This is a genomic window from Collimonas antrihumi (assembly GCF_018304965.1).
GTDB classification, from domain to species: domain Bacteria; phylum Pseudomonadota; class Gammaproteobacteria; order Burkholderiales; family Burkholderiaceae_D; genus Collimonas; species Collimonas antrihumi.
In genome coordinates this window covers 1-57,671 of record NZ_JAGQED010000004.1, presented here as the reverse complement: position 1 = coordinate 57,671, position 57,671 = coordinate 1, and the positions used below count along the sequence as shown (strand labels likewise).

52 protein-coding genes, 1 rRNA gene and 1 riboswitch (1 of these 54 running past the window's edge) are annotated in these 57,671 nt (G+C 56.8%); of the genes, 20 read left to right on the top strand and 33 right to left on the bottom strand.

The features are described from left to right. From secD to queA, 4 genes are all read right to left on the bottom strand, one after another. Positions 1-413, bottom strand: the beginning of a protein-coding gene (gene secD / locus KHU29_RS05510) for a protein translocase subunit SecD (protein ID WP_211451680.1). It extends 1,453 nt beyond the left edge of the window; 413 of the gene's 1,866 nt are visible here — the first part of the coding sequence; its start codon is at positions 411-413; its stop codon lies off the left edge, out of view. Between the two features lie 188 nt (positions 414-601). Next, on the bottom strand, positions 602-955 hold the full coding sequence (gene yajC / locus KHU29_RS05505; RefSeq protein ID WP_092414554.1) for a preprotein translocase subunit YajC: 354 nt from the start codon (positions 953-955) through the stop codon (positions 602-604). Between the two features lie 268 nt (positions 956-1,223). Next, entirely contained in the window at positions 1,224-2,351 is a 1,128-nt protein-coding gene (gene tgt / locus KHU29_RS05500) for a tRNA guanosine(34) transglycosylase Tgt (protein WP_211451679.1), read from the bottom strand. Positions 2,352-2,379: 28 nt separating this feature from the next. Further along, positions 2,380-3,399, bottom strand: a complete 1,020-nt coding sequence (queA, locus tag KHU29_RS05495; RefSeq protein ID WP_211451678.1) for a tRNA preQ1(34) S-adenosylmethionine ribosyltransferase-isomerase QueA — start codon at positions 3,397-3,399, stop codon at positions 2,380-2,382. 202 nt (positions 3,400-3,601) lie between these two features. Between queA and recG the strand changes: the two genes are divergently transcribed. From recG to KHU29_RS05475, 4 genes are all read left to right on the top strand, one after another. Then, entirely contained in the window at positions 3,602-5,725 is a 2,124-nt protein-coding gene (recG, locus tag KHU29_RS05490) for an ATP-dependent DNA helicase RecG (protein ID WP_211451677.1), read from the top strand. Between the two features lie 124 nt (positions 5,726-5,849). Further along, positions 5,850-6,797: a LysR substrate-binding domain-containing protein gene (locus tag KHU29_RS05485; RefSeq protein ID WP_211451676.1), complete on the top strand. Its 948-nt coding sequence runs from the start codon at positions 5,850-5,852 to the stop codon at positions 6,795-6,797. Positions 6,798-6,938: 141 nt separating this feature from the next. Further along, complete coding sequence (gene ubiA, locus KHU29_RS05480; protein WP_211451675.1) at positions 6,939-7,793, top strand: 4-hydroxybenzoate octaprenyltransferase; 855 nt, start codon at positions 6,939-6,941, stop codon at positions 7,791-7,793. Between the two features lie 92 nt (positions 7,794-7,885). After that, complete coding sequence (locus KHU29_RS05475; RefSeq protein WP_211451674.1) at positions 7,886-8,209, top strand: ElaB/YgaM/YqjD family protein; 324 nt, start codon at positions 7,886-7,888, stop codon at positions 8,207-8,209. A gap of 199 nt (positions 8,210-8,408) precedes the next feature. On the opposite strand, the gene proC is transcribed toward KHU29_RS05475, so the two are convergent. Both proC and KHU29_RS05465 read right to left on the bottom strand, forming a co-directional pair. Continuing rightward, positions 8,409-9,233, bottom strand: coding sequence for a pyrroline-5-carboxylate reductase (gene proC / locus KHU29_RS05470; RefSeq protein WP_211451673.1), 825 nt, complete (start codon positions 9,231-9,233; stop codon positions 8,409-8,411). A 7-nt stretch (positions 9,234-9,240) separates the two neighbouring features. Next, on the bottom strand, positions 9,241-9,978 hold the full coding sequence (locus tag KHU29_RS05465; protein WP_211451672.1) for a YggS family pyridoxal phosphate-dependent enzyme: 738 nt from the start codon (positions 9,976-9,978) through the stop codon (positions 9,241-9,243). Positions 9,979-10,275: 297 nt separating this feature from the next. Here KHU29_RS05465 and KHU29_RS05460 point away from each other — a divergent pair, with 297 nt between their 5' ends. Genes KHU29_RS05460 through KHU29_RS05450 form a run of 3 tightly spaced genes read left to right on the top strand, consistent with a single transcriptional unit; the run spans position 10,276 to position 12,986 of the window. After that, positions 10,276-11,319 (top strand): type IV pilus twitching motility protein PilT, encoded by a 1,044-nt coding sequence (locus KHU29_RS05460; RefSeq protein ID WP_211451671.1) that lies wholly within the window; start codon positions 10,276-10,278, stop codon positions 11,317-11,319. Between the two features lie 39 nt (positions 11,320-11,358). Then, positions 11,359-12,495, top strand: a complete 1,137-nt coding sequence (locus KHU29_RS05455) for a PilT/PilU family type 4a pilus ATPase (RefSeq protein WP_211451670.1) — start codon at positions 11,359-11,361, stop codon at positions 12,493-12,495. Beyond that, positions 12,492-12,986: a glutathione peroxidase gene (locus KHU29_RS05450; RefSeq protein ID WP_211451669.1), complete on the top strand. Its 495-nt coding sequence runs from the start codon at positions 12,492-12,494 to the stop codon at positions 12,984-12,986. Before KHU29_RS05455 ends, KHU29_RS05450 begins: the two co-directional genes overlap by 4 nt. Positions 12,987-13,025: 39 nt before the next feature. Here KHU29_RS05450 and KHU29_RS05445 read toward each other — a convergent pair whose 3' ends face one another. The 9 genes from KHU29_RS05445 to KHU29_RS05405 form a co-directional block, all read right to left on the bottom strand. Continuing rightward, positions 13,026-13,739, bottom strand: coding sequence for an MIP/aquaporin family protein (locus tag KHU29_RS05445; protein WP_211451668.1), 714 nt, complete (start codon positions 13,737-13,739; stop codon positions 13,026-13,028). Between the two features lie 94 nt (positions 13,740-13,833). After that, positions 13,834-15,330 (bottom strand): glycerol kinase GlpK, encoded by a 1,497-nt coding sequence (glpK, locus tag KHU29_RS05440; protein WP_211451667.1) that lies wholly within the window; start codon positions 15,328-15,330, stop codon positions 13,834-13,836. A gap of 176 nt (positions 15,331-15,506) precedes the next feature. Continuing rightward, on the bottom strand, positions 15,507-17,036 hold the full coding sequence (gene glpD, locus KHU29_RS05435; protein ID WP_343216031.1) for a glycerol-3-phosphate dehydrogenase: 1,530 nt from the start codon (positions 17,034-17,036) through the stop codon (positions 15,507-15,509). Between the two features lie 368 nt (positions 17,037-17,404). Further along, positions 17,405-18,193, bottom strand: a complete 789-nt coding sequence (locus tag KHU29_RS05430; RefSeq protein WP_211451666.1) for a DeoR/GlpR family DNA-binding transcription regulator — start codon at positions 18,191-18,193, stop codon at positions 17,405-17,407. A gap of 100 nt (positions 18,194-18,293) precedes the next feature. Beyond that, entirely contained in the window at positions 18,294-19,529 is a 1,236-nt protein-coding gene (glcF, locus tag KHU29_RS05425) for a glycolate oxidase subunit GlcF (RefSeq protein WP_211451665.1), read from the bottom strand. A 22-nt stretch (positions 19,530-19,551) separates the two neighbouring features. Beyond that, on the bottom strand, positions 19,552-20,631 hold the full coding sequence (glcE, locus tag KHU29_RS05420) for a glycolate oxidase subunit GlcE (RefSeq protein ID WP_211451664.1): 1,080 nt from the start codon (positions 20,629-20,631) through the stop codon (positions 19,552-19,554). Positions 20,632-20,650: 19 nt separating this feature from the next. Then, the gene (locus KHU29_RS05415) at positions 20,651-22,150 is read right to left on the bottom strand and encodes an FAD-linked oxidase C-terminal domain-containing protein (protein ID WP_211451663.1); all 1,500 of its coding nucleotides are present in this window, start codon (positions 22,148-22,150) and stop codon (positions 20,651-20,653) included. Between the two features lie 166 nt (positions 22,151-22,316). Next, complete coding sequence (locus tag KHU29_RS05410; RefSeq protein ID WP_211451913.1) at positions 22,317-23,204, bottom strand: LysR substrate-binding domain-containing protein; 888 nt, start codon at positions 23,202-23,204, stop codon at positions 22,317-22,319. A 51-nt stretch (positions 23,205-23,255) separates the two neighbouring features. Next, on the bottom strand, positions 23,256-24,665 hold the full coding sequence (locus KHU29_RS05405) for an FAD-binding oxidoreductase (protein ID WP_211451662.1): 1,410 nt from the start codon (positions 24,663-24,665) through the stop codon (positions 23,256-23,258). Positions 24,666-24,774: 109 nt separating this feature from the next. On the opposite strand from KHU29_RS05405, the gene KHU29_RS05400 reads away from it, so the two are divergent. Then, positions 24,775-25,332 carry a cob(I)yrinic acid a,c-diamide adenosyltransferase gene (locus tag KHU29_RS05400; protein WP_211451661.1) on the top strand — a complete coding sequence of 186 codons (558 nt, stop codon included), beginning with the start codon at positions 24,775-24,777 and terminating at the stop codon, positions 25,330-25,332. Between the two features lie 199 nt (positions 25,333-25,531). On the opposite strand, the gene folE2 is transcribed toward KHU29_RS05400, so the two are convergent. The 4 genes from folE2 to KHU29_RS05380 form a co-directional block, all read right to left on the bottom strand. After that, the gene (gene folE2 / locus KHU29_RS05395) at positions 25,532-26,335 is read right to left on the bottom strand and encodes a GTP cyclohydrolase FolE2 (protein WP_211451660.1); all 804 of its coding nucleotides are present in this window, start codon (positions 26,333-26,335) and stop codon (positions 25,532-25,534) included. A gap of 114 nt (positions 26,336-26,449) precedes the next feature. Continuing rightward, positions 26,450-28,321, bottom strand: coding sequence for a 1-deoxy-D-xylulose-5-phosphate synthase (gene dxs, locus KHU29_RS05390; RefSeq protein ID WP_211451659.1), 1,872 nt, complete (start codon positions 28,319-28,321; stop codon positions 26,450-26,452). Between the two features lie 12 nt (positions 28,322-28,333). Further along, positions 28,334-29,269: a polyprenyl synthetase family protein gene (locus KHU29_RS05385; RefSeq protein ID WP_343216030.1), complete on the bottom strand. Its 936-nt coding sequence runs from the start codon at positions 29,267-29,269 to the stop codon at positions 28,334-28,336. After that, complete coding sequence (locus KHU29_RS05380) at positions 29,266-29,532, bottom strand: exodeoxyribonuclease VII small subunit (RefSeq protein WP_211451909.1); 267 nt, start codon at positions 29,530-29,532, stop codon at positions 29,266-29,268. Before KHU29_RS05380 ends, KHU29_RS05385 begins: the two co-directional genes overlap by 4 nt. A 243-nt stretch (positions 29,533-29,775) precedes the next feature. Here KHU29_RS05380 and KHU29_RS05375 point away from each other — a divergent pair, with 243 nt between their 5' ends. From KHU29_RS05375 to KHU29_RS05365, 3 genes are all read left to right on the top strand, one after another. Continuing rightward, entirely contained in the window at positions 29,776-30,879 is a 1,104-nt protein-coding gene (locus KHU29_RS05375) for an aromatic ring-hydroxylating oxygenase subunit alpha (RefSeq protein WP_211451658.1), read from the top strand. 211 nt (positions 30,880-31,090) lie between these two features. Next, complete coding sequence (locus KHU29_RS05370; protein ID WP_211451657.1) at positions 31,091-32,038, top strand: DMT family transporter; 948 nt, start codon at positions 31,091-31,093, stop codon at positions 32,036-32,038. Between the two features lie 45 nt (positions 32,039-32,083). Next, positions 32,084-32,950, top strand: coding sequence for a sulfurtransferase (locus KHU29_RS05365; protein ID WP_211451656.1), 867 nt, complete (start codon positions 32,084-32,086; stop codon positions 32,948-32,950). Positions 32,951-33,083: 133 nt separating this feature from the next. On the opposite strand, the gene KHU29_RS05360 is transcribed toward KHU29_RS05365, so the two are convergent. Next, entirely contained in the window at positions 33,084-33,827 is a 744-nt protein-coding gene (locus tag KHU29_RS05360; RefSeq protein ID WP_343216033.1) for a ZIP family metal transporter, read from the bottom strand. Here KHU29_RS05360 and KHU29_RS05355 point away from each other — a divergent pair. Then, positions 33,754-33,951 (top strand): hypothetical protein, encoded by a 198-nt coding sequence (locus KHU29_RS05355; RefSeq protein WP_211451945.1) that lies wholly within the window; start codon positions 33,754-33,756, stop codon positions 33,949-33,951. The genes KHU29_RS05360 and KHU29_RS05355 overlap by 74 nt on opposite strands. Before the next feature lie 27 nt (positions 33,952-33,978). Here the strand turns inward: KHU29_RS05355 and KHU29_RS05350 are convergent, their stop codons facing one another. Next, positions 33,979-34,863 carry a dienelactone hydrolase family protein gene (locus tag KHU29_RS05350; protein ID WP_211451655.1) on the bottom strand — a complete coding sequence of 295 codons (885 nt, stop codon included), beginning with the start codon at positions 34,861-34,863 and terminating at the stop codon, positions 33,979-33,981. Positions 34,864-34,940: 77 nt separating this feature from the next. Next, positions 34,941-37,721, bottom strand: coding sequence for a DNA polymerase I (gene polA / locus KHU29_RS05345; RefSeq protein WP_211451654.1), 2,781 nt, complete (start codon positions 37,719-37,721; stop codon positions 34,941-34,943). On the opposite strand from polA, the gene KHU29_RS05340 reads away from it, so the two are divergent. From KHU29_RS05340 to KHU29_RS05325, 4 genes are all read left to right on the top strand, one after another. Beyond that, positions 37,722-38,459, top strand: a complete 738-nt coding sequence (locus KHU29_RS05340; protein ID WP_211451653.1) for an LOG family protein — start codon at positions 37,722-37,724, stop codon at positions 38,457-38,459. 126 nt (positions 38,460-38,585) lie between these two features. Beyond that, complete coding sequence (locus KHU29_RS05335) at positions 38,586-39,023, top strand: hypothetical protein (RefSeq protein ID WP_211451652.1); 438 nt, start codon at positions 38,586-38,588, stop codon at positions 39,021-39,023. A 129-nt stretch (positions 39,024-39,152) separates the two neighbouring features. Next, positions 39,153-40,109 carry a homoserine kinase gene (locus tag KHU29_RS05330; RefSeq protein WP_211451651.1) on the top strand — a complete coding sequence of 319 codons (957 nt, stop codon included), beginning with the start codon at positions 39,153-39,155 and terminating at the stop codon, positions 40,107-40,109. Between the two features lie 47 nt (positions 40,110-40,156). Beyond that, positions 40,157-40,963, top strand: a complete 807-nt coding sequence (locus KHU29_RS05325; RefSeq protein ID WP_211451650.1) for a BPSS1780 family membrane protein — start codon at positions 40,157-40,159, stop codon at positions 40,961-40,963. Between the two features lie 119 nt (positions 40,964-41,082). On the opposite strand, the gene KHU29_RS05320 is transcribed toward KHU29_RS05325, so the two are convergent. After that, positions 41,083-43,362, bottom strand: a complete 2,280-nt coding sequence (locus KHU29_RS05320) for a UvrD-helicase domain-containing protein (RefSeq protein ID WP_211451649.1) — start codon at positions 43,360-43,362, stop codon at positions 41,083-41,085. A 219-nt stretch (positions 43,363-43,581) separates the two neighbouring features. Here KHU29_RS05320 and KHU29_RS05315 point away from each other — a divergent pair, with 219 nt between their 5' ends. Further along, positions 43,582-44,844 carry an MFS transporter gene (locus KHU29_RS05315; RefSeq protein WP_246541543.1) on the top strand — a complete coding sequence of 421 codons (1,263 nt, stop codon included), beginning with the start codon at positions 43,582-43,584 and terminating at the stop codon, positions 44,842-44,844. 99 nt (positions 44,845-44,943) lie between these two features. Next, a complete protein-coding gene (locus KHU29_RS05310; RefSeq protein WP_211451648.1) occupies positions 44,944-45,432 on the top strand; it encodes a Dps family protein in 489 nt (162 codons plus the stop codon). A gap of 62 nt (positions 45,433-45,494) precedes the next feature. Here KHU29_RS05310 and thiE read toward each other — a convergent pair whose 3' ends face one another. From thiE to thiC, 5 genes are all read right to left on the bottom strand, one after another. Next, a complete protein-coding gene (gene thiE, locus KHU29_RS05305) occupies positions 45,495-46,109 on the bottom strand; it encodes a thiamine phosphate synthase (RefSeq protein WP_211451647.1) in 615 nt (204 codons plus the stop codon). A 4-nt stretch (positions 46,110-46,113) separates the two neighbouring features. Beyond that, positions 46,114-46,926, bottom strand: coding sequence for a bifunctional hydroxymethylpyrimidine kinase/phosphomethylpyrimidine kinase (thiD, locus tag KHU29_RS05300; RefSeq protein ID WP_211451902.1), 813 nt, complete (start codon positions 46,924-46,926; stop codon positions 46,114-46,116). Between the two features lie 20 nt (positions 46,927-46,946). Beyond that, a complete protein-coding gene (locus tag KHU29_RS05295; protein ID WP_211451646.1) occupies positions 46,947-47,744 on the bottom strand; it encodes a thiazole synthase in 798 nt (265 codons plus the stop codon). A 99-nt stretch (positions 47,745-47,843) separates the two neighbouring features. Continuing rightward, positions 47,844-48,044 carry a sulfur carrier protein ThiS gene (gene thiS / locus KHU29_RS05290; protein WP_211451900.1) on the bottom strand — a complete coding sequence of 67 codons (201 nt, stop codon included), beginning with the start codon at positions 48,042-48,044 and terminating at the stop codon, positions 47,844-47,846. Positions 48,045-48,289: 245 nt separating this feature from the next. Next, positions 48,290-50,203 carry a phosphomethylpyrimidine synthase ThiC gene (gene thiC / locus KHU29_RS05285; protein WP_211451645.1) on the bottom strand — a complete coding sequence of 638 codons (1,914 nt, stop codon included), beginning with the start codon at positions 50,201-50,203 and terminating at the stop codon, positions 48,290-48,292. A gap of 100 nt (positions 50,204-50,303) precedes the next feature. Continuing rightward, positions 50,304-50,411: riboswitch (TPP riboswitch) on the bottom strand. Between the two features lie 258 nt (positions 50,412-50,669). Here thiC and KHU29_RS05280 point away from each other — a divergent pair. Then, positions 50,670-53,504: a valine--tRNA ligase gene (locus KHU29_RS05280; RefSeq protein ID WP_211451644.1), complete on the top strand. Its 2,835-nt coding sequence runs from the start codon at positions 50,670-50,672 to the stop codon at positions 53,502-53,504. 68 nt (positions 53,505-53,572) lie between these two features. Then, the gene (locus KHU29_RS05275; RefSeq protein ID WP_211451643.1) at positions 53,573-54,034 is read left to right on the top strand and encodes a DUF2147 domain-containing protein; all 462 of its coding nucleotides are present in this window, start codon (positions 53,573-53,575) and stop codon (positions 54,032-54,034) included. A gap of 104 nt (positions 54,035-54,138) precedes the next feature. Here the strand turns inward: KHU29_RS05275 and KHU29_RS05270 are convergent, their stop codons facing one another. The 5 genes from KHU29_RS05270 to rrf form a co-directional block, all read right to left on the bottom strand. Next, a complete protein-coding gene (locus KHU29_RS05270) occupies positions 54,139-54,981 on the bottom strand; it encodes a 2-keto-4-pentenoate hydratase (protein WP_211451642.1) in 843 nt (280 codons plus the stop codon). 140 nt (positions 54,982-55,121) lie between these two features. Continuing rightward, a complete protein-coding gene (locus KHU29_RS05265) occupies positions 55,122-55,574 on the bottom strand; it encodes a YaiI/YqxD family protein (protein WP_211451641.1) in 453 nt (150 codons plus the stop codon). A gap of 55 nt (positions 55,575-55,629) precedes the next feature. Then, the gene (gene ruvB / locus KHU29_RS05260) at positions 55,630-56,688 is read right to left on the bottom strand and encodes a Holliday junction branch migration DNA helicase RuvB (RefSeq protein ID WP_211451640.1); all 1,059 of its coding nucleotides are present in this window, start codon (positions 56,686-56,688) and stop codon (positions 55,630-55,632) included. A 126-nt stretch (positions 56,689-56,814) separates the two neighbouring features. Continuing rightward, the gene (gene ruvA / locus KHU29_RS05255; RefSeq protein WP_211451639.1) at positions 56,815-57,393 is read right to left on the bottom strand and encodes a Holliday junction branch migration protein RuvA; all 579 of its coding nucleotides are present in this window, start codon (positions 57,391-57,393) and stop codon (positions 56,815-56,817) included. Between the two features lie 177 nt (positions 57,394-57,570). Next, positions 57,571-57,671, bottom strand: a 5S ribosomal RNA gene (gene rrf / locus KHU29_RS05250); the annotation flags it as partial.

Genomic DNA, 57,671 nt, shown 5'->3' with positions numbered 1-57,671 from the left:
CCGCGCAAATCGAGGCCCAGATACATCGGGAATGCGTGGATGGCTTGCAGCCAGTGCGGCGTATTCGGCACCAGGTTGAAGGCGACCACGTAGACCGGATCGGTCGGATCGGTATTCAGGTTTTGTTCCAGCAAAGCCTTGGCCTTGAACTGGGTATCGGTATCGTGGAAACGGGCGCGCACCGTGCCTTGGGCGCCGGCGTTCTCAAAAGTGACGCTGTCGGACAGCAAATTGCCTTGCTGCAGAACTTGCGAAACCCGGTCAGCCAGCGAGCTGTCGATCTTCAAGGTCGATTTGCCGCTGCTCACCTGTACCGCAGGCGATTCGCCAAAGAGATTCGGTATGGTGTACAGCACGCCGAACAGCAGCGCGATGACGATCAGAATATATTTCCAGAGAGGATAGCGATTCATAATGATTCAGCGTTCAGTGCGAGTCTCAAGATCAGATGAGTCTCTTGCTTGTGTGTGAGGCTGCCGATGCCCTGAGCGGATTCCGCTGCGGGCTCTTTTCTGTGTCTGACACGATATATGGCAAGGTATCTGACAAATACCGAGAGCACCCGATCCGGATGCTCTCATTCCATCAAACAAGGCAAATTTTACAGTGCCGTCTTGATTGTGCCCTTTGGCAGCAAGGTGGTGACCGAACCCTTTTGCACCACAACTTCAGTACCGCTGGCGATTTCCAGGGTGATGTAGCCATCGGCAACTTTAGTGATCTTGCCCAGCATGCCGCCGGCTGTGACGACTTCATCGCCCTTGCCGAGTGCTTCCATCATGGCTTTTTGTTCTTTCTGACGCTTCATTTGCGGACGGATCATCAAGAAGTACAACACTACGAACATCAGGATGATCGGCAAGAAGCTGGTCAGGTTGCCGCTCAGGCCCAGCGGGCCTGTGGCAGCGGTAGCTGCAGGTGCAGCTTGCGCATATGCATTGGAAATAATGAACACGAGTTGCTCCAAGTAGTAGTTTGAAAATAGCCCAGCATTCTAGCATTGGGTAGCGGCGTACAACCGCCTGTGTGTCGCCCGTTGCCATTTATTGCCGGGAAAATCAGCTCAGCCTGCTGCGGCACCATGTACCTAGACAGCTGGAACCAGCTGTCATAGACTGTTTTACCTAAAAATAGTTGCAAAAATACATATTTTTAAGATGTCTTACTAATAACGTACTGGCGACCTGCACTGGTAACCCGTGCTAGCACCCTCACTCACAACTTTATACGCCGCGCGCCCGGTCCACATGAAATTGCTTCACAAACACGCCGAATTGGCCGACATCCAGGGCATTCCTGATATTTTTCATCAAATCCAGGTAATAGTGAAGATTGTGGATCGTATTCAAGCGCGCGCCAAGTATTTCGCCGGTGCGATGCAGATGATGCAAGTAGGCACGTGAGAAATTGCGGCAGGCATAGCAGCCGCAAGTCTCGTCCAGCGGCTTTTCATCTTCCTTGTAGCGGGCGTTCTTGATCTTCAGATCGCCGAAACGGGTGAACAGCCAGCCGTTACGCGCGTTGCGGGTAGGCATCACGCAATCGAACATGTCAACGCCGTTCTCGACCCCTGCCACCAGATCCTCCGGCGTACCGACACCCATCAGATAGTGCGGCTTATCCGCCGGCAATTGCGGCCCGATATGCGCCAGCACGCGCATCATTTCTTCTTTGGGCTCACCCACCGACAGGCCGCCGATGGCGATGCCGTTAAAACCGACATCCTGCAAACCGGCCAGCGACTCATCACGTAAATGCTCATACATGCCGCCCTGGACGATGCCAAACAGCGCATTCGGATTTTCCAGCTGGTCGAACTCGCTCTTGGAGCGCTTGGCCCAGCGTAGCGACATCCGCATCGATTGCGCCGCTTCCTCACTAGTGGCCGGCCGGCCGTCGATTTCATACGGCGTGCATTCGTCGAACTGCATCACGATATCGGAATTCAAAGCCTTCTGGATCTGCATCGATACTTCAGGCGAGAGGAACAGTTTGTCGCCATTGATCGGCGAGGAGAACTTGACGCCCTCTTCGGTAATCTTGCGCATGGCGCCTAGCGAAAACACCTGGAAACCGCCGGAATCGGTCAGGATCGGCTTATCCCAGCCCATGAACTTATGCAGGCCGCCGAATTTTTCGATGACGTCCATGCCCGGCCGCAGCCACAGATGGAAAGTATTGCCGAGAATGATCTGGGCCTCGATCTCGACTAGCTCCAGCGGCGACATCGCCTTCACCGAGCCGTAGGTGCCGACTGGCATGAAAATCGGCGTTTCGACAACGCCGTGGTTGAGTTTAAGACGGCCGCGACGGGCCTTTCCTTCGGTTTTTAGCAGCGTGAATTCAAGCATGGGTAGTGGCAATCTTCAATAATCAGGATCAAACGTTATTAGTAAGCAACATCGCATCGCCATAGCTGAAGAAGCGATAGCGCTGCGCAATGGCATGGGCGTAGGCGGCGCGGATGCAGTCGTAACCGGCAAAGGCGGACACCAGCATCAGCAAGGTCGATTTCGGCAAATGGAAATTGGTAATCAGACGCTCAACCGTCTTAAAGGTATAGCCAGGCGTGATGAACAACTCGGTATCCGCGCTGCCGGCCTGCAAAGTGCCGGATTGCGAGGCCGATTCCAGCGCGCGCAAGCTGGTAGTGCCTACCGCGACTACCTTGCCGCCGGCAGCCTTGGTCGCGCGCACGGCATCAACCGTGGCTTCAGTGATCGTATACCACTCGCTATGCATCTTGTGCTCTGCCAGATTCTCGCTGCGCACCGGCTGGAAAGTGCCGGCGCCGACATGCAGCGTGACATAGGCAAACCCGATGCCCTTTTGCTGCAGGCGTTCCAGCAAAGCCTGGTCGAAATGCAAGCCGGCTGTGGGCGCCGCCACGGCGCCGGCATGCTTGGCATAGACGGTTTGGTAACGGGTTTCGTCGAAGGCATCGGCGTCATGCTCGATATACGGCGGCAGAGGCAGACGGCCGTGGGCTTCGATCAGTTCGAACACATCGGCTGGGAACACCAATGTATAAAACTCGCCGACGCGCTCACCCACCACCACCTCAAACGCCTCGGCCAGGCAGATCCTGGTGCCGGCCGGCGGTGATTTCGAAGCCCGTACCTGCGCATGCACGGTACGGTTATCGACTACGCGCTCGACCAATACTTCAACCTTGCCGCCGGTTTCCTTCACGCCGAAGAAGCGCGCCTTGAGCACCCGGGTATCGTTAAACACCAACAGATCGCCAGGGTTCAGAAGATCGACAATGTCGGCAAACTGACGGTCAATGAATTGTTCGCCGTCTATATGCAGCAGGCGCGAAGCACTGCGCTCGGATAGCGGCGTTTGCGCGATCAGTTCTGGCGGCAGGTCGAAATCGTAATCGGAAAGAGAATGCATGCTCGAATAAATAATGAAATAACAGTCGGGGCTATCTGGTTGCCAATACGGCTATAGGCTTTACAATGGCAAACGCTGAAATCGGCGCTAAGCGGAGATACAACGACTTGATGCCTGAGTTGCTGCCAAAGTTAGTGCCTTTTGATAAGCCAACCCGCTATTTTACGCCCTGCAGCCCTCTGCCACCCATTCACAGTCCGATATGCCCGCTCCGAAGCGAAAACCTGCCACACCTGCCCCTTCCGCACCGGTTGCAAATACCCGTGCCAGCAAGCTGGAAAAGCTGGGGCTGCGCTCGGACATGGACCTGGTTTTGCACCTGCCGCTGCGCTATGAGGATGAGACCGAAGTGGTCGCCATCCAGCAAGCCGGCATGATGGGTACTAGCGTAGCGCAAGTTGAAGGTGTCGTCACCGCCTGCGATATCCAATACCGGCCGCGGCGGCAACTGATCGTCACCATTGCCGACGATAGCGGCCAGCTGGTAATGCGTTTCCTGAATTTCTACGGCAGCCAGACCAAACAGCTGGCGGTCGGCACCCGGGTCCGCGCACGTGGCGAAATCCGTCACGGATTTTTCGGCGCAGAGGTGGTCCATCCCAATTATAAAGTGGTGCTGGAAGGCGCGCCGCTGCCGGACGTCCTGACCCCGGTCTACCCCGCCGGAGAAGGTTTGTCGCAGGTTTTCCTGCGCAAAGCCATCGCCGATGCCATGCAACACATCGAATGGCGCGACACCTTGTCGCCGGCACAACTGGCAGCACAGCAATTGATGCCCTTCGAAACGGCGGTGCGCCTACTGCACAATCCGCCGCCGGAAGTCGACGAGCATGCGCTGGAAGATCGCTCCCATCCGGCCTGGGTACGCATGAAATTCGACGAGCTGCTGGCACAGCAGCTGTCATTGAAACGAGCCCAGGTCGCACGCCGCGCCAAGAACGCCCGTGCGCTGCCGGTGATCGGGCAATTGTCTGCCGCATTCCTAGGCACGCTGCCATTCAGCCTGACCAAGGCGCAACAGCGGGTGGTGGCAGAAATCAGTGCCGACCTGCGCGCCTCATTTCCCATGCAGCGCCTGCTGCAGGGCGATGTCGGCAGCGGTAAAACCGTGGTTGCCGCCCTGGCCGCTGCGCAAGCCATCGACAGCGGTTATCAAGCCGTGCTGATGGCCCCCACTGAAATCCTGGCAGACCAGCATTTCCGCAAGATTGCGGCCTGGATGGAACCGCTCGGCGTGCGCGTGGCCTGGCTCACCGGCAGTTTGAAAAAGAAAGAAAAGCTGGCATCCCTGGCCATGATCGAATCAGGTGAAGCACAGCTGGTGATCGGCACCCATGCCTTGATCCAGGACAGCGTGCAATTTGCCAAACTTGGCTTGGTGATCGTCGATGAGCAGCATCGTTTCGGCGTTGGCCAGCGGCTGGCGCTACGTAATAAAACCACCTCCGAGAACGGCGGTAATGAGGCCGCTGAAAAAAGCACGGTTGCGGTCGTGCCGCATCAATTGATGATGAGCGCCACTCCCATCCCACGGACTCTGGCGATGACTTATTACGCCGACCTGGAAATCTCGGTGATCGACGAACTGCCGCCTGGCCGTACCCCTATCGTCACCCGAGCGGTCGACCAGATGCGGCGCGACGAAGTGATCGAACGGGTGCATGCGGCGGTACAGGACGGCCGCCAAGCCTACTGGGTCTGTCCGCTGATCGAAGAATCGGAAGCATTGCAATTGCAAACCGCGACCGAAACCTATGCGATGCTGGTGGAGGCCTTGCCCGACTTGCGGGTCGGCCTGGTCCACGGCCGCCTCAAGCAAGCCGAGAAACAGGAAGTGATGGATGCCTTCAGCGCCGGCGTCTGCCATGTGCTGGTGGCCACCACCGTGATTGAAGTCGGGGTCGATGTTCCTAACGCTTCGCTGATGGTGATCGAGCACGCGGAACGCTTCGGACTATCGCAACTGCATCAGCTGCGCGGGCGAGTTGGACGCGGTTCTGCAGCCAGCGTATGCTTGCTGTTATACCAAAGCCCGCTCGGTTACATCGCCAAGCAACGCCTGATGACCATGCGCGAAACCACGGATGGCTTTGAAATTGCCCGGCGCGACCTGGAAATCCGCGGCCCCGGTGAATTCCTGGGAGCGCGCCAGTCCGGCCAGGCCATGTTGCGCTTCGCCGACCTGACCACCGACCAGTGGCTGGTCGACCGTGCCCGCGATCTGGCGCAGACATTGCTGCAAGATCCGACACCGGCCAACCAGGCCACCGTCAGCGCCCATCTGGCACGCTGGCTGGGCGGGCGGGAAGATTTTTTGAAAGTTTAAGCGGCGCGGCAGGGTGGGCAAGCGGTTTTACCCAGGTTTTGCCGGAATCGACGTTGTAGGTGAATCGGAGTTCACGCGTGGGCAGAGCTGCCCACCCTACGGAAAAATATGCGAAGATAACAACATGACACTGACCGAACTCAAATATATCGTCGCGGTAGCCCGCGTCAAGCATTTTGGCCATGCTGCAGAAGCGTGTTTCGTGGCGCAACCCACTCTCTCAGTAGCGATCAAGAAACTGGAAGACGAACTGGGCGTTGTGATTTTCGAAAGGGGCGGCACGGAAATTTCAGTGACGCCGCTGGGTTCGCAGATTGTGGCCCAGGCCGAACGAGTGCTGGAGCAAACCGCCACCATCCGCGAAATCGCCAACCAGAACAAAGATCCCCTGGCCGGCCCTCTGCGGCTGGGCATCATCTATACCGTCGGCCCTTACCTGTTGCCGCCGCTGGTGAAAACCATGATCGAGCAAGTGCCGCAGATGCCGCTGGTGCTGCAGGAAAATTTCACCGTGCGCCTGCTGGAACTGCTGCGTCAAGGTGAGCTGGACGCCGCCATTATCGCCCTGCCGTTTCCAGAACATGGCCTCATGGTGCAACCGCTGTACGACGAACCGTTCGTGGTAGCGTTACCCAAGCATCATGCCTGGGCCGACCGCGCCAGCATCAGCGCCCAGGATCTCAAATCGGAAACCATGCTATTGCTCGGCAATGGCCATTGTTTCCGCGACCAGGTGCTGGAAGTATGTCCTGAGATGTCGCGCTTTTCGACTGCCGGCGATGGCATCGCCCGCACTTTTGAAGGCTCGTCGCTGGAAACCATCCGCCACATGGTGGCTTCCGGCATCGGCATTACGGTGCTACCGCAGGCCTCGGTGCCCGATCTCGGCGCCAAGGACGGCATGCTGCGTTACGTACCGTTTACCGCGCCGGGGCCGTCGCGCCGGGTGGTGATTGTCTGGCGTAAAAGCTTTACCCGCCATGCCGCCATCGAAGCGGTGCAAAAGGCAGTGCTGGATTGCGGCCTGAAAGGCGTGACCTTGCTGCATGATGCGCTTGCTGTCGAGGGCTAATCAAGTAAGAGATAAGCATCCGATGCCTGCGGCGGGACAATGTTTCCGCCCGTCGGCATTCTCCGATCCAATACCCGTCGTTTCCCCACCCATGTCTTACCCGTTGCCGGCTGACGGCAACGCTAAATCGCACAAACTGCAATGAATCGTCTCAAACTCTATTTCCTGCTGATCCGCGCCAACAAACCGATCGGCATCCTGCTACTGCTTTGGCCAACCTTGGCCGCCTTGTGGCTGGCCGCCGACGGCAAACCGGCCTGGACCCTGGTAGCTATTTTCTGTGTTGGCACCGCGTTGATGCGCTCAGCCGGATGCGCGATCAACGATTTCGCCGACAGGGACTTTGACAAACACGTCAAGCGCACCGCCGACCGTCCGCTAACCAGCGGCAAAATCGCCGCCTGGGAGGCGGTGATGGTTGCCGTCGTACTGACGCTGCTGTCGCTGTTATTGATCCTGCCGCTGAATACGCTGACCAAGGAATTGTCCTTGATCGCGGTGATCGTGGCCGGCAGCTATCCCTACTTCAAGCGTTTCTTCGCCATTCCGCAGGCCTATCTCGGCATCGCCTTCGGCTTCGGCATACCTATGGGTTTCGCCGCCATACAAGGGACGGTGCCGGCGGCCGCCTGGCTGCTATTGCTGGCCAACGTATTCTGGGCCATCGCCTACGACACCGAATACGCCATGGTCGACCGCGACGACGACCTCAAGATCGGCATCCGGACTTCGGCGATTACCTTCGGCCGTTACGATGTGCTGGCGATCATGCTTTGTTATGCGCTCAGTTTGGGATTAATATTTGCTGTAGGCTGGCAATTCGGCTTACGTGGCTGGTTTAGCGCTGGCATGCTGCTGGCGGCCGGTTGCGCCGTTTATCACTACCGTTTGATCCGCACGCGCGAGCGCGCCGGCTGCTTTGCCGCTTTTCGCCACAATAACTGGCTGGGGGCGGCGGTATTTGGCGGGATAGCTCTGGATTACGCGTTAAGATAACAGCATAACAATAAGACGCAACTTATGATGCGCAACTTATGGTGGTATATTAGGCAACATCTTTCCCTGCAATCCACATTGAAGAGGCAAACATGGCTACTACCAACGACAACGTAAAAGAGATGCGCGACAACCTGGCTGGCGAACTCAAATCCGTGATCAAGGAAGCAGAAAACCTGCTCGACGATACCCATGATCATGCTGAAAAAAAATACAATTCGGCGCGTGAAAAACTGAAAACGGCACTGGAAACTGCTAAAACAGAGCTGCCGAAAGCCACCAAGAAAGCGGTGGCGCACACCAAACACGCGGCGCATGTGACCGATGAATATGTCGGCGACAATCCGTGGAAAGCCGTCAGCGTGGCAGCCGCCATCGGTTTGCTGGCTGGCTTGGTGATTGGCCGCAGCAAATAAAATCTGAAAACTGAAAAACTGACGAGAGCCGGAATACGGCTTGTCGGCGGCAAAAAAACAGCGGCAGTCGCGATGCGATTGCCGCTGTTTTTTATAGGGTGGGCAAGTTTTTCTGCCCACGCGTGACCTCAAATTCACCGCCATATCTATCTCGGCACCGCGTGGGCAAAAAAACTTGCCCACCCTACACAACCAATAATTAATCGCGTCCGAACTCGTCGCCCAATTCCTGTCCGCGCGCTGCGGCCGCCTTGATAGCCATGATGATCGCCCCCTTCACGTCAGCAGTCTCCATGCTGGTCAACGCAGCATAAGTGGTACCACCCTTGGAAGTGACACGTTCACGCAATAAGGATACCGGCTCAGAAGATTGCGCCGCAAGTTGCGCCGCGCCGACGAACGTGGCCTTGGCCAGTTCGATGCCCTGTTGCGCAGTCAAACCCAGTTCCTGTGCCGCCTGCTGCATCGCTTCGATAAAATAAAACACATACGCCGGGCCGCTGCCGGATACCGCCGTTACCGCATCGATCTTCGCTTCGTCATCCAGCCACACCGTGCTGCCCACCGCGCGCAAGATAAGATCGGCGGTTTCGCGTTGTTCTTCCGATACCCCGGCGGTGGCGACCATCCCGGTGATTCCCTGGCCGATCAGCGCCGGCGTATTCGGCATGCACCGTACGATGGCATCGTGACCGCCCAACCAGCGCGCCAGATCGACGGCGCGAATCCCGGCTGCAATCGACAACACCAGCTGGGTCGTGACATGCGGCCGCAATTTGGCCACCACTTCCTTCATTTGCTGAGGCTTGACCGCCAGCACGATCACTTCGCTGGCGCTCACCGCCGCATCGATTTCGGTTGCCGTGCTGACGCCAAACCGCTGCGCAAGATTTTGCAAGGCTTCCGGGTTCAGGTCGATCACATGGATGTTTGCGCCCTCGGTGACCTTGCCGGCCAAGCCGCCGATCAAGGCCGCCGCCATATTGCCACCGCCGATGAAACTGATTTTTAGTTTGCTGTTCATGATTGCCTTATCTGTTCACATTCGGTTCACGTTGCCCAAAAATTGCGCTGCCCACGCGCACGATAGTAGCGCCTTCTTCAATCGCCACCGCCATGTCTGCCGACATTCCCATCGACAGGGTATCCAGTTGCGGTGTTGCCAGTTCCTGTTGCAGCTGCGTCAGCAATTCCCTGGTCTGGCGAAATGCCGCATGTTGTTTCTGTTGATCGTCGGTTGGCTCCGGTATCGCCATCAAGCCGCGTAATATCAGCCCGGGCAATCCCGCCACGGCGCGCGCAACATCCAGTACTTCCGACGGCGCCATGCCGCTTTTGCTCGCTTCGCCGCTGATATTCACTTGCAGGCAGATATTCAACGGCGCCAACTGTGGCGGCCGTTGCTGCGACAGACGCTGGGCGATTTTTTCGCGGTCGACCGTATGCACCCAGTCGAAATGCTCGGCGATGGCGCGCGTCTTGTTGCTTTGAATCGGCCCGATAAAATGCCATTCCAGCAAGACATCAGCACCGGCATCCGGTCCGGACTTGAGCGCCAGGTCGACTGCCGCCATTTTCGCCAGCGCCTCCTGCAGGTAGTTTTCACCGAAAGCACGCTGGCCGGCGGCAATCGCTTCCAGCACCATCTCGGCGCCGAAGGTTTTGGACACCGCCAGCAATGCGACACTGTCAGGCCGGCGCGACACCGCAGCAGCCGCAGCCTGAATACTGCGATGGACGGCTTGCAACTTGTGGGACATTAAGGACATAATCGGAGAGTTTGAAAATTGCCGTAAAGAACTACTAACTAGTGTAGTGCTTCGTAAGTAATGGGGCTTCAGAAATGGTGGATTTTTGTGTCAGGCTAGGCGCAAACCGGAGTGATAGCTAGACTATCGCGAGGATTTGCAACGACGCCTGGCGCGAAAAGACGCCGTTTATGAAGTTTCATTATTTGCGAAGCACTGCGCTACGATGGCCAGGCTGGTCTGGCAAACAACTGACAAACAGTGCCTGGGCAGAAAAAAATGCCTTTCAACAAACAAAATACAGCACAGGGATTATAAATGGACATTTCCGAACTTCTGGCTTTTTCGGTGAAGAATAAGGCATCCGATTTGCATCTATCCGCAGGCTTGCCGCCGATGATCCGGGTTCATGGCGATGTGCGCCGTATCAACCTGCCGCCATTGGAGCACAAAGATGTGCATTCCATGATCTATGACATCATGAACGATGGCCAGCGCAAGGCATACGAAGAACATCTGGAATGCGATTTTTCGTTTGAAATCCCCGGCCTGGCACGGTTCCGCGTCAATGCCTTCAACCAGGATCGCGGCGCTGCCGCCGTGTTGCGGACCATTCCATCGACCGTCCTGACATTGGAACAACTCAACGCGCCGCGCATCTTTGCCGAGTTGGCGCTGAAGCCGCGCGGCCTGGTACTGGTTACCGGCCCGACCGGTTCCGGCAAATCGACCACGCTGGCGGCCATGGTCAACCACGTCAACGAAAATGAATACGCGCATATCCTGACCATCGAGGATCCTATCGAATTCGTCCATCAATCGAATAAGTGCCTGATCAACCAGCGCGAAGTCGGACCGCATACCCATTCGTTCAGTAATGCGCTGCGTTCGGCATTGCGGGAAGATCCGGACGTCATCCTGGTCGGCGAATTACGCGACCTGGAAACCATCCGGCTGGCGCTGACAGCGGCCGAAACCGGTCACTTGGTATTCGGTACGCTGCACACCTCTTCCGCCGCCAAGACCATCGACCGTATCGTCGACGTGTTCCCGGGCGAAGAAAAAGAAATGGTGCGCGCCATGTTGTCGGAATCGCTGCAAGCAGTGATCTCTCAAAGCCTGCTCAAAACCAAGGACGGCTCCGGCCGCGTAGCCGCCCATGAAATCATGCTGGGTACGCCGGCGATCCGCAACCTGATCCGCGAAAGCAAGATTGCACAGATGTATTCGGCGATCCAGACCGGCAGTAACATGGGCATGCAAACTCTCGACAGCAACCTGACCGACCTGGTCAAGCGCAATGTGATCTCGCTGGCTAGCGCTCGTGCTGCAGCCAAGACACCGGATAATTTCCCAGGCTAGTCGCCAGGCTTAATCTGCAAATACATTAGGATAAGAATCATGGAAAGAGATCAAGCTACCAAATTCATGCACGACTTGCTACGCCTGATGGTCAGCAAGCGTGGTTCCGATCTGTTCATTACCGCAGACTTCCCGCCTGCGTTCAAGATCGACGGAAAAATCACGCCGGTGTCGAACCAGGCGCTGACATCCATCCATACTTTGGAACTGGCGCGCGCCATCATGAGCGACAAGCAGGCGGCTGATTTCGAGGAAACCAAGGAATGCAATTTCGCCATCAGTCCCGCCGGACTGGGGCGCTTTCGCGCGTCGGCCTTTATCCAGCAAGGCCGGGTCGGCATGGTACTGCGCACCATCACCACCGATATCCCTAAATTCGAAGACCTTGGCTTGCCGCCTACGCTAAAGGAAATCGCCATGACCAAACGCGGCCTGGTGATCATGGTTGGCGCTACCGGTTCAGGCAAATCGACCACGCTGGCCGCGATGGTCGGCTATCGTAATGAAAACAGCTACGGCCATATCATCACCATCGAAGACCCGGTTGAATATGTCCACCCGCACAAGAATTGCATCGTCACCCAGCGTGAAATCGGGGTAGATACCGATAGCTGGGGCGTGGCGTTGAAAAACACCCTGCGCCAGGCTCCTGACGTGATCCTGATCGGCGAAATCCGTGATCGCGAGACAATGGATTACGCTATCGCCTTTGCCGAAACCGGCCACCTGTGCCTGGCCACCTTGCATGCCAACAGCGCCAACCAGGCGCTGGACCGCATCATCAACTTCTTCCCGGAAGAAAGACGGCCGCAATTGCTGATGGATCTGTCGCTGAATCTGAAGGGCATCATCTCGCAACGGCTGATCCCGCTGAAAACCGTCAAGGGGCGCTGCGTGGCGGTAGAAATCCTGCTGAATTCACCTCTGATTTCCGACCTGATTTTCAAGGGCGATGTCCATGAGATCAAGGAAATCATGAAGAAGTCGCGCGAGCTCGGCATGCAGACTTTCGACCAGGCACTGTTCGATTTGTATGAAGAGGATAAAATCAGTTACGAAGACGCGTTGCGTAACGCCGATTCGGTTAACGATTTGCGACTTTCCATCAAGCTGCGCAGCAAGGACTCAAAAGACCGCGACCTGGCTGCCGGCACTGAACATCTGGGGATTGTATGACTACCGACACCAGTATTTATGATTTCACCGTCAATCAACTAGACGGCGCGTCCAGCTCACTGGCAGCCTTCCGTGGCAAGGTGTTGCTGATCGTCAATACTGCCAGCAATTGCGGCTTCACACCGCAGTACAAGGGGCTGGAAGAGATTTATCAAAAGTACCATGACCAGGGTTTCGAAGTACTGGGCTTCCCGTGCAATCAGTTCGGTGCCCAGGAACCGGGAACCGCTGACGAAATCGGCGCTTTCTGCGAGAAAAACTACGGCGTCACGTTTCCCTTGTTCGAGAAGATCGACGTCAACGGCGATCACGCAGCGCCGCTTTACCAGTACCTCAAAAACGCGGCGCCGGGCTTGCTTGGCAGCGAAGGCATCAAATGGAATTTCACCAAATTCCTGGTGGGTAAGGACGGTGCCGTGGTGGACCGCTTTGCACCACAGACCAAGCCCGAAGGCCTGGTCGCGGATATTGAGAAATTGCTGGCGAAATAAACATGTCGATGCCGCCGGCAGGCGGCATCGACGACCTCATCAGTGCGCCATTTGCAGGCCGTACACCAGCGCTGCCAACACGCCGCCTGTTATCGAACCTACCACCGGTACCAATGCATAACCCCAATCGCTATCGCGCTTACCCGGGATCGGCAGCAATGCGTGCATCAAGCGCGGCCCCAGGTCACGGGCCGGATTGATCGCATAGCCGGTGGTGCCGCCTAAAGAGACGCCGATACTCATCACCAGCAAGGCTACCGGCAAGGCATCCAGTGCGCCCAGTCCCATCGTCGGCGAAGCGATATTCAATACGCAATAGACCAGCACGAACGTACCGACCACTTCGGAAACCACATTGCCGAAGGTATTGCGAATCGCAGGAGCTGTGCAAAATGCCGCCAGCTTAAGATTACTGTCCGATGTCTCAGCAAAGTGGCTGCGATACACCAGCCACACCAGGAAAGCACCCGTCATCCCGCCCAACATCTGCGACAGGATGTAGGCCGGCACGCTGCCCCAGGCAAACTTGCCGGCTACTGCCAGCGCCAGCGTTACCGCCGGGTTAAGATGCGCGCCGCTGGATGAAGCCGCAACGAAAACCCCGACAAATACCGCCATCGCCCAGCCGACGGTAATCACAATCAGGCCGCTGCCGTTGCCGTGGGTTTTACTCAAGAGAACGTTGGCAACCACACCGTTGCCAAGCAAGACAATCAGGGCGGTGCCCACGAATTCAGCTAAAAAGGGCGTCATGACAAACTCTTTCGGAAATAGGAAGTGAGAGGAGCGCAGATTCTGATCTGCGCTCTATTCTTTTTTATCTACAGTGTCAGCTACCGGCTGGCGTTCAGGAATCTGCCCAGACCGTCGCCGCTGCAATCGCCCGCTGCCAGCCTTTGATGCTGGCCTTCACTTCTTCTGCGGGCAGCGCCGGCTTGAAGCGCTGGTCGAGTTGCCACTGGCCTTGCACATCGTCGGTGCTGCTCCAGTAGCCGACCGCCAGGCCAGCCAGATAGGCCGCGCCCAGTGCGGTGGTTTCCGTCACTTTCGGCCGCACTACATCCACGCCCAGAATGTCGGACTGGAATTGCATCAGCAAATTGTTGGCAGTGGCGCCACCGTCGACCCGCAGTTCCGGAATCACGATGCCGGCATCGGCTTCCATCGCTTTCAACACATCCATGGTCTGATAGGCGATGCTGTCGAGCGCGGCCCGCGCGTAGTGCGCAGACGTGGTGCCACGGGTGATGCCGAAGATGGTGCCGCGTGCATGCGGATTCCAATGCGGTGCGCCGAGGCCGGCAAAGGCCGGCACCAGATACACGCCGTCGCTGCTTTTGACGCTGCGCGCCAGGGCTTCGATTTCGGTGGAAGTCTTGATGATGCCAAGACCATCACGCAACCATTGCACCACTGCGCCGCCGATGAAGATGCTGCCTTCCAGCGCGTAGTTAACCTCGTTGCCGATTTTCCAGGCGACCGTGGTCAGCAGATTGTTTTTCGAGATGATCGGCTTGGTGCCGGTATTCATCACCATGAAGCAGCCGGTGCCATAGGTATTCTTGACCATGCCGGGCTGGGTGCACATCTGGCCGAACAAGGCTGCCTGCTGGTCGCCTGCAATCCCGGCCAGAGGAATTTCAGAGCCGAAACCGGAAACTTCGGTATGACCGTAAACTTCGCTGGAGGAACGTACTTCCGGCAGCATGCTGCGCGGCACGCCCATGATCTCGAGCAGTTCGTCATCCCATTGCATGGTGTGGATATTGAACAGCATGGTGCGCGAAGCATTCGACACATCGGTCAGATGCAGTTTGCCGCGTGTCATGTTCCATACCAGCCAGGTATCGATGGTGCCGAACGCCAGACGCCCTTCATCGGCCAGCTGTTGCGCGCCTTCGACGTTCTTCAGTATCCAGCGGATCTTGGTGGCGGAGAAATAGGAATCCACCAGCAAACCAGTCTTGGCGCGGATGGTTTCTCCCAGTCCGTCGGCTTTCAGCTGATCGCAAAATGCGGCGGTGCGACGGTCTTGCCAGACGATGGCGTTATACACAGCCTTGCCGGTTTCGCGGTCCCAGACTACGGTAGTTTCACGCTGGTTGGTAATGCCGATGGCGGCAATCGAAGTGCCGTTCAAACCGATGTTGGTCGAGGCCTCGGCCGCGACGCCAACCTGGGTCGACCAGATTTCCTGCGGGTCATGTTCAACCCAGCCCGGTTGCGGATAGATCTGGCGGAATTCTTTCTGTGCTGAAGAAACGATGTTGCCTTGACGGTCGAACAGGATGGCGCGCGAGCTGGTAGTCCCTTGATCCAGGGCTAAAATGTATTTGTCTTTCAACTTGTCTACTCCAAGGTTGGTGAATCCGCTTGCGCGGACCGGGGGTGACTTTGACCCGGAGACGATTCCGGATCCGTCTTTTCTATCTTCCGACGTAACTACTTGATGTAGCTACTGAATGTAACTACTGAATGTAACTACCGAGCAGCTGCACTAAAACCTGATCGGGCAAAACTTCATGCGCGCATGGCGGCCGGCGCTGGCACTTGCTGCTGCTCCAGCCAGCTATTCAAACGATCGACGGCAACTGCGTCAAACCGCAATCCCAGCTTGGAACGGCGCCACAGGATATCGTCCGCGGTCAGCGCCCATTCGTTGTGCATCAGATAGCGCACTTCCGCTTCGTATAAATCCGCACCGAACAATTCACCCAATCCAGCGACGTCGTGAATCCCGGCCAGCAAGCGCGCGGCACGGGTGCCGTAGGTGCGCGCGTAACGCGCCGCCAGGGAGGTCGGCAGCCATGCGTGGCGTTGCTGGAAAATACGCCGGAACTCTGCAAAATCGGCATTGGCGATATCGCCGCCAGGCAGCGCTTCGTCGGCAGTCCAATGCGCTTTCATATAACCGAACACGGGTTGTAAATGCTCCATGGCTTCTTCCGCCAGGCGCCGGTACGTGGTTATTTTTCCACCGAACACCGACAGCACCGGCGCCTGTCCTTCTTCGGCTTTCAACTCCAGGCGGTAGTCGCGCGTGACTGCGGACGGGTTGGCGATTTCTTCTTCCAGCAATGGCCGCACGCCGGCATAGGACCAGACCACCTGCGAAGGCGTCACCGCCACCTCGAAATATCGGCTGACCGATTCGCACAGGTAAGCGGTTTCTTCATCGGAAATTGCAACCTTGGCCGGATCGCCGCTGTATTCGACATCGGTGGTGCCGATCAGGGTGAAATCGGTTTCGTAAGGAATCGCAAAGACGATGCGCTTGTCGGGATTCTGGAAGATGTACGCGTGATCGTGATCGAACAAACGCTTGGTGACGATATGGCTGCCTTTGACCAGGCGGATATGGTGCTGCGCTGAAGTATGCAAGGCGCCACTGAGCAAACTGGCGACCCAAGGGCCGGCGGCGTTGACGACACAACGCGCCTTGATTTCCGTGGTCTCGCCGGTCAAGGTCGACTGCAAGGTGGCGTCCCAGTATTGCTGGCCCCGCTTGGCTTCGACCAGGCGGGTTTTCGTCAGGATGGTGGCGCCACGTTCCTTGGCGTCCATCGCGTTGAGAACCACCAGACGCGCATCTTGCACCGCTGCGTCGGAATAGACAAAACCTTTGGTCAAGTTTTTTTTCAGCGGCGCGCCGGCGACGTGCTTGCGAAAATCGATAATGCGGGAGCCAGCCAGCAATTCACGCTTGGCGAGGTTATCGTATAAAAACATCCCGGCGCGTATCATCCAGGCCGGCCGCAAGTGCGACACATGCGGCATCACGAAACGCAACGGCGCGATGATATGCGGCGCCAGGCGCAGTAAGCGCTCACGTTCTTGCAGCGCCTTGCGAACCAGGCTGAATTCGTAGTGCTCCAGATAGCGCAGGCCGCCGTGAATCAATTTGGTGCTGGCCGACGAGGTGTGCGACGCCAGATCGTCCTGCTCGCAAAGCAACACGCTCAGCCCGCGTCCCGCAGCGTCGCGCGCAATCCCCGCGCCGTTAACGCCGCCGCCCACTACCAGCAAATCAACAATTTCACTTGATGCCACAGCTATCTCCTTGTGTCGGTAACATGCTTATCGGACCAATTCCATTGTTGCCATTTGGCAAAATAGTATGCCTGCAATGTCACTACACATCATAAAATATTTATATTCGAAAGTATATTGTTCGAATTCGAACATTGATAATCGTTTATATTTATTAAAAGAAATTTTTCGATAGCTATAAGCTTAATTGTCTATAGACAATTTCTATGCTGGCCATCTCAGCCAGATAATCGGGAAATGACCGACGCAGTCCAGTAGCGTGGGCACTATGCCCACGCGTTACCGTGATAGATGGAGTGCCGGCTTAAGCGACAAGAATGGGGGAGATTTACGTAGTGGGAGTTCACGCGTGGGCATACGTGCCCACCCTACGAACCGTTTTCTGCAACAAACACATCGATTTTCGCTTCTTGGAAAATGCCCGCCATTTCTTGCGGCACCGGCCGGTCAGTGAACAGCGCATTGACCTTCGAGATATCGCCAAGCCGCACTAGCGCAGGCCGCCAGAATTTCGAATGATCGGCGACCAGGAATACGGTGCGCGAATGCTCGATGATCGCTTCGGAAACCCGCACTTCGCGATAATCGAAATCGCGCAGCGTACCGTCGGCTTCGATACTGGAGATGCCGATGATGCCGAAATCGACTTTGAAGCGGCGGATGAAATCGATGGTCTCTTCGCCGGTAATTCCCAAGTCGCGGGCACGGACCACGCCGCCGGTGATGATCACCTCGCAGCCCGGATAGCCGCTCATGATTGCTGCCACGTTCAGGTTATTGGTGATCACGCGCAGATTGCGGCGCCGGCTCAGGGCTTTGGCGACTTCTTCGTTGGTGGTGCCGAGGTTGATGAAAAGCGTCGCCTGGTCTGGAATATGTTCCACCACCAAGGCGGCGATGCGGCGCTTTTCTTCCGAATACAAACCCTGCCGTGCGCCGTAGGCGATATTCTCGGCGCTGGAAGGCAGGCCGACGCCGCCGTGATAGCGCTGCAACAGGTTCATCTCCGCCAGCAAATTGATGTCGCGCCGGATCGTCTGCTGCGTGATCTGGAAGCGCGTGGCCAGATGTTCCACCGTGACGAAACCATCACGTTGCACATAACTCAACAACTCCTGCTGGCGTGCATTTAGCTTTAGTGTTGAAATCTCTGGCATGAACCCTGTCCCGTGCGATTTTTATAAAAGACTTTTATTATGAATCATCTTTGGGCCGACATCCCATTTCGTCATTTGGCCATCACGTTGCACAAGTTGTTCAAGACAAGGCCTGGTCGAGCAGTTCGATCCAATGTTTGACAGGTGTCTGCGTACCGGATTGCAAATGCGTCAGGCAACCGATATTGGCAGAGACGATCATGTCCGGCTGGCTTGCCTGCAATTTTTCCAGCTTGTTATCGCGCAAGCGATAAGACAGTTCCGGTTGCAATACCGAATAAGTACCTGCCGAACCGCAGCACAAGTGACTGTCGGCGCACAACTGCACATCGACGCCGAGGCCACGCAGCAGGCCTTCCACCTTGCCGCGGATTTGCTGGCCGTGCTGCAAGGTGCAAGGCGGATGATAAACCACTCGCTGCGGAAATTTCCCGCGTAGTTTTTGCTGCAGTTCAATTTCAAATTCAGGCAGGATTTCGCTCAAGTCCTTGGTCAAGGCTGAAATGGCTTTTGCCTTCACCGCATAGAGCGGGTCCGCAGCCAGCAGATGACCGTATTCTTTTACGGTCACGCCGCAGCCTGATGCGGTCATGACGATCGCTTCAACGCCGGCTCCGTTGCTACCGATCACGTACGGCCACCATGCATCGATATTGCGCCGCATGTCATCCAGGCCGCCGGCCTGGTCGTTCAGATGATAACGAATCGCGCCGCAGCAGCCGGCCTTGGGCGCCACCAGCAATTGCACCTCGAGTGCATCGAAAACCCGTGCCGCAGCGCGATTGATATTGGGCGACATCGCAGGCTGCACACAGCCTTCCAGCAATAGCATCTTACGCGCATGCTGGCGTTGCGGGAGATGGCCCGCCTCCTGCTTTTCCGGAATCTTGTTTTTCAATTTACGTGGCAGCAAAGGCCGCAGCAATTGTCCCGCCGCCATGGCTGGCTTGAACAGCCACGGACGCGGCAAAAATTCTTTCAGCAGCTGGCGCGTCAATTGCTGCGCGACCGGCCGCGGCACCTGATCTTCGACCACCTTACGGCCGATATCGAGCAGGCGGCCGTATTCGACACCGGAGGGACAAGTCGATTCACAATTGCGGCAAGTCAGGCAACGGTCGAGATGGGACTGCGTCTTGGCGGTTGCCGGCGCACCTTCCAGCACCTGCTTGATCAGATAGATGCGTCCCCGCGGACCGTCCAGTTCGTCGCCCAGCAATTGATAAGTGGGGCAAGTGGCCGTGCAAAATCCGCAATGCACGCAGGCGCGCAAAATCGCATCGGCCTCCTTGCCGGCGCGTGTATTCTTGATGAAATCGGCTAGATTGGTTTGCATGGCTTGCTTCGTTGGTAATTGGTTAGAAGTCCGGATACATGCGGCCGATATTAAATATCGCCGAAGGATCGAAGCCGGCTTTCAAACGCCGATGAATTTGGGCCACCGCAGGCGCCAGCGGATGAAACACGCCGGCACTCTTGTCCGCGCTGCGATATAGCGTTGCATGACCGCCGGCATTCGCCGCTGCTGCGCGGATCAGTTGCGGGTCGGTATCGGCATCCGTTATCAGCCAGCGTTGCGCCCCACCCCATTCGATCAAAGTATCGCCGGGTAATGCCAGTGCTGTAGTCGTCGATGGCAGCGACAATCGCCACAAAGATTTCTCTGAAGTTGCCGTGGCAAAAAAACAATGTGTCTGCTCACGAATAGCATGCCAAAAATTATCGGCGTCGGCAACCGCCTCGCCACCAAGATTTTTTTCTGCCGCGCTCACCGCCGCCTGCGCGCCGGACAACCGTAGCGTCAGCATGCCATCCTGCCAGCAACTGGCGGAAATCGGCAGGGGTAAACCACCCCATTGATTCAGGCTGCGGATTGCGTCGGCTTCGGTCATGGCAAAACGACGGCTGCTGCTGGCGACAGGAAGCGGCAATACTTTCAACGAAACTTCGAGAATCAGGCCAAGCGTACCCAGCGAACCGGCCAGCAAGCGCGACACATCGTACCCCGCCACGTTCTTCATGACCTGGCCGCCGAAATGCAAGACATCGCCCTTGCCGTCCATCAGCACCGCGCCCAACACAAAGTCGCGCAAAGCGCCAACCGCTTGCCGTGACGGCCCGGACAAACCGCTGGCGACCGTGCCGCCAAGCGTGGCAGCACTGCCAAAATGCGGCGGTTCAAATGCCAGCATTTGATTGTGCTGCGCCAGCAACGCCTCGATCTCGGCCAGCGGTGTGCCGCAGCGCGCGGTAATCACCAGTTCGGTCGGCTCGTAGTCGATGACGCCGCTGTACCCGCGCGTATCAAGTAGCTCGCCCTGTACTTGCTGGCCATACCAGCTCTTGCTGCCGCCGCCGCGAATCTCCAGCGGCCGGTGCTCTGCGCCGGCCGCGAGTATGTGCGCCTTGGCCTGCTGTTTGAACAATTCTGCGTCCATATTTTCTTTTGTCTTTTGATTAGAAACGCGGCAGATCTGCAAACTTCAACTGGCCACGTTGAACGTGCATCTTGCCGTACTCTGCGCAGCGTTGCAAAGTCGGAATCGCCTTGTCCGGATTCAGCAGGAATGCGGTATCGAATGCGCGCTTGACATTGAAAAACGCTTCGCGTTCCAGCGGTGAAAATTGCACGCACATCGAATTTATTTTTTCGATACCGACACCGTGTTCGCCGGTGATAGTGCCGCCGACAGCAACGCACAGTTCAAGAATCTCGGCGCCGAATTCTTCCGCCCGATGAAATTCACCAGCCACATTGGCATCGAACAAAATCAAAGGATGCAGATTGCCGTCGCCGGCATGGAACACGTTGGCGCAACGCAGGCCGTACTTTTTTTCCATCTGCTCGATCCCGAGCAATACCTGCGCCAGGTTCTTGCGTGGAATGGTGCCGTCCATGCAGTAGTAATCGGGAGAAATGCGGCCGGCGGCGGGGAAGGCATTCTTGCGGCCCGACCAGAAGCGCAAGCGCTCCGCTTCCGAGGTAGATACTTCGATACGGGTTGCGCCGCTGGCATTCAGCACATCACTCATGCGGCCGATTTCTTCTTCCACTTCTTCGATGGTGCCATCCGATTCGCATAGCAGGATGGCGGCGGCGTCGATGTCGTAGCCAGCCTTGACGAAGGGTTCCACCATGCGCGAGCTGGTACGGTCCATCATCTCCAGGCCAGCCGGAATGATACCGGCGGCAATCACATTGGCCACCGCATTGCCGCTCTTCACGACGTCGTCGAACGAAGCCATGATGACTCTTGCCGCCTGCGGTTTGGGAATCAGCTTGACAGTAACTTCAGTGACAACGCCCAGCATGCCTTCCGAGCCGACAAAGACAGCAAGCAAATCGAGACCAGGCGCATCCAGCGCGCCGTTGCCAAGTTCGACCACTTCGCCGTCGATGGTAACCATCCGTACCCGTAGCACGTTGTGCACGGTCAGGCCGTATTTCAGGCAGTGCACGCCGCCGGAATTCTCGGCAACGTTGCCGCCGATGGTGCATGCGATCTGCGATGACGGATCCGGTGCGTAGTACAGGTCATGCGCAGCTGCAGCCTCCGAAATGGCCAGGTTGCGCACGCCCGGCTGCACCACTGCAGTCCGTGCATAGGGATCGAGTTTGACGATGCGGGTAAATTTAGCGGTGGACAAGACGACGCCATCAGCAATCGGCATGGCGCCGCCGGACAAACCGGTGCCGGCGCCGCGTGGCACGATGGGCACCCTGAGATCGCGGCAAACCTTGAGGATGGCGACCACCTGCGCCTCGTTCTCTGGCAGCGCCACCACCATCGGCGTTTGCCGATAGGCGGCCAGGCCGTCGCATTCGTAGGGCCGGGTATCTTCCAGGTTGGATAACAACGCATGCTCCGGCAGCAGCGCCCGCAATGCGCTGACGACCTGCTGTTGACGAGCCGGGCTAAAGGCAGATTCAGCGGCGGCTGAAGCGAGCAGATTCATGCTATTTCCCTATTAACTGACTGTAACTGACTGGCTATCTGGCTGAGTGATTTCTGTTGTCGAGTATAGCGATAATGTGTTTTTTGCAGGATGATTTCCTGCTGAAAAGCTTGCAACGGGCCGATGAAATGTTTTCAGGCTGCCAAACACCATTCCGCTACCTCGCTCAAATGCGGCTGAAAGTCTCTTTCATCCAGTCGATAAAGGTTGTCACTTCCGGCCTCTCCTGCGGCTTTTGCTGGTACACCAGATAATAAGCATGGGGTGGCGAGGTCAGGCTGATGTCGAACAATTGCACCACTTCCCCTTGCGTGATCATTTGCTGGGCAAAATGCTTGCGGGTCAAGCCTACGCCATGGCCATGGCGCACCAGTTCCAGCAACAAACCCAGATCATCGGCACGCAAGCCGGCGGAAGGCTCGGGCCAGTCCAGCCCGGCTGCCTGGAACCACGGCTGCCAGGGTTCAAGCGCCGAGCGCAACAAGCTGGCCTTGCGCAAATCGGCGGGCTTGTCGAGCGGGCCGATCTTCTTCAGATACGCCGGGCTGGCGACGGCAAAGGTCGGCTCTTCGAAGAGTTTCTCGGTAGTGGTGTTGGGGTACTTGCCGGCGCCGAAACGTACTTCGAGATCGCTCTCGGTCAAACTCAGGTCATACAGCGGCACCGACAAGAATATCTCGACCACGATCTCCGGGTGCTGGCTGGCAAACCCGTGCAAATGCGGGATCAGCAAATGGCGTGCAAAAGTAGGCGGCGCGGTGATCTTGACTCTTGGCTGCACCTGCACGTTACGCTGCGGCAGCGGGAATTCAGTCAAGGTGCGCAAAGCGCTACGCACCACATCAAGATAGCGGTGGCCGAACTCCGACAAGGCGACAGTGCGCCCTTCGCGCGAAAACAGACGCTCGCCGACGAAATCTTCCAGCAAACGTATGCGGTGCGACAGCGCGGACGGCGTGATGCATAACTCATCCGCCGCGAGCGCGAATGAATGATGGCGCGCGGCGGCTTCAAATGCGGACAAGGCATGCACCGGCGGCAGCCGGTTGACCAGGTGCGTTTTATTCGACATGGCTGGTGGGTAAATTGAGAAAATGCAGCGGGCTCACCAACGGATAATCTTTCCCGGATTCATGATGTTCTTGGGATCGAAAGCATGCTTCAGCGCGCGCATGGTGGCTATCGCTTCGACGCCGTGCTCTTCAATCAGGAAATCGATCTTGTGCAGTCCGACGCCATGTTCCCCGGTGCAGGTACCGTCCATGCCGATGGCACGGCTGACCATGCGCGCGTTGACGCCCTCGGCGCGCGCGATATCGGCGGCATCGTCAGGATCGACCAGCATCTGCACATGGAAATTGCCATCGCCGACGTGACCGATAATCGAGTACACCATGCCGTTCGCTTCGCAATCGGCCTTGGTCTCGAGGATGCATTCCGCCAGGCGCGAGATCGGCACGCAGCAATCGGTTGAAATGGCGCGGCTGCCCGGGCGTAATTGCAGCAAGGCGAAATAGGCATTGTGGCGCGCGGTCCATAAGCGCGAACGATCTTCGGGCCGCGTCGCCCATTCGAAACCGGTGGCGTGATGATCGGCCACCACCGCCTGCACGATCTCTGCTTGTTCCTTGACGCCGTTCTCGCTGCCATGGAATTCAAACAGCAGCAGTGGTTGTTCCGGCAATGCCAGTTTCGAATGCGCGTTGATGGCTTTGACGCCATTTTCATCCAGCAGCTCTACCCTTGCCACCGGCACGCCGAGTTGAATCGTCTGGATCACGGCATTGACCGCATCGGCGATATTTTGAAATGAGCATACCGCTGCCGAAATGGCTTCCGGTTGCGGATAGAGCTTGACGGTTACTTCGGTAATCACGCCCAACGTGCCTTCGCTGCCGACAAAAATACGCGTCAGGTCGTAACCCGCCGCCGATTTCTTGGCGCGCGTGCCGGTCTTGATGATCCGGCCGTCGGCGGTGACCACCGTCAGCGCCAGCGTGTTCTCGCGCATGCTGCCGTAGCGCACGGCGTTGGTGCCGGAAGCACGGGTTGCCGCCATGCCGCCGATCGACGCATCGGCGCCGGGATCGATGGGAAAGAACAGGCCGCTGTCCTTGATTTCATGGTTTAGCTGTTGGCGGGTGACGCCGGTTTGCACCGTTGCAGTCAAATCTTCTGCATGGATCGCCAGCAGGCGGTTCATGCGCGACAAATCGATCGAAATCCCGCCTTGCAGCGCCAGCACATGGCCTTCCAGCGAGGTGCCGCTGCCGAACGGAATTACCGGAATCTGATATTCACTGCACAGTTTGACCAGCGCCGCGACTTCTTCGGTCGATTCGACAAACACAACCGCATCCGGCGGCATCGGGTCATAGGAGGAGGCATCGCGGCCATGATGTTCGCGCATCGCCATGGTGGTCGAGAACCGTTCGCCAAACAGGGTGCTGAGGGTGGCGAGCAAGGCATCCGGCAGCGGTTTCTTCAAGGCCGCGAGGTCGGTTATGTGATTCATTGGAAGGTCTCCTTTTCACATGAATTTTACTCCGCGACACTGCTGCGTGCTGGTGTAAAGTACAAGCATTCGCATTCCACGCTAAATAAACCGAAGAAATCAGAAAATCATGGGTAATCGACTCTCAAAGATAGCAACGCGCACCGGCGACAACGGTAGTACCGGCCTCGGCGACGGCAGCCGCACGGATAAAGACAGCTTGAGGATCCAGGCTATCGGCGATATCGACGAGCTCAATTCGCAGCTTGGTCTTTTGTTATGCGACAAACTGGATGCCGTGCTGCGCGAAACATTGCTGTCGATACAACACGATTTATTCGACCTCGGTGGCGAACTGTGCATTCCCGGCTATACCTTGATCAGCGACGCACAAGTGGCGCGGCTCGATCTCCTGCTGGAAAAATACAATGCCGATTTGCCACCCCTGAAAGATTTCATCCTGCCGGGCGGCAGCCATGCCGCAGCGCTGGCGCACGTCTGCCGCACCGTTTGCCGGCGTGCGGAACGCAGCATAGTCAGCTTAGGCAAGAGCGAAACGGTGAGTGAAGCGTTGCGGCAGTATGTGAACCGCTTGTCGGATTTGCTGTTCGTGTTGTCACGCGTGCTGAACCGGGCGGATGGCGGCAGCGATGTGCTGTGGCAGAAAGATCGCATGCGGGATGCTTAAAATTTTGGCTTAACCGCTATTGCTTGCCAGGTAATCCGGCGACACTGATTTGATGCAATCAGCTGCGTCATCCCCGCGAACGCGGGGATCCAAATTGCTGCGTAAAATGGATTCCCGCGTTCGCGGGAATGACGGGGTCGCCGAGACGGGGTCGCCTAAACGAAAGTATTAAAATTACGTATGCAGTTTTGTTTGTATCCTATTTTTTGCGCTTATCGTGTTCGATCAATGCGTAGGCCGAGTGATTATGGATCGACTCGAAGTTTTCCGCTTCCAGCACATAGGCCAGCACGCGCGGTTCATTGTTCAAGGCCACCGCCACATCGCGGACCAGGTCTTCAACAAACTTCGGATTTTCGTAAGCGCGTTCGGTAACGTATTTTTCATCCGGACGTTTCAGCAAGCCGAACAATTCGCACGATGCTTGCGCCTCGATACGGGCAATCAATTCATCCACCAGGATTTCGCCATCCAGCACCGCATTAACGGTGATGTGCGAGCGCTGGTTGTGCGCGCCGTAGGCTGAAATCTGCTTCGAGCAAGGGCACAGGCTGGTCACCGGCACCAGGACTTTCAGGGTCACTTCCAGGACGCCATGATTGATCTCGCCGGTCAAACCCACTTCGTAATCCATCAGGCTCTGCACACCCGAAACCGGCGCCGTCTTGTTGATGAAATACGGGAAAGTCAGCTCGATGCGGCCGCGCTCGGCATCCAGCAGGCTGACCATCTTGCGCATCAGATCGCCAAACGAGGCAACGTCGAGCGGCCCTTCCAATCCTTCCAGCAACGCGATGAAGCGCGACATGTGGGTGCCCTTCTGCTGCTCCGGCAGATGCACATACATGTTCCAGCTGCCGATGGTCGGCTGCGCGCCGGCCTCGGTACGCACCACCACCGGGTAGCGTACCCCTTTTACGCCCACGCGCTGAATCGCCAGATGGCGGGTGTCGACGCTGCTTTGCACGTCTGGAATAGTCAGATTGTGGTCACGAGTGTTCATTGATATTTACCTTTGAATGAACGTAGGGTGGGCACGATGTGCCCACGCGGATGCCGATTGCGCTGCTACCGCGTGGGCATACATGCCCACCCTACTGTATTAATTTTTAATCTATTAATTTTGATTGACGACCAGGCGCGGCTGATCTTTGCCGAAACGCTGCCGTATCGAAGCAGCGATACCCTCTGCATTCAAACCGCATTGCGCCAGTAACAAGGCGACGTCGCCATGATCGATAAATTGGTCCGGCAAACCCAAATTCAAGAGCGGCTTGACGCATCCCGCCGCAGCCAGCGCTTCTGCCACTGCCGAGCCTGCGCCGCCCATGATGGAACCCTCTTCCACCGTGACCAGCGCATCGTGCGTTTTTGCCAGTTCCAGCACCAGTTCAACATCCAGCGGCTTGATGAAACGCATATTGGCGACTGTGGCATCCAGCAGCTCACCGGCAGCCACGCTTGGCGCCAGCATCGAGCCGAACGCGAGGATCGCCACGCTCTTGCCTTGACGCTTGATTTCACCTTTACCCAAAGGTAAGGTGGTCAGTTCCGGCGCTATCGCAGCGCCGATGCCGGCGCCGCGCGGATAGCGCACCGCCGCCGGACCGTTATAGTGATATGCGGTCGACAGCATCTGGCGGCATTCGTTTTCGTCCGATGCGGCCATCACCACCATGTTGGGAATGCAGCGCAGGTACGCCATATCGTAATTGCCGGCGTGGGTCGCGCCATCGGCGCCAACCAGGCCGGAACGATCGAGTGCGAAGGTTACGTCCAGGTTTTGCAAAGCCACGTCATGGATCAATTGATCGTAGGCACGCTGCAGGAAAGTCGAGTAGATCGCCACCACCGGTTTCAAACCTTCGCAGGCGAGGCCGGCGGCGAAGGTGACCGCATGTTGCTCGGCGATGCCGACATCGTAGAAACGTTGCGGAAAGCGCTTGGCGAAGGTATCCAGGCCGGAGCCGCCCGACATCGCCGGGGTGATGCCGATCAGCTTGTCGTCTTGCGCCGCCATGTCGCACAGCCAGTCGCCGAAAACCTGGGTGTAGGTCATCTTGCTGACCGCAGCCGGTTTGATGCCTTCAGCCGGATTGAACTTGCCTGGCCCGTGATACAGCACCGGATCAGCTTCCGCCAGCTTGTAGCCCTGGCCCTTCTTGGTCACCACGTGCAGGAACTGCGGACCCTTCAGGTGCTTCAGGTTTTGCAGGGTCGGGATCAGCGATTCCAGGTCGTGGCCGTCGATCGGGCCGATATAGTTGAAACCGAATTCCTCGAACATGGTGGCCGGCACTACCATGCCTTTGGCATGTTCTTCGAAACGCTTGGCAAGTTGCCGCATCGGCGCCGGCAGGATCGACTTGCCGACATTCTTGGCTTGCGCATAGAACTGGCCCGACATCAGGCGCGCCAGATAGCGGTTCAAGGCGCCTACCGGCGGCGAGATCGACATGTCGTTGTCGTTCAGGATCACCAGCATGTTGATGTCGTCATAGATGCCGGCGTTATTCATCGCTTCGAATACCATGCCGGCGGTCATGGCGCCATCGCCGATCACGGCAATCGCGTGGCGATCGGTCTCGCCTTTGGTTTTGGCGGCCAAAGCCATCCCCAGCGCGGCCGAAATCGAGGTCGACGAATGGGCGGTGCCGAAAGTGTCGTACTCGCTTTCGCAACGGCGCGGGAATCCCGAGATGCCGTTGAGCTGGCGCAGCGTTTTCATGCGCTCGCGGCGGCCGGTGAGTATCTTGTGCGGATAAGTCTGATGACCGACGTCCCAAACGATCCGGTCCTCTGGCGTATTGAAGACGTAATGCAGGGCGATCGTCAATTCGACCGTGCCCAAGTTGGACGACAGGTGGCCGCCGGTCTGCGCCACCGACTCGATGACGAATTCGCGCAGTTCATCGGCCAGCGGCTTGAGCTGTGCCCGCGTCAATTTGCGCAGATCTGCCGGGCTGTCGATTGTGTTGAGTATTTCCATATGCGCTAAACCTTAAGCTTTCCGTTGCACGATCAAATCCGCCAGCTCGCGCAGGCGGCGTGCCTTATCCCCGAAGATCGCAAGCGCCTGATGGGCGTCGTTGCGTAATTTTTCTGCCAAAGCCTGCGATTCGGGCAAACCCAGAATCGAGACGTAAGTCGGCTTGTTGTCCGCGGCATCCTTGCCGGCGGTTTTACCAAGCGTGGCGGAATCGGCTGTCGCATCCAGAATATCGTCGACCACCTGGAACGCCAGGCCGATCGCTGTGCCGTAGGCTTCCAGCGCCTGGATTTCATTCTGCGCCAGAGCCTTGCCGCCCCATGCGCCCAACAATACCGAAGCGCGCAGCAAGGCGCCGGTTTTCAGCTTGTGCATCTGTTCCAGCTCAGCCAGCGACAGACTCAGGCCGACGCTCGCCAGGTCGATTGCCTGACCGCCGCACATGCCTAGCGAACCGGAAGCCTGGGCCAGCAAGCGCAGCATGACGATCTGGCGCTCCGCATCCAGGCCGGCGGCATCAATCTCAGCCAGCACCACGAACGCCTGTGCCTGCAAGGCATCGCCCACCAGCAACGCGGTCGCTTCGTCGTATTTCACATGCACGGTCGGTTTGCCGCGGCGCAGGGCATCGTCATCCATGCACGGCATATCGTCGTGCACCAGAGAATACGCATGAATCATTTCGACTGCCGCAGCTGCGCGTTGCGCCACGGCGGCCGGCGTCGAAAACAATTCCCCTGCGGCAAACACCAGCAAAGGCCGGACCCGCTTGCCGCCATCCAGCACAGCATAACGCATGGCCTGGTGGAGTTTGGCCGGAGTGCTGGTTTCGGACGGCAGGAACTGCCCGAGGGCGCTCTCCATGTCGGCCTGTACCTGGCGCATCCATGTACTGAAATCGGACGCCGGTTGATCAATCGGGCTAGACAGTTGTGCGGCAGCAGTCATTCTTCAGCTCCGCCGCTGTGATCATTAAGCGCTTCACCGGCAAAGGGCTTGAGCATGTCGCCTTCCAGCACCTTGACCTGGCTGTCGACTTTTTCGAGTTGCAAAGCGCAAAACTTGACCAGCTCCGAACCGCGTTTATAGGCGGCGACTGATGCTTCCAGCGGCAACTCGCCCGCTTCCATTTGGGCTACCAGCTGCTCCAGCTCGGCCATTGCTTGTTCAAACGAGGCCGGGCTGCTGGTGGAAATCGGATTTTTTGGCATAGTGGCCATATTGGCTATAAATAGTTTAGTCCGCTATTTTAGAGCAAACATCCATAACTCGTTGTATTTAGAGGAGTTGATTTAGAAAATAGGGCTGGATAACCAGCGTAAAACAGCCCATTTTCAGCTTTTTATGGGATAATCCTTGGTTCTGTCCAAAATTTCCGTTTCATATTATTTGAACACAGGTTTTTGCGGATTCTTTCTCTCTTAGGTTGATACAACACATTTGGGGGTGGAGGGATGTCCGATCTGGCTTCTATTTCCAAGCTCGCGCGCTCCGATGCGCAACTTCCGGTCAACGTCTACTTTGACGAAGCGCTGTTAAAGCGTGAAATCCAGCAACTCTTTCAGAATGGCCCACGTTATGTCGGCCATGAGCTGATGGTGCCCGACGTCGGCGATTACGCCACGCTTGCTTCTGAAAACGAAGGCCGCATGCTGGTGCGCAATCCCCAGGGGATTGAGCTGATTTCCAACGTCTGCCGCCATCGTCAGGCAAAAATGTTCGACGGTCGCGGTAATGCCCGCAATATCGTCTGCCCGCTGCATCGCTGGACTTACGACCTCAAGGGCGAACTGATTGGCGCACCGCACTTCGGTGAGACGCCATGCATGAACTTGTCCAAGACACCATTGCAAAACTGGAACGGCTTGCTATTCGAGCAAAATGCCTTCCATGTCGGCGAAAAACTGGCGCAACTGGGCGTTGCCAAGGATCTCGATTTCAGCGGCTACCTGTTCGACCACGTCGAAGTCCACGAGTGCGACTACAACTGGAAAACCTTTATCGAGGTCTACCTGGAGGATTACCACGTCGAGCCGTTTCATCCCGGCCTGGGCAGTTTTGTCAGCTGCGATGACCTGGAATGGCAATTTGGCAAGGATTACAGCGTCCAAACCGTCGGCGTCAATCACGGACTGGCGAAATCCGGCTCGCCTGCCTACAAGAAATGGCAGGAACAGGTTCTCAAGTTCAGCAATGGCGAACCGCCGAAGTTCGGCGCGATCTGGCTGACCTTGTATCCGAATATCATGGTGGAGTGGTATCCCCATGTCCTGGTGGTGTCGACGTTGTGGCCGCGCGGCCCGCAAAAAACCACCAATGTGGTCGAGTTTTATTACCCAGAGGAAATTGCGCTGTTTGAGCGCGAAATGGTCGAGGCGGAACGTGCCGCATACATGGAAACCTGTGTCGAAGATGACGAAATCGCATTGCGCATGGATGCCGGACGGCGCATCCTGATGGAGCGCGGCGTCAGCGAGGTCGGCCCGTACCAGTCGCCGATGGAAGACGGCATGCAGCATTTCCACGAGTGGTACCGGAGTCAGAACGGGTTGACCTGAGCGGGTTGACCAGAACAATCACCCGGAGAGCCCTTCGGGGGAGACCTTCGGGGAGCCCTTCGGGGAAAACCTGATCCGAAAACAAGGGCTGGAGTTTGCGCAAACGCACAAACCCCGGCCCTTTGTCTTTATTTAGCGCAGTAAGCATGCACCGCCGCCGGAATCAGTCAAAATAGCGGCTACGCTCCCTTCGCTTCCTTCGCCCCCTCCCATGCAATCACTCTGGATGTTGTTCGCTAGCCTTATGTTTTCGATCATGGGGGTCTGCGTCAAGCTTGCTTCCGATCATTATTCCATCGCTGAAGTCGTGCTGAGCCGCGGTTTGATCGGCATGTTATTCATCATCGTCCTGATTCTGCTGAAGGGCGGCACCCTGAAGACACCCATGCCGCGCCAGCACTTATGGCGCGGTGTGATCGGCGTGATTGCGTTGTCGATGTGGTTCTATTCTTTCAGCCTGCTACCGGTCGCTACCGCCACCACCCTCAACTACACCTCCTCGATATGGCTTGCCGCGATCTTGTTCGGCACTGCATGGTGGCGTGGCAATACACGCTTCGAATGGGGCATGGCAGCCACCATCATGATCAGCTTCATCGGCGTGATGCTGCTGATGAAACCTTCGCTCGATACCAACCAGACGATAGGCGGCATGATCGCACTGGCATCCGGTCTGATTTCGGCCGTCGCGTATCTCCAGGTACGGCGCCTGGGCACGCTGGGAGAACCGGAATATCGCGTGGTCTTTTATTTTTCAACGACCAGCGCTATCGCCGGCCTGGCTGGCAGCACCTTGCTGCCAGGCGGCGGCATACCATTCTGGCATGCGCATAATGTGCAAGGCGTGGCCTTATTGATTACACTGAGTTTATCGGCCACCGTCGCCCAGATGGCCATGACGCGCGCCTACCGTCTTGGCAATCCGCTGCTGACTGCAAATCTGCAGTACACCGGCATCGTCTTTTCCAGCATCTGGGGCATTCTGATCTGGCACGACCAGCTTGGCTTGCGTGGCTGGCTTGGGACCGCGGTAATCCTTATCGGCGGTTTGCTGGCAACGTTTTATAATCAAAAGAAGGCGCGTCCACTCAAGCCGTTACATTCGGAAAATCCGCTGGATAACAAAATCAACCAGACTACCGAAACCCGCAGCTTGTGAGGTTGCCCCGCATCACCTGATACACACTTAGATAGAAGGAATGCCATGTCTCACGCCCATCCTTATACGACGCTGATTTCTGCCTCTAATCTGTTGCAGAATGCGCAAAATCCCAACTGGGTCATTGTCGACTGCCGCCACGATCTGGCGGATGCCGCTGCCGGCAGGACGGCTTACGATGCCGGCCACATTCCTGAAGCCCGCTTCGCCAATCTGGATCGCGACCTTTCCGGCGCAAAACAAGCAGCTGACGGCAGCTTCAAAGGCCGCCATCCGCTGCCGGAAAAAGATGCGTTGCTCGCCACGCTGCGAGCATGGGGCATCAATGACGACACTCAGGTCGTCGCCTACGACGCCCAGGGCGGCATGTATGCTGCCCGTTTGTGGTGGCTGTTGCGCTCTATCGGTCACAACTCGGTAGCAGTGCTAGACGGCGGCCTGGCAGCCTGGCAAGCGGCGGGCGCAAGCTTATCGACTGCGGAACCGGCGCCGGCCAGCGGCAATATCAGCGCCAAGCCGCCGCTGACCAGCAGCGTCAACGCCCACGACGTGCTGATCAACCTGACCAACCAGAGACGCACCATCATCGATGCGCGTGCACCGGATCGTTTTCGCGGAGAAAATGAAACGATAGACCCGGTCGGCGGCCATATTCCCGGCGCCAAGAATCGTTTTTTCAAGGATAACCTGCAGGCCGATGGCCGTTTCAAACCCGGCCATCAACTGCATGAGGAATTCGGCGCTCTGATCAGCGAACCGAAGACTGCCGTGATGCAGTGCGGTTCAGGCGTTACTGCCTGTCATAACCTGCTGGCGCTGGAAATCGCCGGCTTGCATGGCGCTGCCTTGTATCCGGGATCGTGGAGCGAGTGGTGTTCCGATTCGACGCGGCCGATGGCCAAGGGCGCATAAGCCGTACGTAATCGTAGGGTGGGCACGAATGCCCACGCGGAATTCGCTCGTGGCAGATGCCTGTTTCGGTAACGCGTAGGTTCGCACTCCGGCTATCGCGGCCACGCGTGGGCATAAGTGCCCACCCTACTGTTTAATGATGATGGGCGTGGCGGGTCAGGAACAGGACGATGGCTACGCCGGCGCCGATCAGCAGTATCTGCGGAATCGTTTCACGCATGGTGGCCCGGCGCTGCATTTGCGGCATCAAGTCGCTGACGGCAATATAGATAAATCCCGAAGAGGCAAATACCAGCACATAAGGAATCCACTCCATGCCGCGCTCGAGGGTAAAGTAACCCAGCAAACCGCCAAGCACCGCCATCAGGCTGCAGATCAGGTTATACACATAAGCCCGGGTCCGCGAAAAGCCGGCGTTGAGCAGCACGATGAAATCGCCGATTTCCTGCGGAATCTCATGCACGATGATGGCCAGGCCGGTGATCAGGCCGAGATGCGGATCTGCCAGGAAGGCAGCGGCGATCAAAATACCATCAGTAAAGTTGTGCAAGCCGTCGCCAACCAGAATCATCCAGCCGGCTTTGCCCGCCTCTTTCTTGTCATGCCCGTGATGATGCCCGTGGCCGTCATCTTCGTGATGATGCGAGTGGCGCAGGATGGCAAATTTTTCCAGCACGAAGAAAGCCAGCAACCCGCCTAGCAACACCGCAAACAGCGTGTGGCTGTCGGCCTGCGATTCGAACGCTTCCGGCAGCGCGTGCAGCAAGGAAGTCGCCAGCATGATGCCGACCGACAGGCTGACCATGCGCTCGACCATCTTCGACAGCAGCGCGAAAGAAAAAATTGCAGCGGCGGTTATGCTGAAAAGCCCGGCGATCGTGGTCGCCAGGAGAATTGAAACGAGTGTGGAATTAATTTTTGACTCCGGCAATCAGAAGTTAAATGCAACATGGTTGCAAATTAGAACACAGCTGCTGCATTTCAGCAAATTTAACTGCTAATTGCCCGGCCTCGCGCCTGATCCGGATTCAATTCACCCCATGCGCCTTAAACCAAGCCAGAGTACGTTTCCAACCGTCCTTGGCATCCGCCTCCACATAACTAGGACGATAATCGGCATTAAACGCATGGCCGGAGTTCGGATACACCACGATTTCCGATTTGCTGTTGCCTTTGGCGAGCGCCGCTTTCATCTGCGCCACGTGATCCTGGGTAATACCCTGGTCCTTGGCGCCATATAAACCCAGCACCGGCACTTTCAAGGTCGATGCAATGTCAACCGGCTGCTTCGGCATCAGCTCGCTCTTATCCCCCACCAGGCTGCCATACCATGCTGCGGCAGCCTTTACCTTGGGATTATGGCTGGCATACAGCCAGGTAATGCGGCCGCCCCAGCAGAAGCCGGTGATCGCCAGCTTGTCGACGTTGCCGCCGTTTGCCTTGGCCCAGGCAACGCAGGCATCGAGGTCGCCCAGCACCTGGTCATCCGGCACTTTTGCAGTCACGTTTTTGTACAACTCTGGAATCGATGCGAAAGCGGCAGGATTACCTTCGCGAACGAAGAGGTCCGGTGCAATCGCGAGGTAGCCGAGCTTGGCGAAGCGACGGGTGATATCGGCGATGTGTTCATGCACGCCGAAGATTTCCGAAACCACCAGCACTACCGGCAAATTGGTTTTGCCTTCGGGCTGGGAACGATAGGCCGGCACGCTCAAGCCATTCGCCCGGATTTCAAGCGGACCGGCAATGAGGCCCGTGCTATCAGTCTTGATCACCGTTTGCGCCGTGACCGGCATCACTGCTGCGGCAAACCCTGTGCCCAGGGCTGCCTTCAAAAAGGTACGGCGGTCAACATCATCTGACAAACTGGTTTTTCCCACCAGGCTATCGAAATCCTGTTTCAAATTCGACATTAAGCTCTCCTCTAAAGTTGACCTTCAACTATCGATTTACATTGCCCGGCACCAGTGCAAACCAGCCACCATCATACTCAATGCGCCTCATCCCAATTCTTGCCCACTCCGACTTCGGCAATCAGCGGCACTTTTAGTTCAGCCACGCCAGCCATCAGCTGCGGCAGTTTTTCCCGCACCAGCGCCAGTTCGTCTTGCGGCACTTCCAGCACCAGTTCATCGTGCACTTGCATCACCATCTTGGATGTTAACTTTTCTGTTTCAATCCAGTTTTGCACCGCGATCATCGACAGTTTGATCAAATCGGCGGCGGTGCCCTGCATCGGCGCGTTGATCGCCGCCCGCTCTGCACCCTGGCGGCGCTGACCATTGGGCGAATTGATTTCCGGCAGCCACAAACGGCGCCCGAACACGGTCTCGACATAACCCTGCGCCTTGGCTTGCACCCGCGTCATGTCCATGAATTGCTTGACGCCGGCAAAGCGCATGAAATATTTTTCAATGTACATTTGCGCAGCGGCACGCTCGATGCCGAGGTTGCCGGCCAGGCCGAACGCGCTCATGCCGTAAATCAGGCCGAAGTTGATCACCTTGGCATAACGGCGCTGCTCGCTGGTGACTTCCGCCGCTGTGGCACCGAAAATTTCGGCGGCAGTGGCGCGATGAATATCCACACCTTCGGCAAATGCGCGCAGCATGTTTTCATCGCCGGAGATGTGGGCCATGATGCGCAATTCGATTTGCGAATAGTCGGCAGAAACGATCACGCAATCTTCGGGTGCTACAAACGCTTCGCGGATACGGCGCCCTTCGGCAGTGCGAATCGGAATATTCTGCAAATTCGGATCATTCGACGCCAGCCGTCCGGTAACGGCGACCGCCTGTGCATAGTTGGTATGCACGCGGCCGGTTTCCGCATTGACCATCTTCGGCAGTTTGTCGGTGTAGGTCGATTTCAGCTTGGACAGACTGCGGTAATCTAGCAGCACCTTCGGCAGCGGATAATCTTCCGCCAGTTTCTGCAGCACTTCTTCATCGGTCGACGGCGATCCGGATGGCGTTTTCTTGACCACCGGCAGCTTGAGTTTATCGAACAGGATTTCGCCCAACTGCTTGGGCGAACTCAGGTTGAAAGGCTGGCCCGCCAGTTCATAGGCTTGCTGTTCGATTTCCAGCATGCGCTTGCCCAATTCGTTCGATTGAGTAGCCAGGCGGCTGGCATCGATCAATACGCCATTGCGTTCGATCTTTTGCAGCACGACGGAAGTCGGCACTTCGATTTTTTCGTAGATGAACCTGAGCTTGGCATCGTCGGCAATATGCGGCCACATGGTCAGATGCAACTGCAATGTGATATCGGCATCCTCGGCTGCATATTCGGTAGCGCGGCCGATCTCGACCTCGTCGAAACCGATCTGCGAAACCCCTTTGCCGCACACTTCCTGGAACGTGATGGTCTGGTGATTCAGGTGGCGCAAGGCCAGACTGTCCATATCATGGCTGCGATGCGATTCGAACACATACGATTCGAGCAAAGTATCGTGCACGATGCCACGCAAGCTGACACCCTGGTTGGCAAATATGTGACTGTCGTACTTCAGGTTCTGGCCGACCTTGGGCTTGCTGTCGTCTTCCAGCCAAGAGCGCATTTTTTCCAGTACGAATTCACGCGGCAATTGCGCCGGCACATCCTGGTAACGATGGGCTACCGGAATATAACAGGCAACGCCGACCTCGCAACACAGCGATATCCCGACCAGCTGGGCAGTCATCGGATCCAGCGAGGTAGTCTCGGTATCGATCGCAGTCAATGCCGCCTTGTCGATACGTTGCAGCCACACGTCCAGCTGCGCTTCGGTCAGCACAGTTTCGTAATGCCGTTCTACCGTGGCAAACAGGCTGCTCTGAGCCGGCTCGCCGGCGCCGGGCTTGTGGGCGGCGACGCTCTCGGCCGGCACGGTTTTCCCCGCACTATCCGACGCGCTGGCAGCGTTGCCGGCGCCGCTCAAATCGCGCAGCCAGGTCTTGAAGTTATAGCGCGTGTACAGCTCGATCAGTGTCTCATTGTCTTGCTCCGGCGCCTTCAGCGATTCTGGAAACAACCCCATGTGTGCGCTCAGGTCGCAATCGGTTTTTACTGTCACCAGTTCCTTGGCCTTGGGCAGCCAGTCCAGCACCGCCCGCAGGTTCTCGCCAACGGCGCCGCCGATATTGGCAGCATTGGCCATCACCTGATCGACCGTGTCATATTGATTCAGCCATTTAACCGCAGTCTTCGGCCCGACTTTGGAGACGCCGGGAATGTTGTCGACGGTGTCGCCGATCAATGTCAGGTAATCGACGATGCGCTCCGGCGGCACGCCGAATTTTGCGATCACGCCGGCACGATCCAAGGTCTCGTTGCTCATCGTGTTGATCAGCGTCACATGCTCGTTGACCAGCTGCGCCAAATCTTTATCGCCGGTCGACACCACGGCTTGCATGCCATGGCTCACCGCCTGTACCGTGAGCGTGCCGATCACATCGTCGGCCTCTACGCCTTCGACCATCAGGATCGGCCAGCCCATGGCGCGCACGGCGGCGTGAATTGGCGTAATCTGTTTAACCAGGTCCTCTGGCATCGATGCCCGGGTGGCCTTATAGTCGGCGTACATGTCGTCGCGAAATGTTTTACCTTTTGCATCGAACACGCAGGCAAGGTAAGCTGCAGGGTAATCGGTACGCAAGCGGCGTAACATATTTATGATTCCATACAGCGCGCCGGTCGGCTCATTGGCAGCATTGCGCATATCGGGCAATGCATGAAAGGCGCGATAGAGATAACTGGAACCATCAACTAACAGCAGGGTTTTTTGCATATGGAATTGAACGGAAAAAATGTGCCGCGTTTGCGGCAAGTGACGGACGTCGAACGCGCAACTTCCAAGAAGGCGCGCGAATCGTGGCATATGTTCACGATTATGGCAGAATTTATCGAGTCGACCGAACGCCTTTCAGAGTTGCATCCCGCAGTTTCGATCTTCGGCTCGGCGCGGATCAAGGCAGACAATCCTTATTACCCCCTGTGCATGGATATTGCACGACGTTTTTCCGATGAAGGTTTTGCCGTTATTTCAGGCGGCGGTCCGGGCTTGATGGAGGCGGCCAACAGAGGTGCTTTCGAAGGCAAATCACCTTCGGTCGGCTTGAATATCGAATTGCCGCATGAGCAAAGCGGGAATAAATGGCAGGATATTTCACTTAGCTTCCGGCATTTCTTTGCCCGTAAGGTAGCCTTCGTACGCTATGCCGATGCCTACATCGTGCTGCCCGGCGGTTTCGGCACGCTGGATGAGCTGACCGAGGTATTGACGCTGATCCAGACCGGCAAGTGCCGTCACATCCCTATCATCCTGGTCGGCAGCAGCTTCTGGAGCGGTTTGCTGGATTGGTTCCGCGCCCAGCTGGTAAGCGACGGCATGATCGCAGCCAAGGACATGGACCTGATCCAGGTGCTGGATGATCCGGCCGAGATTCTTGCCGCAGTGGTGGAATTCTACGAGGCGGGCGAAACCGTCATGGCGGAATCGGACCGTCATGCGAGCGTGTTGTTGTAGTTACGCGGCAAACCCGCAAAAACAGCACCGCCAGACAGATTACCGGCCCCCTTATCGCCTATCGGGGCCGGTGGTTTGTTACAATGAAGACTTCCATCTTGCTTTACTCAAGGTAGCCAAATTCTCATGAATAAATCAAAAGTCTGGCAGTTGTTGACTGTATGTATTGCCTCATTGGCAACACCCTTGCTTGTTGCGGCACAACAAGCAAGCCAACCGGCCAAGACCGTCGCGCCGCCGCCACCTGAGCTGCAAAAGCTGGAAGAAGGCGAAGCGCCGTCCGTCACCGTCCGCAAGCCGGGTGAAGCGCCAGGCGACATCACGCAAAAAACTGAACAAGGCAAGGTCACCGAAATCAAGGTCAATAGCGGCGGCAGTACGTACTACGTGAAGCCGCAGTCGACCGCGGGCACTATGCAGGCAGGCGATGGGCCGGTACGCGGAGCGCAATGGCAGATCAAGGAATTCGACATGGGCCGCAAGCAGCGTAAGGAAGGCGAGGCGGCACAGGCTGACGCCGACGCAGGCTTGCCGCCACCGACAGTGGCGACACCCAAGAACTGATTAAGTAAAAGCAACCGTAGCCACGCGGCGCGCGCGGTAGGTAAACGCCGCGTGTACGTCGCGTATTTATTCCGACATTATTCCGACATGGCATTGGCCTTGTCCTTTCTCCGATCTCCGATTTTTCCCATGGCAGTATTTACCCCCGTCACGCTAGACGATCTCACACAGTGGATCCCTCCCTTTTCCTTAGGCAAGGCACTGGCAATCAGGGGGATTTCCTCCGGCATCGAAAACAGTAATTTTTTCATCAATACCGAGCGCGGAGAATATGTGCTGACGGTGTTTGAAAAGCTGAGTTTCGAACAATTGCCGTTTTACCTGGAATTGATGCGCCATCTGGCGCAGCGCGGCGTACTGGTGCCCGAACCTGTCGCCAACCTGCAAGGCCAGATCCTTAATCCCCTGCACGGCAAGCCGGCAGCCATCGTCACCAAGCTGGAGGGCGATTGCCAACTGGCTCCGGCAGCGGTACATTGCGCTGAAGTGGGCGCAATGCTGGCAAAAATGCATCTGGCGGCACAAGACTTTCCAATTCGCCAACCCAATTTGCGCGGTCTGTCCTGGTGGCGCGAAACCACTCCAGTGGTATTGCCGTATCTGCCGGCAGACGGGCAACAACTGTTGCGCAGCGAGATGGCGTTCCAGGAGACATTCGCCGCCTCTGAGGCTTATCGCCAACTGCCGAACGGCCCGGTCCACGCCGACCTGTTCCGCAACAATGTGATGTTCGACGGCGACCGGCTGACAGGATTTTTTGATTTCTACTTCGCCGGTTGCGATACCTGGCTGTTTGACCTGGCAGTGACGGTGAATGACTGGTGCATTAACCTGACTGACGGCCAGCTTGACATGATCAGGGTAAGAGCGATGCTGGATGCATACCATGCGGTGCGCCCGTTCAGCGCTGCAGAGCAAGACGCCTGGCAAACAATGTTGCGTGCCGGCGCCCTGCGCTTCTGGCTATCGCGACTCTATGACTTTTATCTACCGCGCGCTGCAGAAATGTTGACACCGCACGATCCCGTCCACTTCGAACGGATTTTGCGACAACGTGTGGCCCACCCGGCCCCAGCCTTGTATTGAACGGAATTCTTAAACGGCATTCCTAAACGAAATTCTTGATTGAAATAATGGAAAAATTGCCTGCAAAAACCGGATGGATATGGATAAAGGAAGGGTTTGCGCTGTTCCGCAAACAACCGGCCGAAATCTCCACGCTGTTCCTGGCCTATATGTTCTTGATGCTGGCGCTCAATATCGTCCCGCTGTTGGGACAGGTGCTGCCGCTGGTTCTGGTCCCGGTATTTGCCATGTCCTTCATGCAGGCTTGCGTGAATATTGAACAAGGCAAACGCGTCTATCCCAATCTGTTGCTGATCGGCTTTCGCTCGCCGGCCTTGAAGAACCTGCTGACACTGGGCGCCCTCTACCTGGTGGCGGCTGTCATTGCACTTGCCGCCTCGACCCTGATTGACGGCGGCGTGTTCTGGACCGCGATAACCGGCCAGACCGCGCTCGACGCCAAAGAGATTCAACAGTCCAACATGTCGCTGGCGATGCTGTTTTCTGCCGCGGTCTACGTCCCGGCGGCAATGGCGTTCTGGTATGCGGCCCCGCTTATCATGTGGCAAAAAATGGGCGTATCGAAAGCCATTTTCTACAGCTTCTTTGCAGTATCGCGTGAGATGAAAGCCTTCACCGTCTATGGACTGGCGTGGGCCGCCATCGGCGTTGTGCTGCCGGCGATCATCAGCGTATTGATTGCGGTGCTGGTCGGCAATCAGGCTGTCACGCTCATGATCCTGTTACCGCTATCGATTGCACTGACAGTCGTGATGTACTGCTCTTTCTACCCGACGTATACCCACATCTTCGGCAAGCCGGGGGCAGATTTGCCACCGTCGCAGGAAGCGCAGGAAACCCCTACGCAAGAGTAAACGTAGGGTGGGCACGCTTTTGTGCCCACGCGGAAATCACAACACGCAACATACCTGTTTCCGCGCCACGCGGGCCTTTACTCCGGTATCGCGGTCACGCGTGGGCATAAATGCCCACCCTACGCGACCTTCTCCAGCTTCGCCACACTCAGATCCAGCAACTTCATGCCGTGCTTGCCGAAATTGATATGGGCACGGGCGTTGCCGCCGCTGCCTTCGATATTGACGATCACGCCTTCACCGAATTTCAGGTGCTCCACATTTTCGCCTATGCGCCAGCCGATATCGCGCTTGCCGAAATTCTTGGCGATGCTGTTGGCCGCCTTCTCCGGCGCCTCGTCCCAGGCCGATTTCGAATTCGCAAACCAGCTATGCTGCTGCACTTTCGGCGACAGCCATTTCAAGGCATCTTCCGGCAGCTCGTCAAAAAAGCGTGAACGCATGTTGTAACGGGTCTGGCCGTGCAGCATCCGGGTTTGCGAAAAACTCATGTAAAGACGCTTCTTGGCGCGCGTGATGGCGACGTACATCAGACGGCGTTCTTCTTCTACGCCGGCGTCTTCTTTCTGCGAATTCTCGTGCGGGAACAAGCCTTCTTCCAGACCGGTGATGAACACCGCATCGAACTCCAGACCCTTGGCGGAATGCACCGTCATCAGTTGCAAGGCGTCCTCGCCAGCCTGAGCCTGATTATTCCCAGCCTCCAGCGAAGCATGCGAAAGGAACGCCGACAACGGCGACATCACCGCCGCCAACGGTGCATCGGCATCGAAAATTTCAATGCCGTCGGCAGTCGTGATTGCCGCACCTGACACTGCCTGAGCCTTGGGTCCGAGCAAGGCCGGTGCGTCAGCGCCAAATCCTTCTTCCGATACAAACAAGGCGGCAGCATTGACTAGCTGCTCCAGATTCTCGATACGATCGGCGCCTTCCCTTTCGTTGCGGTAGTGCTGCATCAACCCGCTCATGTCGAGCACGATCTGCACCATTTCCGGCAGCGGCAGATGCTGGGTTTCAAAACGCCCGCCTTCGATCAGCTTCAGGAAGGAGCCTAACGTGGCGCCAGCCTTGCCGGCAACATACGGCACCGCCGCGTACAAGGAGATGCCGTATTGTTTGGCTGCATCCTGCAGTTGTTCCAGGGAGCGTGCGCCAATTCCACGCGCTGGGAAATTCACCACACGCAAGAAGGCCGAATCATTGTGCGGATTGTCCATCAGCTGCAAATAGGCGACCGCATGTTTGACTTCGGCACGCTCGAAATAACGCTGGCCGCCGTAGACGCGATATGGAATGCCGGACGCCACCAACGCATGTTCAATCACCCGCGACTGCGCATTGGAGCGGTACAGCACCGCGATTTCGCTCCGTGCGGCGCCTTCATTGATCAGGCTCTTGGTTTCTTCGATAATCCACTGCGCTTCCTGCAAATCGCTGGTGGCTTCGTAGATTCTGACCGGTTCGCCATGACCGGCATCGGTGCGCAGATTCTTGCCGAGACGTTTGCTGTTGTTGGCGATCAGGGTATTGGCGCTATCCAGGATATGGCCGTGCGAACGATAATTCTGTTCCAGCTTGATCACGTTTTCGACCCGGAATTCGTGCTCGAACGCGCTCATGTTGCCGACATTGGCGCCACGGAAAGCGTAGATGCTCTGGTCGTCATCGCCGACGGCAAACACCGCGCCACGCTGGCCGGCCATCAGTTTCAACCATTTGTATTGCAGATCGTTGGTATCCTGGAACTCGTCCACCAGGATGTGCTGGAAACGCGACTGATAATGCTCACGCAATGGCTGGTTGCGGCTCAGCAGTTCATAGGTGCGCAACAGCAGCTCGGCAAAATCGACCACGCCTTCGCGCTGGCATTGCTGGTCGTACAAATCGTACAGCTCGACGAACTTGCGGTTGTAGTCGTCGTTTGCTTCGACTTCATTGGCCCGCAAACCTTGATCCTTGGCGCCGTTGATGAAGTACATCAGATTGCGCGGTGGATATTTTTCATCATCGACATTCATCGCTTTCAGCAAGCGCTTGATCGCCGACAACTGGTCTTGCGAATCCAGGATCTGAAAGGTCTGCGGCAATCCGGCATCGCGATAATGGGCGCGCAGCAGCCGATTGCACAAGCCGTGGAAAGTGCCGATCCACATGCCGCGCGTGTTGATCGGCAACATCGCCGACAAGCGCATCATCATTTCTTTCGAGGCTTTATTGGTAAACGTCACCGCCAGCACGCCGGCCGGCGATACCTGGCCGGTCTGGATCAGCCAGGCGATGCGCGTGGTCAGCACGCGCGTCTTGCCGGAGCCGGCGCCAGCCAGGATAAGTGCAGATTGCCCAGGTAAGGTAACTGCCGCGAGTTGTTCTGGATTGAGGTTGTGAAGAAGATTTTGCATCCCCACATTATAAGCTGAGGGCGCACTTGCCTGATGACCAGATCATGATTGATCTTGGCTTAAGCCGGTTTAACCCGGTTGAACTCAGCGTAACTCAGTTGGAACTTATGGCCGAAATTGCCGGCGCCGGCAATATCCGGGCTAGAAGGGTAAAATACCGCATTGCATCATTGTCTACACCTTCGTAACAATCAACCCCCACCTACCAAGTCGTCCATCATGTCAGAAGAAGTTCGTCTCGACCGCGCCAGCCCGTCACCATCCGGGGCCGTCGAGACCCCGGCAATCGCCGCAATCCCCGAGACTGCAGTTTCTTTCCATATTGTCTCCACTGCATTTTTTACTTTCATTTGCTATCTGGCCATCGGCATTCCGCTGGCAGTGCTGCCCGGCTACGTCCACACCGACCTCGGCTACAGCTCAGTGCTGGCTGGCCTGGCGATCAGCATGCAGTACCTGGCAACTTTGCTGAGCCGCCCGCTGGCTGGCCGCATGGCCGATTCGGTCGGTCCCAAAACCGCCGTATTGCGAGGCTTGATCGGTTGCAGCCTCAGCGGCGCCTTCCTGCTCATAGCGGCGTTTTTTACCCACACGCCTGCGCTTAGCCTGGCCATCCTGCTGATCGGCCGCCTGGTGCTTGGCTGCGGCGAGAGCATGGTGGGCACCGGTGCAATTACCTGGGGCATAGGCCGGGTTGGCGCCCGGCACACGGCACGCATGATTTCCTGGAACGGCATCGCCACCTATGGCGCACTGGCCATCGGCGCGCCGCTAGGCGTGGTGATCGCCCATACCTGGGGTTTAGCTGCAGTGGGCGCTACCGTCGCAGTATTGTCGCTAGGTGGCTTCTTCCTTGCCCGCATAAAGGCCGCGACCGCGGTGGTGCGCGGCGAACACTTGCCGTTTCAACACGTATTGCGCAAAGTATTTCCGCACGGCATGGGCCTCGCGTTGGGTTCGATCGGTTTCGGCTCCATCGCCACTTTCATCACCTTGTTTTATGCCAGCCACCAGTGGCCGAATGCAGCGTTTGCACTGACCATGTTCGGCACCTTCTTTGTCGGCGCGCGCCTGCTGTTTGCCCACACTATCTCGCGCTTTGGCGGCTTCCGGGTCGCCATCATCTGTTTTTCGGTGGAAGCGCTCGGCTTGCTGTTGCTGTGGCAAGCCGGTTCACCGTCGCTGGCGTTGGTTGGCGCGGCGCTCACCGGCTTCGGTTTTGCCTTGATCTTCCCTGCGCTCGGGGTGGAGGCTGTGAATCTGGTGCCGGCCAATAACCGCGGCAGCGCCTTGGGCGCATACTCGGTATTCCTGGATCTCGCGCTGGGCGTGACCGGTCCGCTGGCGGGATTGATCGTGAGCGAGTTCGGCTATCCCGAGGTATTCCTGTTTGCCGCAGCTGCATCGCTGGCGGCGGTGGCGTTGACCGTCAGCATGTATCGCCGTTCGCAGGTGGCATCAAGCACTGCCGTCGCGCGCTAAGAGGGCATCGCTAAAACAGATGCATTTCTTTGCCACTTGCAAATTGACATAGAATTGAGCTGCAAGTCTTCAACCATCACTGTTAGAAGGAGTAGCGCAATGGTAAAGAAAAGCGTCGCAATCATCGACATCGGCATCAGCGACAAGGACCGCAAGAAGATCGCCGACGGGCTCAGCAAGTTGCTGGCCGATACCTACACCCTGTATCTGAAAACCCACAATTTCCACTGGAACGTGACCGGGCCGATGTTCAATACATTGCACCTGATGTTCGAGACCCAGTACAACGAACTCTGGCTGGCGGTGGACTTGATTGCGGAACGGATACGCGCGCTCGGCTATCCTGCGCCGGCGACCTACAAGGCCTTTGCCAAGCTGACTTCGATTTCGGAAGAAGAAGGCGTACCGAACGCGACTGCCATGATCCAGCAACTGGTGCAGGGACAGGAAGCCGTGACCCGCACCGCTCGTTCGATTTTCCCGGTGGTAGATGCTGCGGCGGATGAACCAACTGCGGATTTGCTGACGCAACGTATGCAACTGCATGAAAAAAATGCGTGGATGCTGCGTAGTTTGCTGGAAACCTGACAGGCTCCCCCGAAAACAATTGATTGCGGTTACGACCGGCTTGTAACCGCGATCATGAGTGACTATCTGTTTTCAAACAAGGCAGCGAAACTGCGTGCAGCGGCGGTTGGATCGTCGGCCAGATAAACACTGCTGATGGCGGCCACCATATCAGCACCGGCAGCAATCAAAGGCACCGCATTCTCTTGCGTCATGCCGCCAATAACTACGTTCGGCACAGCGATTTCCGCCTTGGCCCGCGTGACGATATCTGGCGGTGTGGTTACCGGATATTTCTTGACGCGCGATGGATAGAATCCACCGAACGCCACATAGCTGGCGCCGGCACGATACGCGGCATGCGCCAGTTCCAGGTCGCCATAGCAGGAAGCGCCGACGATCTTGTCCGCACCAACCATAGCCCGCACCTCCGCCACGCTGGCATCGGTGCCGCCGACGTGAATGCCATCCGCATCCAGCGCCAGGCACAGATCCACATAATCGTTGATGATGAACGGCCGCTGGTAACGACGGCACAGGCTCAGCAACGCTTCCGCCTGTTGCTGCCGCAATGCTGCATCGGCGGTTTTGTGGCGATACTGCAGCAGCGCCGCGCCGCCTTGCAAGGCTTGCTCGGTTACGCGTAGCAGCTTCTCGGTGTCATCCCAATCGGGTGTGACGATGTATAGGCCCTTCATCGCTTTATCCTCGTAATTTTAGAAATGGCAGAGTCCGGCTCGGTATGCGCTGGCCGGCAGCAATCGCATAGGATTCGGCCAGAGTCTGCTGGCAATAAATTTGGGCGGCATCGATCGCCTGTTCGATATCCCGACCTTGCGCCAGCAACGCTGACAGTGCCGCCGCCAGCGTGCAGCCACTGCCGTGAAACTCGCCGGGCAAGCGCGGCCAGCTCCAGCTGCGATGCTGTGTTCTGCTGATCCAGCGATTCAATACTTCATGACGTTCCGGACCATGGCCGCCTTTCAGCAATACATGTTGGCAACCCCGTTCAAGCAGCATCGCCGCTTGTTGCTCAGGACTTGCCTGGGCGCCGCACAGGCGATCCGCTTCGATACGGTTCGGCGTAATCACCGTGGCAAGTGCAAACAAAGGTTCAAGCGCCACTATCGGATCTTCACTAGCCAAACTGTCGCCATGACCCGTCGCCAGCACCGGATCGAACACCACAGGCAAATTCGGTTGCCGTGAACGCAAATCACGAATGATTGCGGCAATCGTTTCAGCATTGGCGCGATTGCCGACGATGCCCAATTTGACCGCGGATATGTCGATACGATCGACCAACACCTGCGCCTGCTGCCGCACCAGATCCGTAGCCACCGGAAAAACACCGAACACCCGCTCGTTGTCCTGCACCGTCAACACGGTCACTACCGACAACGGATGCGCGCCGAGTGCCGCAATCGCGGCGATGTCGGCTTGCATGCCGGCGCCGCCGCTCGGGTCCGAACCGGAAAACACCAGCACGCAGGCCGGCGCTGCTGCACCTGCCATGTCGATGTTTACCGAGGTGCTCACTTGATTCGTCCGGCCATGGGAGAAGATGGCGATGCCGCAAAGCGCTTCGGAATCCGGCCGGCGAGAAAGGCTTCGCGTCCGGCTTCGATCGCCAGCCGCATCGCCCTGGCCATGCGGATCGGATCCTGCGCGCCCGCAATCGCGGTATTCATCAACACGCCATCGCAGCCCAGCTCCATCGCAATCGCTGCATCAGATGCAGTGCCGACGCCGGCATCGACCAGCACCGGCACTTTGGCCTGCTCGATGATCAGCGACAGATTCCATGGATTCAAAATGCCCATGCCGGAACCGATCAGCGACGCCAGCGGCATCACCGCCACGCAGCCGATTTCTTCCAGTATCCGCGCCTGGATCGGATCGTCGCTGCAATACACCATGACATCGAAACCATCCTTGACCAAGGCCTCGGCTGCTTTCAATGTCTCCGGCATATTGGGGAACAGCGTTCGCTCGTCGCCCAGTACTTCCAGCTTGGCCAGTTTGTGCCCGTTCAGCAGTTCACGCCCGAGTTGCAGCGTATAAACTGCATCGGCCGCGGTATAGCAACCCGCAGTGTTGGGCAATATGGTGTAACGCGATGGCGGCACCACATCCAGCAAGTTGGGCGCCTTCGGATCCTGGCCGATGTTGACACGCCGGATTGCTACGGTGATGATCTCGGCGCCGCTGGCTTCGGTGGCGGCGCGTGTTTGCTCCAGGTCACGATACTTGCCGCTGCCTACCAGCAGCCGTGAGCGGTATGTTTTGCCGGCGATGGTCAGGCCGGTATCAGGGGTGGAGTTCAATTCCATGACAAATCCTTTAAAAGATTTTGTAGGGTGGGCACGTATGCCCACGCGGTAGTCGCGTCATCGGCGTTCGCGTGGGCATTGCATGCCCACCCTACGGTTTCAGCCGCCGCCGATAGCGCGCACCACATCGACCTTGTCCTCTGGCTGCAAGACGCGTTGCGGCCACAAGCTTGCCGGCACTACCTGCCGGTTAACCGCCACCGCCACCGCTTTTCCGGCCAGTTCCAACGCCACAATCAGCTGCTCCAGGTTCTCGCCGTCGGCCAGCGGATGCGGCGCGCCATTGAGTACGATTTCCATCATTCTAGAGACGGCAGTAGAACGCGCCCGAGTGTGCTTTTGCCGGAGTGCATGGCAAGGCGCGACGACGCGGCAGGGTTTGTCCCTGCAAGGAGGAGCAACGCCGCCAGGCGCTGCGGCAAAAGTGCAATCGGGCGCGTAACGCTCTCACCCTTTAGATGCACGACTAGATTTCTCAAATTTCCGGTGTCCATATAACTCTCCAAACATAAGCAAGTGGTCTACTGCCGTTTCTAGAATTACCCTCACTGCTTGCTATAGATTTCCGCACCGTTCTTGACGAACTCGATCGCCTTGACTTCCATCCCCTGCTTGATCGCTGCGATTTCGGAAATCCCTTGCGCGGCGGCGTATTCGCGGACTTCCTGCGTGATCTTCATGGAACAGAAATGCGGCCCGCACATCGAGCAGAAATGCGCTACCTTGGCGGAATCCTTAGGCAAGGTTTCGTCATGGAATTCACGTGCCTTGTCCGGATCGAGACCGATATTGAACTGATCTTCCCAACGGAATTCGAAGCGTGCTTTCGACAGGGCGTTGTCGCGAATCTGCGCACCGGGATGGCCTTTGGCCAGGTCGGCTGCATGGGCTGCGATCTTGTAGGTGATGATGCCGTCCTTGACGTCGACCTTGTTCGGCAAACCGAGATGCTCCTTCGGCGTGACGTAGCACAGCATCGCCGTGCCGTACCAGCCGATGGTGGCGGCGCCGATGCCGGAAGTGATGTGGTCGTAGCCCGGTGCGATGTCTGTCGTCAACGGTCCGAGCGTGTAGAACGGCGCTTCGTGGCACTGCTCCAGTTGCAGGTCCATGTTTTCCTTGATCAGGTGCATCGGCACATGGCCCGGGCCTTCGATCATCACTTGCACGTCGTGCTTCCAGGCGATCTGGGTCAGTTCACCCAAGGTCTTCAGTTCACCCAGTTGCGCTTCATCGTTGGCGTCATAGATCGAGCCTGGACGCAAACCGTCGCCGAGGCTGAAGCTGACGTCATAGGCTTTCATGATTTCGCAGATGTCTTCGAAGTGATCGTACAGGAACGATTCGCGATGATGCGCCAGGCACCATTTCGCCATGATGGAACCGCCACGGCTGACGATACCGGTCAGGCGCTTGGCAGTCATCGGCACGTATTGCAGACGCACGCCGGCATGGATAGTGAAATAATCGACGCCCTGCTCGGCTTGTTCGATCAGTGTGTCGCGGAAAATTTCCCAGGTCAGGTCTTCGGCTTTGCCGTTGACCTTTTCCAACGCCTGGTAAATCGGTACGGTACCGATCGGCACTGGCGAATTGCGGATGATCCATTCGCGTGTTTCATGAATGTGCTTGCCGGTCGACAGATCCATGACGTTGTCGCCGCCCCAGCGGATCGCCCAGGTCATCTTTTCGACTTCTTCGCCGATCGAGGATGTCACCGCGGAATTGCCGATGTTGGCGTTGATCTTGACCAGGAAATTGCGGCCGATGATCATCGGTTCGATTTCCGGGTGATTGATGTTGGCGGGAATGATCGCACGGCCGCGGGCGATTTCGTCGCGCACGAATTCCGGCGTGATTTCTGCCGGCAGCGAGGCGCCGAACGATTGACCCGGATGCTGGCGTCCCATCAGGTCGGCCAGCTTGTTGCCCATCGGGCCGGAGGCTTTCAGCTCTTCCAGGTATTCCTTGCGGCGCATGTTTTCGCGGATTGCGACGAATTCCATTTCCGGCGTGACGATGCCTTGGCGCGCATAGTGCATCTGCGAGACATTCTTGCCGGCCTTGGCGCGGCGTGGCTTGCGGTGCAGGTTGAAGCGCAATTCCGCCAGCTTCGGATCGTTCAGGCGTTCGATGCCGTATTGCGAGCTAGGACCTGGCAATTCTTCGGTGTCGTCACGTTCCATGATCCATGGCAGGCGCGGGGTCGCCAGGCCGGAGCGGATATCGATCTTGACATCAGGATCGCTGTACGGTCCCGAAGTGTCGTAGACATAGATCGGCGGATTTTTTTCGGCGCCGAACGAAGCCGGCGTATCCGACTGGCTGATTTGACGCATCGGTACCCGGATATCGGGACGCGAACCGGTGATATAGATCTTGCGCGAATTCGGCAGAGGATGGATTGCAGCTTCATCCACCGTAGCAGTGGCGGACAGGAATTTTGGGTTGGCGTTCAATTTTGGCTCCTTTGCTTGTATTTCATATGGCTTGGAGCCAGCAAAGGAGTTTTCGAGTCTAGTGGCGCGGGATCACGGTAGGGTCTTGTGAATCGGCCGACAACATTCTCGACAGCTTCCCTTCGCTGGCATTACCCAGATCAGGTTCGAGGGTATTTCTCACCCGATTGCATTCACATTTCAGCAATCAGGACCCCTAGCATTTGCTGCCCCGACTTTCAAAGCTCGAGACAACGGAAAGAATTTTACACCCGCAATCGGCTCGCGGTATATCGAAAATGTGGGTTTCCTTATCTCAGGTCAAGTATAGAAGCTGCAATGAATCCCCATTCGTGGCAATTTCGTCTACACGATTTGTCTTTACGTCAAAAAACCGTGCACCCCCGCCAGCAATGTTAGGAGCGAGTCGGCTGCGTACTTTATAATCATCGTTTTAGATCGTTTTAGCAAAGAACCCCGATAAATCATGGAATTAGCCAAGTCTTTCGACCCTGCCGAGATTGAACAATTCTGGCGTACGGAATGGGAAAAACGCGGGTACTACACTGCCACCACCGACGCCGACAAACCGTCCTTCAGCATTCAGTTGCCGCCGCCCAACGTGACTGGCACGCTACACATGGGCCACGCTTTCAATCAAACCATCATGGATGGCTTGACCCGTTATCACCGCATGCGCGGCTTTAACACGGCCTGGATCCCTGGTACCGACCATGCGGGCATCGCTACGCAAATTGTGGTCGAACGGCAACTTGATGCGCAGAAAATCTCGCGCCACGATCTGGGCCGTGAAAAATTCGTCGAAAAAGTCTGGGAATGGAAAGAGCAATCGGGTTCGACCATCACCGGCCAGATGCGCCGCATGGGCGCTTCGACCGACTGGAGCCGTGAATACTTCACGATGGACGACAAGTTGTCCGGCACCGTGGTGGAAGTTTTTGTACGGCTGTTCGAACAAGGCTTGATCTACCGCGGCAAGCGGCTGGTGAACTGGGATCCGGTGCTGGGTACCGCGATCTCGGAACTGGAAGTGGCGTCGGAAGAAGAAGACGGTTCGATGTGGCATATCCATTATCCGTTCGCAGATGGCAGCGGTCATCTGACGGTAGCCACCACGCGCCCGGAAACCATGTTGGGCGACGTTGCCGTTGCAGTCGACCCGACTGACGAACGTTATATCCACCTGGTCGGCAAGATGCTCAAGCTGCCGTTGACCGGTCGCGAAATCCCGGTTATCGCCGACAGCTATGTCGACAAGGAATTCGGCACCGGTTGCGTGAAAATCACGCCGGCCCATGATTTCAACGATTACGCGGTTGGCCAACGCCATCAGCTGGCGCAGATCACGATCCTGACGCTGGACGCCAAGATCAATGAAAACGGCCCGGCCCAGTATCAGGGCATGGACCGCTTCGTGGCGCGCAAGCAGATCGTTGCCGACCTGGATGCACAAGGTTTGCTGGAATCGGTCAAGCCGCACAAGCTGGTAGTGCCGCGCGGCGACCGTACCGGCGTGGTCATCGAACCGATGCTGACCGATCAATGGTTTGTCGCCATGAGCAAGCCGGCGCCGGACGGCACACACTTCCCGGGTAAATCGATTGCTGAAGTGGCGCTGGAAAAAGTCGCTAACGGCGAAATCCAGATGATCCCGGAGAACTGGAGCAACACCTACAACCAGTGGCTCAACAACATCCAGGACTGGTGCATTTCACGCCAACTGTGGTGGGGCCATCAGATCCCGGCCTGGTATGCCGACGACGGCAAGATCTTTGTCGCCCGCGATGAAGCCGCAGCCCGCGCGCAAGCCGCCGCTGCCGGTTACACCGGCGAACTCAAGCGTGACGACGATGTACTCGATACCTGGTTCTCGTCGGCGCTGGTGCCGTTCTCGACCCTGGGCTGGCCAGAAGAAACGCCAGACTACAAGATGTTCCTGCCATCGTCGGTGCTGGTCACTGGTTTTGACATCATCTTCTTCTGGGTCGCGCGGATGGTCATGATGACCACCCACTTTACCGGCAAGGTGCCATTCAATACGGTCTACGTGCACGGTCTGGTGCGCGATGGCAATGGCCAGAAGATGTCGAAGTCGAAGGGTAATACGCTCGATCCGATTGATCTGATTGACGGTATCGATCTGGAAACGCTGGTGGCCAAGCGCACGGTCGGCCTGATGAATCCGAAGCAAGCCGACAGCATCGCCAAGGCGACCCGCAAGGAATTTGCCGATGGCATTCCAGCCTTTGGCACCGATGCGTTGCGCTTTACATTCGCCTCGCTGGCGACGCTGGGCCGCAATATCAATTTCGATCTCGGCCGCTGCGACGGCTATCGTAATTTCTGCAACAAGCTGTGGAACGCTACCCGCTTCGTGCTGATGAACACCGAGGGCAAGGATTGCGGTTTCGACGGCCATACGCCTGGCGTCTGCGACAAAGAGAAACTGCAGTTCTCGCAAGCCGACCGCTGGATCGTATCGCTCTTGCAGCGTACCGAAGCCGATGTCGCCAAGGGTTTCGCCGACTACCGTTTCGACAACATCGCCTCGGCAATCTACAAGTTTGTCTGGGATGAATATTGCGACTGGTACCTGGAAGTCGCCAAGGTGCAGATCCAGCAAGGTAACGAAGCGCAGCAACGCGCTACTCGCCGCACCTTGCTGCGCGTGCTGGAAGTGGTGTTGCGCTTGGCGCATCCGATTATTCCGTTTGTCACCGAAGCTTTGTGGCAAAGCGTAGCGCCGTTGACCGGCCACGTGCTCGATGCAGCTGGCGATTCGATCATGCGCCAGCCTTATCCGGAAGCGAATCTGGAAAAGATCGACGAAAACGCTGAAACCTGGATGACGCAATTGAAGGCGCTGACGGATGCTTGCCGCAATTTGCGCGGCGAGATGCAACTGTCGCCGGCGCTACGGGTGCCGCTGATCATCGCAGGTTCGACAGAGCAGCAAAGTACATTGTTATCGTTTGCACCATATCTGCAAGCACTCGCGAAATTATCAGAAGTGCAAGTAGTAGAGACTCTACCCGAATCGCCAGCGCCGGTATCCATTGTCGGTGATGCTAAGCTGCTGCTCAAAGTAGAAATTGATGTTGCAGCTGAACGTGAACGGCTGGGCAAGGAAATCACCCGTATCGAGGGTGAAATAGTCAAAGCCCAGGCCAAGTTGGGCAATGAAAGCTTTGTGGCAAGAGCACCGGCACAGGTGGTTGCACAGGAGCAGGAGCGTCTGGCTAATTTTTCGGGTACCCTTGAGAAGTTGCGCGAACAGTTTACAAAATTAAAAGTATCTTGATTCCTTGATAACAATGTTGCGCCAGACTGCAGCAATGTAGCTGGTGCGGCAAAAACAGGAGACAGTGCATGAATAGACTTTTAATACGACTTTTGACGGCGGCAATCGCCAGCAGCGCCTTGCTGGCTGGCGGCGCTTTTGCACAAGACACCAGTTCAGCGGTCGGCCTGTGGAAAAATATCGATGATCATACTGGCAAACCTAAAGCATTGATCCGTATTAGCGAAGCCAATGGCGTGCTGCATGGGAAAATCGAGAAGCTGTTACGCGACCCGAGCCAGGATCAAAATCCGAAGTGCGTCAAATGTGGAGGTGAGCTGAAAGACCAGCCTATTCTCGGCATGACCATCATCAATGGCATGAAAAAAGACGGCAACGAATACAATGGCGGCACCATTCTCGATCCGGATAACGGCAAGGTCTACAAAAGCAAAATGGCGCTGGTCGACGATGGCAAGAAATTGAATGTACGCGGTTATATCGGCGTACCTTTGCTGGGCCGTACCCAGACCTGGATACGCGAAGAATAATTCGCTTGCCACCAAAGCACACTGTTTCGCAAAAAAGAAATGCCGTTCAAGCTGTTAGCTGAACGGCATTTTTCTTGCTAACGCTAACAAATAGCGTGAGCAGCTTAAACGAACGATACAGTCAGGCCCGGTAATGCAATCCCTGAAAAAGCACTAACCCAAGTCTGCCCTGCCTGTACCGGATACGCATCAGTCCAGGTACCGGTAGTGACGATCTCGCCGGCTTGCAAAGGCGCAAACTGCCGTTGCGCATTCAGCTCCTGGTGCAAATGCCATAGAGCGTGCACCGGGCTGTCCAGCACATCGCTGCCGAAACCGGCGCCGCACAAGGTAACCGAATCTTCAGTGCAGCACGATAACGAAACACTGGCATTGGCCAACATGCTGGCAAGGTTGCGACGGGTCGCGGCCGATAACATATGCGGCTCGCCGACAATCAGCGTGCCGTGCAGACCGAACGCCGCGATGGCATCAACCGCTTCGAATTTCCAGTCAGGGAACGGACACACGACAATTTCGAAAGCGTGCGCCATCCATTCGATGCATTCGGCGATTTCTTCCAGATCCGCATCGGGCGCCGGCGTTTTTCCCAGGCTGAACACCACCTCGGGTTCGATACGCGGCTGCACCGCGCCCTCCAGGCTTTGAATCCCGCGATTGTCTTCTGCGTAGCGCACGGTGTTGTCGAAAACATGCGCCCAGATAGGGGCGTTGATCGAAGCGGTGATGCCGTATTTCGGCCAGATGGTGCGATTGCTGAATCCGACCTTGCGGCCGATCGGCGTAGCACCTTGTCCGATACTTGCATCCAGAATGCGTTTGCTGATGTCGTATCCATCCATCGGCGACAGGACGTCAGTGGCCGACAACAGCGGCATCAATTTGGCACACGCTCGCGCATCCAGAAGCTGGTTGGCGTAACGGTTAGCTTTGGTAGACATAAGCATGGTTGGCTTGCACACTATTAGTGAAGGCTATCGTATTGTCTGTGACGTTTAATTTTTACACAAGCATAGAAATATTAATATTTCGACACTTATATTACGGGACGACACTGGGCCCGCGGTTCTTCGTTGATTAGAAACATTCATCGCATTCGCGATTTTTGTAAAAACTGATCAAGCTGTGATGCGAACAAATGCCGGTCGCTCTGGCTAAATGCTGCCGGACCTCCGGTTTCCACGCCGCTACCGCGTAGCTCATCCATGAAATTACGCATCGTCAGATGCTGCCGGATGTTGTCTTTGGTATAAAACTCACCACGCGGATTCAATGCCTTGCCACCTTTTTCAAGCACATCGGCAGCCAAGGGAATATCAGCGGTGATCACCAGATCACCTGCTTGCAGCAATCGAACAATTTCACGGTCGGCAACATCAAAGCCGGACGGTACCTGAACTGCCTTGATGAAGCGCGACGGTGGTACTCGCAACAACTTGTTGGCGACCAGGACTACGACGATTTGCAGTCGGTCAGCGACCCGAAACAGGATTTCCTTGATGACGTTCGGACATGCGTCGGCATCAACCCAGATTTGCATTGCTACAGGCTGCGCCGGTATCGGGCCAGCGCTGGCGTCTGCATTTGCGGGCAGATTAATTTTGCCCCCATAACTCACCGTTCGGGCCGGTACGCGGTGGCGCTACGCCAAAATGCGTATAGGCCAGCGGAGTAGCAATACGGCCGCGCGGCGTGCGCTGCAAATATCCCTGCTGAATCAGATACGGCTCAAGCACATCTTCGATGGTGTCGCGTTCTTCGCCGATAGCTGCAGCAAGATTGTCCAGGCCGACCGGGCCGCCACCGAATTTGAACAGTACCGCTTCCAGCAACTTTCTATCCATGACGTCGAAGCCGACCGGATCGACATCCAGCATGACCAGCGCCGCATCTGCCATCGCCTTGGTAATTTCGCCATTGCCTTTGACTTCGGCATAATCACGCACCCGGCGTAGCAGTCGGTTGGCGATACGCGGCGTGCCGCGACTGCGCTTGGCAATTTCGAAGGCGCCATCGTCGACGATCGGCGCTCCCAGCAAGGAAGCACTCCGAGTCACAATCTTGCTCAACTGCTGCGGCGTATAAAATTCGAGGCGAGCGACGATTCCGAAGCGGTCGCGCAGCGGATTAGTCAGCATCCCCGCCCTGGTGGTTGCACCTACCAGCGTGAACGGTTGCAGATCCAGGCGCACCGAGCGTGCTGCCGGACCTTCGCCGATCATGATATCAATCTGATAATCTTCCAGCGCCGGATACAGGATTTCTTCCACCACCGGCGACAAACGATGGATTTCATCGATAAACAACACGTCATTGGCTTCAAGATTGGTCAGCAACGCAGCCAGATCGCCGGCGCGTTCCAGCACCGGGCCTGAAGTCTGGCGCAGATTGACACCCATTTCGCGCGCAATGATATGTGCCAGCGTTGTCTTGCCCAAGCCCGGGGGGCCGAACAGTAAAGTGTGATCCAGTGCTTCGCGCCGTTGCCTGGCGGCGGTAATGAATATCTGCAGCTGATCTCGTATCTTTTCCTGGCCGACGTATTCGTCCAGTTGCTTGGGCCGCAAGGCACGCTCGATCGCCTCCTCGTTCGGCGAAGCAGGCGTGGCAGCGATAATGCGCTGTTCGGTGAAATCGTCGGTTTGGATACTCATGGTCGGATTGTAGCCAGACTGTAGCGATTAGATATAAAAAAAGACATCCGCCCCACCAATAAAGCAATAATGATCAGCTTTGTGCCGTCCTGCTACAACTTGCTGCTGCAACTTGCTGCTACATACTTATAGCTTGGACAACGCCTTCAATGCCAATTTGATTCCATCCGACACGCTGGCATCCGGCGGCAACTGCTTCAGCGCCAACATGGCTTCCTTGTCCGAATAGCCAAGCGCAATCAGGGCATTCAAGATATCGCCGCTGACATCGCTGGCATGATGGCTACCGACCGGTCCGAGGTCAGCGCCTAACTTGCCTTTCAATTCGAGCAACAGGCGTTCGGCTGTTTTCTTGCCGATACCGGGCACTTTGGTCAACCGGCCGGCTTCCTGCATGGTGATCGCCTGCGCCAGGTCTTGCACCGACATGCCGGACAAGATGGACAGTGCGGTACGGGCGCCAACTCCGCTGATCTTGATCAGTTGCTTGAATACATTACGCTCTTCAGCTGTGCCAAAACCGTACAAGACATGCGCATCTTCGCGTATCGCCAGATGCGTCAGCAAAGCCACCTTTTCACCCAGCCCCGGCAGATTATAGAAAGTGCTCATCGGCACACCGACTTCATAGCCGACGCCGTTGCAATCAATCAATAGTTGTGGAGGATTTTTTTCGAGCAGAACCCCGGAAAGACGACCTATCATCGCAGTTGGCCTTTATGTGAATCAATGAATCATACAGGACAACTGGTTAAAAACACAGTGGTTTTGTTGCTGTAAAGCTGAAATTGCTGGAAATGATGCCGCGCGTGTATCAGCATTAATCGAAAACACAAAGCAAAAACCCTCTGAACGGTTGGTTCAGAGGGTTTTTTAATAAAAGCCTGACGATGACCTACTTTCACACTGGTTGCAGCACTATCATCGGCGCAAAGTCGTTTCACGGTCCTGTTCGGGATGGGAAGGGGTGGTACCAACTCGCT

Excerpts from the sequence above, each read along its gene's own strand:
- tgt (WP_211451679.1), bottom strand. The coding sequence starts at position 2,351 with ATGCTTGAATTCACGCTGCTAAAAACCGAAGGAAAGGCCCGTCGCGGC.
- queA (WP_211451678.1), bottom strand. The coding sequence starts at position 3,399 with ATGCATTCTCTTTCCGATTACGATTTCGACCTGCCGCCAGAACTGATC.
- recG (WP_211451677.1), top strand. The coding sequence starts at position 3,602 with ATGCCCGCTCCGAAGCGAAAACCTGCCACACCTGCCCCTTCCGCACCG.
- KHU29_RS05485 (WP_211451676.1), top strand. The coding sequence starts at position 5,850 with ATGACACTGACCGAACTCAAATATATCGTCGCGGTAGCCCGCGTCAAG.
- ubiA (WP_211451675.1), top strand. The coding sequence starts at position 6,939 with ATGAATCGTCTCAAACTCTATTTCCTGCTGATCCGCGCCAACAAACCG.
- KHU29_RS05475 (WP_211451674.1), top strand. The coding sequence starts at position 7,886 with ATGGCTACTACCAACGACAACGTAAAAGAGATGCGCGACAACCTGGCT.
- proC (WP_211451673.1), bottom strand. The coding sequence starts at position 9,233 with ATGAACAGCAAACTAAAAATCAGTTTCATCGGCGGTGGCAATATGGCG.
- KHU29_RS05465 (WP_211451672.1), bottom strand. The coding sequence starts at position 9,978 with ATGTCCTTAATGTCCCACAAGTTGCAAGCCGTCCATCGCAGTATTCAG.
- KHU29_RS05460 (WP_211451671.1), top strand. The coding sequence starts at position 10,276 with ATGGACATTTCCGAACTTCTGGCTTTTTCGGTGAAGAATAAGGCATCC.
- KHU29_RS05455 (WP_211451670.1), top strand. The coding sequence starts at position 11,359 with ATGGAAAGAGATCAAGCTACCAAATTCATGCACGACTTGCTACGCCTG.
- KHU29_RS05450 (WP_211451669.1), top strand. The coding sequence starts at position 12,492 with ATGACTACCGACACCAGTATTTATGATTTCACCGTCAATCAACTAGAC.
- KHU29_RS05445 (WP_211451668.1), bottom strand. The coding sequence starts at position 13,739 with ATGACGCCCTTTTTAGCTGAATTCGTGGGCACCGCCCTGATTGTCTTG.
- KHU29_RS05430 (WP_211451666.1), bottom strand. The coding sequence starts at position 18,193 with ATGCCAGAGATTTCAACACTAAAGCTAAATGCACGCCAGCAGGAGTTG.
- glcF (WP_211451665.1), bottom strand. The coding sequence starts at position 19,529 with ATGCAAACCAATCTAGCCGATTTCATCAAGAATACACGCGCCGGCAAG.
- glcE (WP_211451664.1), bottom strand. The coding sequence starts at position 20,631 with ATGGACGCAGAATTGTTCAAACAGCAGGCCAAGGCGCACATACTCGCG.
- KHU29_RS05415 (WP_211451663.1), bottom strand. The coding sequence starts at position 22,150 with ATGAATCTGCTCGCTTCAGCCGCCGCTGAATCTGCCTTTAGCCCGGCT.
- KHU29_RS05405 (WP_211451662.1), bottom strand. The coding sequence starts at position 24,665 with ATGAATCACATAACCGACCTCGCGGCCTTGAAGAAACCGCTGCCGGAT.
- KHU29_RS05400 (WP_211451661.1), top strand. The coding sequence starts at position 24,775 with ATGGGTAATCGACTCTCAAAGATAGCAACGCGCACCGGCGACAACGGT.
- folE2 (WP_211451660.1), bottom strand. The coding sequence starts at position 26,335 with ATGAACACTCGTGACCACAATCTGACTATTCCAGACGTGCAAAGCAGC.
- dxs (WP_211451659.1), bottom strand. The coding sequence starts at position 28,321 with ATGGAAATACTCAACACAATCGACAGCCCGGCAGATCTGCGCAAATTG.
- KHU29_RS05385 (WP_343216030.1), bottom strand. The coding sequence starts at position 29,269 with ATGACTGCTGCCGCACAACTGTCTAGCCCGATTGATCAACCGGCGTCC.
- KHU29_RS05380 (WP_211451909.1), bottom strand. The coding sequence starts at position 29,532 with ATGCCAAAAAATCCGATTTCCACCAGCAGCCCGGCCTCGTTTGAACAA.
- KHU29_RS05375 (WP_211451658.1), top strand. The coding sequence starts at position 29,776 with ATGTCCGATCTGGCTTCTATTTCCAAGCTCGCGCGCTCCGATGCGCAA.
- KHU29_RS05370 (WP_211451657.1), top strand. The coding sequence starts at position 31,091 with ATGCAATCACTCTGGATGTTGTTCGCTAGCCTTATGTTTTCGATCATG.
- KHU29_RS05365 (WP_211451656.1), top strand. The coding sequence starts at position 32,084 with ATGTCTCACGCCCATCCTTATACGACGCTGATTTCTGCCTCTAATCTG.
- KHU29_RS05355 (WP_211451945.1), top strand. The coding sequence starts at position 33,754 with ATGCGCTCGACCATCTTCGACAGCAGCGCGAAAGAAAAAATTGCAGCG.
- KHU29_RS05350 (WP_211451655.1), bottom strand. The coding sequence starts at position 34,863 with ATGTCGAATTTGAAACAGGATTTCGATAGCCTGGTGGGAAAAACCAGT.
- polA (WP_211451654.1), bottom strand. The coding sequence starts at position 37,721 with ATGCAAAAAACCCTGCTGTTAGTTGATGGTTCCAGTTATCTCTATCGC.
- KHU29_RS05340 (WP_211451653.1), top strand. The coding sequence starts at position 37,722 with ATGGAATTGAACGGAAAAAATGTGCCGCGTTTGCGGCAAGTGACGGAC.
- KHU29_RS05335 (WP_211451652.1), top strand. The coding sequence starts at position 38,586 with ATGAATAAATCAAAAGTCTGGCAGTTGTTGACTGTATGTATTGCCTCA.
- KHU29_RS05330 (WP_211451651.1), top strand. The coding sequence starts at position 39,153 with ATGGCAGTATTTACCCCCGTCACGCTAGACGATCTCACACAGTGGATC.
- KHU29_RS05325 (WP_211451650.1), top strand. The coding sequence starts at position 40,157 with ATGGAAAAATTGCCTGCAAAAACCGGATGGATATGGATAAAGGAAGGG.
- KHU29_RS05320 (WP_211451649.1), bottom strand. The coding sequence starts at position 43,362 with ATGCAAAATCTTCTTCACAACCTCAATCCAGAACAACTCGCGGCAGTT.
- KHU29_RS05315 (WP_246541543.1), top strand. The coding sequence starts at position 43,582 with ATGTCAGAAGAAGTTCGTCTCGACCGCGCCAGCCCGTCACCATCCGGG.
- KHU29_RS05310 (WP_211451648.1), top strand. The coding sequence starts at position 44,944 with ATGGTAAAGAAAAGCGTCGCAATCATCGACATCGGCATCAGCGACAAG.
- thiE (WP_211451647.1), bottom strand. The coding sequence starts at position 46,109 with ATGAAGGGCCTATACATCGTCACACCCGATTGGGATGACACCGAGAAG.
- thiD (WP_211451902.1), bottom strand. The coding sequence starts at position 46,926 with ATGGCAGGTGCAGCAGCGCCGGCCTGCGTGCTGGTGTTTTCCGGTTCG.
- KHU29_RS05295 (WP_211451646.1), bottom strand. The coding sequence starts at position 47,744 with ATGGAATTGAACTCCACCCCTGATACCGGCCTGACCATCGCCGGCAAA.
- thiS (WP_211451900.1), bottom strand. The coding sequence starts at position 48,044 with ATGGAAATCGTACTCAATGGCGCGCCGCATCCGCTGGCCGACGGCGAG.
- KHU29_RS05280 (WP_211451644.1), top strand. The coding sequence starts at position 50,670 with ATGGAATTAGCCAAGTCTTTCGACCCTGCCGAGATTGAACAATTCTGG.
- KHU29_RS05275 (WP_211451643.1), top strand. The coding sequence starts at position 53,573 with ATGAATAGACTTTTAATACGACTTTTGACGGCGGCAATCGCCAGCAGC.
- KHU29_RS05270 (WP_211451642.1), bottom strand. The coding sequence starts at position 54,981 with ATGCTTATGTCTACCAAAGCTAACCGTTACGCCAACCAGCTTCTGGAT.
- KHU29_RS05265 (WP_211451641.1), bottom strand. The coding sequence starts at position 55,574 with ATGCAAATCTGGGTTGATGCCGACGCATGTCCGAACGTCATCAAGGAA.
- ruvB (WP_211451640.1), bottom strand. The coding sequence starts at position 56,688 with ATGAGTATCCAAACCGACGATTTCACCGAACAGCGCATTATCGCTGCC.
- ruvA (WP_211451639.1), bottom strand. The coding sequence starts at position 57,393 with ATGATAGGTCGTCTTTCCGGGGTTCTGCTCGAAAAAAATCCTCCACAA.